Raw genomic sequence first — 57,671 nt, 5'->3', positions numbered from 1 at the left:
TGCTTCTACACTATTAACGCTTTGTTTTCCAGTTCGCTGGTTTATAGAAAATGATATTTTGAGTTATATTAATGTTTGTGGAGTTATAATTCAATTGTGCGCTTTTATTTATTTCTATAAAATGTTGCAACCGCAAATAAATCATTTCAAAAGTACTTTAGATAAAACGACTAAAATGGTTTATAGTTTGGCTTTGTGTTCTTTATTTTTGAAAGTTGGAATTCAAATGCTGACTATTTTCCCAAACTTAGCTGAAGTTTCACATCAAATTAGAAATTTTGTTATTGGATTTATTCATTTAACAACTTTGGGAATCATAACTGGATTTTTGTTTGGAATTCTGCTTCAGAATAAAATACTTTCTTCCAATTCTGTCCTATTAAAAATAGGAGTGAAGGTTTTTATTTTGGGATATATTTTGACAGAAGTGTTACTATTTCTTCAAGGCTGGTTTTTCTTTTTTGGAGAAGGAAGTATTCCAGGATATTTTCAAAATATTTTGATTTTTAGTATTCTTTTGGTTTTGGGATTGGTTTTAATGATGAGTTCAATAATTAAGCGATATTCATATTGTCACAGTAATTAACCCCCTGAAAGGACAATATATTTATAACATATTTTTAAAGATTCGGAGAAGCGAAATATTTATAGAAAACGTTTGGCTAAGACAAAAAGCTCCAGCGGAGCGACATATTTATCAGGTTAATAAATTATAATCCTAATATGATTGTATAAATATGTCGCTCCGCTGGAGCTTTCTATGTAGGTAATTTAGATTTTTTTATAAACATTTCGCTTCTCCGAAGCTTAACTTAGCTTTTAAATAAAAAACAAGAGGCAATTTCTGCATAGAAATCGTACTCTTGTTTCTTACTAATTAACCTATTTATCTATTGAAATTTTAATTTAAACACATAGAAACATAGATTTTGAAACCTAAAAAAAAAGGCGTTTCACTTGCATAAATACACATAGCTATGTGTTAAAAATCTAGATTTTTTTAAATCATTTTTTTGTATTTTTTTAATCTATGTTTCTATGTGTTTAAAAATTGAGTGTCTATATTTTTCCTGCTTCCAAATTTATTGCTTCAATTGTTTTTTCATTATTTACGCCTAAACCTTCTTGTTGAAATACCAATTCTCCTTCTGGATTAAAGACACTTATAATATTTGAATGCGAAAAATCTATTGGAGAAATTTTTTTGTAATTTACTGCTAAGACAGCTGCAAATTCACGAGTGTTTTCTTCAGTTGAACGAAGGAAAATCCAAGGATCTTGATTCATTTTATTTTCAATTGCAAACGATTTTAATCTTTCGGGTGTATCTGTATTCGGATCAATACTAACCAAAATCAATTTGACATGTTGTTTCGTCTTTTTCTCCAGTTTTGATTCTATATCCCGCATATCGGCAACTAATCTTGGGCAAGCCGATTTGCAACTGGTATAAATCATCACCATTACCAAAACATTTCCTCTAAGTGATTTTAATTCAATATCTTTTCCATCTTGTGTTGTCCATTTAGAAGGCAGATTGTAAATTGATAAATCGCTGATTTCCTTTTTTGTTTCTGCTATTACTTCTTTTTTATCAGACTCTTTGCAACTGTAAAGCGAGAATAAGAGAAGAAAAGCAACTGCTATTTTTTTCATTATAAAATAATTTTAAATTAGATTTTCGGTTTTGTCGTGCTGGCACATCTAAATCCAAGATTTCGTGTAGAATACTGTGCTTTCAAGCTTCCTCTGAATGCATAGCGCATAAATGCGGCATAATCCATTAAATCGGATGCATTTACAGAAGCGCTTCCGCAGAAGAGATTTTTATCGGTGCTTTTATCTTTTCTTGATTCTCCCGATAAAAAGATACTATTGAAATCAGAGGTCCATTCCCAAACTAAACCGTGCATATCGTAAACTCCCCAATAATTTTTAAAAGTTTTTCCAATTTCATTTTCATACGTTCTCGATTTCTCATACCAAGACAAAATATATTCGTTGAATTCTTTTTTGGTCCGTGCATCGATTTTTCTGGTGTCGGCCATTGCTACATATTCCCATTCATCCATTGTCGCTAATCGTTTTCCTTGACATTCACAGTACTTTTTTGCTGCAAACCAAGATACACTTGTTACTGGCGATTTAGGATTGGCATTTCCAAAATGAAAATCATTTGTCCAATAAGACAAATAGCTTTTATCAGCGAAAATTCCTTTAATCTTAGATTTTTGATAAGAAGGATTTTTTTTGACGAATTCTAAAAACTCACTATTGGTTACAGGATAAATGTCTATGTAAAAAGGTTTTACTATAACAGGTTTTTGAGAAACAGCTCCATAAAGAGGGACATAAGATCCCTCTTTTATGAATGCCATCCCTTTTTCCTGAGCCTTCATGACACTAACCGCAGAGAAAAAGAAAATTGTAAGTATGAAAATGTATTTTTTCATTCTAGGAGTTTTGCTGTTATCTTAAAGCTTTAACCATTTCTGGTGTGACTTCTGTTTTATTGTTGCCCCAGCTATTATAAATGTAAGTCAATACATTTGCGATTTCATCATCAGATAAATTCTGAGCAGGCATTACGTTGTTGTATTTTTTACCGTTAACGGTTACTTCTCCAGTTAAACCATGAAGAATTGTTTTAATTGCACGTTTAGAATCAGCATTTAAATAATCTGATTTTGCTAGAGGAGGAAAAGTACTTGGAATTCCTTGTCCTTCAGATTGATGGCAAGCGAAACATGTTGTTCCAAAGATTTCTTTACCAATTTTAACTTTCTCTTCAACGGTACGTTTCGGAACTGCAACTTTTGCAGTTGAGGTTCCTGGCATTTTTTGTATTGTTCCGCCCTCAGGCAAGTAAATACCCTCTTGAATGGTTCCTGAGTAAATGTTTTTATTTTCTTTTCCTTCAACTTTAAGCATTCCCAAAGCCCCTTTATTAAATGCTCTAAAAATAGAGTGATCAACTAAAATGAAAGTTCCCGGAGTTTCTACTTTAAAATCTACAATTGCCGCACCACCAGCAGGAATTAAAGTAGTCTGAACATTTTTATTTACTGTACTTCCACCTTCAACATGCACATTGTCAAATATTTCTCCAATAACGTGAAAAGAAGAAACTAAATTAGGTCCGCCATTTCCAACAAACAAACGAACAGTTTCGCCTACTTTTGCGGTTAATTCACCACCATTTGTTAAAGCACCAACTTTTCCATTAAAGACAACATAATCAGGAGTTTCTTTTACCGCTTTGTTCATGTCAAACGGCTGAAGACCTTTTGCGCCATATTCGCCTTGAGTGTAAAAATCACCTTGCATAACGTAGTATTCTTTATCAACAGGAGGAAGTCCTCCTTCTGGTTCAACCAAAATTAATCCGTACATACCATTTGCAATGTGCATTCCCACAGGAGCAGTAGCACAGTGATAAACGTATAATCCAGGATTTATAACTTTAAAGCTGAATACTTTTTCGTGTCCTGGAGCAACAAGAGATGAGGTTGCCCCACCGCCTGGACCAGTTACAGCGTGTAAATCGATATTGTGAGGCAATTTGTTATCAGGATGGTTTTTTAAGTGAAATTCAACTTCATCACCAACACGGGTTCTAATAAAGCTTCCTGGAACAGAGCCTCCAAATGTCCAATACGTATATTTTACTCCATCAGTCATTGTTCCTTCTTGTTCTTTAATTTCCATGTTTAGTTTCAGTTTCATCGCTGTTCTGCTTCCGACTGGTTTAGGAACATGAGGAGGAGCTGTAAGTTCGGCATCCATTTCTCCTTCAGTCATAATATTTGCATACGACTTGTCTTCATTTTTTTTGCAACTTCCTAAAATGAGCAACATAAATAACGTGCAGATAAGAAAGCTCGTTTTAATCCAGATTTTGATAGTTCTTTTCATGATATATTTAGATTTAGTTTTGCGTTAAATTTCTAAACAAAAATAAAAGACTTCTTTGTCCTTTATTATGATATTAATCATGTTTTTACACAATTAGAGAGTTAAGGGGCTTTTTGGGGATTAAATAAATAGATGTAAAATCTTATATTTCTTTTGTGGCCGAATATTTTTTAATAAAAATAATTGAGGCTCTTCATTTTAAATTAATAATGATTATTTTTGCTCGCTGATTAAGTAAAAAAAATTACTACATATATTATGGTAAAAGATTTATTCGAAAGAATTCAGGACAATAAAGGACCTTTAGGAAAATGGGCTTCTCAAGCAGAAGGTTATTATGTTTTCCCAAAGTTAGAAGGAGAGTTGGGTCCTAGAATGCAATTTCACGGAAAAAATATTTTAAACTGGAGTTTAAATGATTATTTAGGTTTAGCCAATCATCCAGAAGTTCGTCAGGCAGATACTGATGCAGCAATTCAATTTGGTGCAGCGTATCCGATGGGAGCTCGTATGATGTCTGGACACACTACGTACCACGAACAATTAGAGAATGAATTAGCAGAATTCGTAATGAAAGAATCTGCTTATTTATTAAATTTTGGTTACCAAGGAATGGTGTCTATCATTGATGCTTTGGTTACTAAAAATGACATTATTGTTTATGATGTAGATTCACATGCTTGTATCATTGATGGTGTTCGTTTGCATATGGGTAAACGTTTCACATACAAACACAATGATTTGGAAAGTATGGAGAAAAACCTGCAACGTGCTACTAAAATGGCAGAAGAAACAGGCGGAGGTATTTTATTTATTACTGAAGGTGTTTTTGGAATGCGCGGACAGCAAGGAAAATTAAAAGAAATTGCTGAATTAAAGAAAAAATACAATTTCAGATTATTAGTAGATGATGCTCACGGTTTTGGTACTTTAGGTAAAACTGGTGCTGGAGCAGGTGAGGAGCAAGGAGTTCAAGATCAAATTGATGTTTACTTCTCTACTTTTGCAAAATCTATGGCTAACATCGGTGCTTTCGTAGCGGCTGATAAAACAGTTATTGATTACTTGAAATATAATTTACGTTCTCAAATGTTTGCTAAAGCTTTACCAATGATTCAAACAATTGGTTCTTTAAAACGTTTAGAGTTATTGCGTAAATCTTCTGCAATTAAAGACAAACTTTGGGAAAACGTAAATGCATTGCAAAGCGGTCTTAAAGAAAAAGGATTTAACATTGGAGATACTAATACTTGTATTACGCCAGTTTACTTAGAAGGAAGTATTCCGGAAGCAATGGTAATGGTAAACGATTTAAGAGAAAATTACGGAATTTTCCTTTCTATTGTGGTTTATCCAGTTATTCCAAAAGGAATTATTTTGTTAAGAATGATTCCAACTGCCTCTCACACTTTAGCTGATATCGAAGAGACTTTAACAGCATTTGAAGCGATCCGTGAGAAATTAGTTAACGGAACTTATAAAGAAATTGCTGAACGTACAACTGTTGACGTCTCGTAATTTCTCATAAAAATAGATTTCCTTAAGTGGGAATTATGTAAAAAAATCCATTCGTTCTACGAATGGATTTTTTTTTATTTGAGGTAACTTTATATCATAATCACAAAATAAAAATAAAGAATTATGAAAAAAGTACTAACACTAATAGCTGTACTTTCGCTGTCGGTTTTTGCTTCTTGTAAAAAAGAAACAACGACGATAGAGCCGGTACAAATTACACCAAGTCCGCCAAAAGAAGCTGAACTTGTAGAGCCTGCGGGAGATCAATGTTATGCTTGGCGACTTAACGGAAGTATTATAGAGATGAGTTTTAACGTTAATTCCCATCAGGAAGTAAATGGAAAGCTAAGCTATAATCTGGTTGGAAAAGATAAAAATGAAGGAACCTTAATCGGGAACATGAAAGGCGATACTTTAATTGCTGATTATACATTTAATTCGGAAGGAGTTTCATCTGTAAGAGAGGTTGCTTTTCTGCAAAAAGACGGAACTTTTATTGAAGGGTACGGCGATGTGGTAACCGCAAATGATAAGGTTTCATTTAAAGATAAATCAAAACTGAAATTTGATGCAAAAAATAGTTTGGTAAAAGTAGATTGCAAAGTAGAATAATGATGTGTTTTATAAAAGTGAAAAATCCATTCGTTTGGGGGCGAATGGATTTTTTTTATAGTTAATTTTCTAAAACTGAAAACTGTGACCGTGACTAAAAACTAAAATTAAAGATCCTTCAAATAAGTTTTTCTCTGACAGTGAATAGTAGGGTCAAAGTTTTTCCAAAGCAAATGGATTGCATTATTTTCTAATAATTCTGGAGTTCTAATGCAATTTCTAATTCCTTTTTCTGAAAAAGTTTTGTAATATTCATCAAAAATTAATGCCGTTACACCTTTGTTCTGATAATCTGGATGGACACCGATTAAATAAAAAACAACATCTTTACTGTGTTTTTTAGCCTTTAATAATTGTAGAAAACCAAACGGAAATAATTTTCCTTTTATTTTTTGCAATGCTTCTGTAAAACTTGGCATTACAATGCTAAAAGCAACTAAATTATCATCTTTATCAACAACAAACTTAATATATTCTGGATTGATGAAACTGATGTATTTCTTTTTGAAATATTCTTTCTGAATATCAGAAATCGCTACAAACGAAGCAAGTTTTTCGTAAGATTCATTAAACAAATCAAACATTTTGTCTACGTGAGGCATAATGTCTTTTGTTTTGGTAAAAGTTAGAGATCTTACTTCGTAACGTTTTTTGATTAAAGCCACAGCTTTCTGAAAGAACTCTGGTTTTACGTTTGAAAAAGGGAAGATACTTTCGATATATTGTTTTTCAACCTGAAATCCTAATTGTTCAAAATGAGTTACATAATAAGGATGATTATACCAAGTAATCATGGTTCCAACCTGATCATAACCTTCGGTAAGAACACCAACTTTGTCTAGATTTGAGAATCCCATTGGGCCTTCAGCATGCTCTAAGTTGTGTTTTCTTCCTAATTCATAAACTTTTTCTAGAAGTGCTTTTGTAACTTCAATATCATCAATTACATCAAACCATCCAAAACGAACTTTTCTTTTATGCTGATTATTAACTTCAGACCAATTGATAATGGCAGTAATACGTCCAACAATTTTATTGTCTCTGTATGCTAGATAAAAATAAGCTTCAGCATTATCAAACGCAGGATTTTTAGTTTTATCAAAAGATTCCAACTCGTCTGAAATGATAGGTGGCACCCAATACGGATTATCCTTGTATAATGAGAAAGGAAATTTAATGTATTCGGTTAATTCTTTCTTGCTTTTGGCTTCTTTAATTGTAATCATTAGGTGGTATTGAGAGTCCTTAAAAAGGATCTAGTTATTATGTTTTTATTCGTATTTTGCTTTACGTTTTCTTTCTTTTTCCTGATAATCAACTTTTTTCTCGTTGTCAGGATTCTTTTTAGCTCTATCTGCGGCTTTATTTTCAATTTGTTTTTCTTTGTACCATCCGTCATAACGCCATGATACTCCAACGCCTCCATATACAATAGATGGGGTGTTTTTGAAATTAGTACTTATAGAAGCATCAACCTGCATATTTGAAGACAGCAAAAAAGCAGCTCCTGCACGAAGGATTGAATCACTATAAAAATCACTTTTATGTCCTTGGTTTTCAATAAAACCAGACCATCTATCATTAAATCCGTGCGTCAAAGTTAAGATATATCCGTAACTTGGATAGTCTGTACTGATATAATCTGCAAAAATATTAGTTACAAACACCCAAGATCCGCCTCCTAACAAGTTTTGCGTGATCAATGAAACTTTAGGTGAAATTTCGCCATCTGGAGAAAAATAGTAAGGATTATTTGCGCCAACAAAATTAGCTCCAGCAAAAACCGAAACCGCTGGAATTAATTCGCGCCATTGAAAATTACGATTGGCTTTATAGCTGTAAATGTTTACTTCTCTCTTATAGTTTTTGTATGGATCATAAATAAGATATTTAGCTCCTAAAACCGTTTGTCTGAAATTGTTCTTTTTATAGCTAGTATACGGAGTGTCAAAGTTTTCTGTTTGGTATTGTAAATCAACAATAAATTCTAGTTGTTCTAAAAAAGCTCCATATCTTAGGGTTAAATCTGTACCAAATCCGCTGGCATCATAATCTAATAAATCGTGCTTTTCTTTAATTCCATAAACACCAAGTTCAGCTTGAATTACAGATTTTCCGACAGCATATGCTGACATGGTTTCTCCTGGGCGGTTGGAATTAATAACATCAGTATATTGTGCAAAAAACAGTTGTGGAATAAAAAAAAGTACCGGGGCAAGTAAGTTTTTAATTTTGGACATATAATTTTTTTTGGATTAAAAAATAATAACGCATTTCAAATGTACATATTTTATTATTTATTTAAGATTCATATTTTATTTTTAAGGAATGGATTTATTAATTTTGGAAAAAAATATATAGTTATGCAAGAAGCATCATTTTCAGGTTTGTTTAAGACCATCATGTGGGTTATAGCTTTTTATTACATTTTTAAATTTTTAGCTAGAATCTTTTTGCCAGTATTGGTTAAAAAGGCGGTAGAAAATGCTAGTGAAAATTTTCAAAGACAGCAACAGCAGTATAATCAAGGCAATACGTATCAGAACAATCAACATACAAGTAATAATGATGAAATAATCATTAATACCGCTAATGCTAAAAACCCGCGCGAAACCAAAAAAGTGGGAGAGTATGTCGATTACGAAGAAATAGATTAGATTTGTGTCCTGAAAATTTAGGATTCATTTTAACCCAAACTAGCCAAAATTGAAAATAGTAAATAAGTTCTATCCGCATGCCCTTGTTATCTTGGGCTTTATTTTTGTTTCGTTAATTTATTTTTATCCAGTTCTGCAAGGAAAACAAATCTTCCAGTCTGATATTGCTCAATACACCGGAATGGCAAAAGAGCAAAACGATTTTAGAGCAACGGAAAATGCTGAACCTTATTGGACAAACTCTGCTTTTGGAGGTATGCCAACCTATCAGCTCGGAGCAAATTATCCAAACGATTTTATAGGCAAAGTCGATGACGTACTACGTTTTCTTCCGCGTCCAGCAGATTACTTATTTTTATATTTCCTTGGTTTTTATGGCTTATTATTGGTTTTAAAAACAGATCCTTTGAAAGCCTTTATAGGTTCAATTGCCTTTGGTTTCTCCACTTATATGATCATTATTTTAGGGGTTGGGCATAATGCTAAAGCGCATGCTATTGCCTATATGCCTTTGGTGATTGCTGGGTTTATACTCGTCTTTCAGAAGAAGTATATTAAGGGAGGTCTGCTCACCATGTTTGCCGTAGCACTAGAAATTAGTGCCAATCACTTCCAAATGACCTATTATTTATTGATTTTCTTATTTATACTTTCAGGTTATTATGCTTACAATTTTATTAGAGAAAAAGATTTTAAAGGACTTTTAATTTCTTGTGGAGTTTTACTAGTTGCAGGGATTTTTGCCTTAGGTGCCAATGCAGGTAATTTAATGGCAACCAACGAATATGCTAAATACAGTATCAGAGATAAAAGCGAGTTGACTTTTAATCCAGACGGATCTAAAAATGAAACGACTGCTTCTATGACGACAGATTATATTACAGAATATAGTTATGGTATTGCGGAAAGTTTAAATTTAATTGCACCAAGAATTTTTGGAGGTTCAAGTCACGAAAACGTGGGTACAGACAGCCGTATGTATGCATTTATGCTTGAGCAGGGAGTTCCTGCATCTCAAGCTCAGGATTTTGTTTCTGGAATGCCAACGTATTGGGGAGATCAGCCAATCGTTTCTGCACCAGCTTATATTGGAGCTGTAGTTTTCTTTTTAGCAGTTTTAGCTTTATTTATAGACGAAAGAAAAATTAAATATGTTTTTCTTACCGGAGCACTTTTTACTTTGGTGCTTTCTTGGGGGAAAAACTTTTCGTTATTGACAGACTTTTTTATAGAATATGTTCCTCTTTACGATAAATTTAGAGCTGTATCTTCAATTCAGGTTATTTTAGAATTGTGTTTCCCTGTTTTAGCAGTTATGGGATTACAATCATTCTTTAAAGCTAAAGATGAACCAAAATTACAGCAGAAAGCATTAGTGCAAACAGGAGTTTTTGGTTTAGGCGTACTTGTTATTTTGCTAATAGCAAAAAGCTTCTTCCATTTTACTGGAATGAACGATAGTGCTTATTTGGAAAGCTACGGGCCAGGTTTCGTTGATGCCTTAAGAGAAGACCGAATGACGATGTATTATGCGGATTTATTAAGATCTGGATTCTTAATTATAGTGACATTTGTAGTGCTTTGGATGTTTGTAAAGAATAAATTCTCTCAAACAACTACTTTAGTTGTAGTTGGATTGGTAATGATTTTTGATTTATTCTTTGTAGATAAAAAATACGTTTCTGCCAAAGATTTTGTTAGCCCAGTTCAGATTGCAGCTCCTTTTCAAGAAACGCAGGCAGATTCTCAGATATTAAAAGACACTTCAGTTTATCGTGTGTTTGACCTTCAGGGACAATTGCAAGGTAGATCTTCTTATTTCCATAAAACAATTGGAGGTTATAGTGCTGTAAGACCTAGAAGAATGCAGCAATTGTATGATTATCAAATTGCTAAAAATAACCTTGAAGTGCTTAATATGTTGAATGTTAAGTATGTAATTCAAGTAGATAAAGAAGGAAATCAAATTCCTGCTGTTAATCCAGATGCTAACGGAAATGCTTGGTTTGTGGGTGCAGTAAAACTGGTAAATAAACCAGATGATGTAATGAAAGCGTTGAATACTTTAGACACTAAAAAAGTAGCAGTTTTCAATGTTCACGAGCATGAAAGTAAATTCCAAAACGCGAGATTAAAGAAAGCTTTTGACACAACAGGAACAATTAAAGTTGTTACTTATAAGCCAAATTATATCAAATACAAATCTGAAAATAACGGAGATGGTTTAGCTGTTTTCTCTGAAATGTATTATAAAAATGGCTGGAACGCTTATATAGACGGTAAATTAACAGATCATTTTCCAGTTGATTATGTTCTAAGAGCAATGGAAGTTCCTGCTGGAAAACACACTATTGAATTTAAATTTGAGCCTCAGATTATTCAAACTGGAGGAACCATTACGTTAATAAGTTCAATCGGAATGTTGTTGCTTTTAGCTGGAGGGATTTATTTTGAAAAATTCTACCGCAAAGATTCGCAAAAAAGTCACAGAGATACTCAAAATAATTAAAAAAATCTTTGCTATACTTAGTGTTGACTTTGTGAATCTCTGTGTAATTTAAATATGGAACAAAAAAAACTTTTAATAATTACCTATTATTTTCCACCTGCGGGAGGGCCTGGAGTACAGCGTTGGCTGAAATTTGTAAAATATCTGCCCGAATTTGATGTACAACCAATAGTTTATGTTCCAGAAAACCCGACTTACCCAATTGTTGATGAAGGTTTGGTAAGTGAGATATCAGATAAAGTAATTGTTCTAAAGAATAAAATCTGGGAGCCTTATCAATTGGCTTCTATTTTTTCCAAAAACAAAACCAAGAAAATCAGTTCAGGAATTTTTCCGCAAAAGAAAAAACAGACCTTTTTGGATAAAACATTTCTTTGGGTTCGTGGAAATCTTTTTATTCCAGATGCTCGTGTGTTTTGGGTAAAACCATCAGTTTCTTATTTAGAAAAATACATTCAGGAAAATAATATCGATACTATTGTAACTTCTGGACCGCCACACAGTTTGCACTTAATTGGTTTAGAATTACAGCAGAAATTAAAAGTAAAATGGTTTGCGGATTTTCGTGATCCTTGGACAACAATTGGCTATCACAAAGCACTTCGTTTATCTTCTTATGCCGAAAAAAAGCATAAGAACTTAGAACACAAAGTGCTTAATTCTGCAGACGAAATCATTGTAACAAGTAAAACTACAAAAGCTGAATTTGAGGCTATTACCAATAAGCCAATTACGGTAATCACAAACGGTTACGATGTTGAAACTGTCGGAAAACAGACGCTAGACACTAAATTTACTTTAGCCCATATTGGTTCATTCTTATCTGATAGAAATCCACCATTTTTATGGGAAGTATTAGTTGAATTATTGCAAGAAGTTCCAGAATTTAAGACGCATTTAGAAATAAAATTAATTGGAGCAGTAAGTCAAGAAGTTCTAGATGCTATTCAAGAACATCAATTAAATGATTATTTGAATTTGGTGGGGTACGTTTCTCACAAAGAAGCCGTTTCGCATCAACGAAAATCTCAAGTTTTACTTTTAATAGAAATTAATTCTGAAGATACTAAAAGCATTATTCCAGGAAAATTGTTCGAATATATGGTCTCAAACCGTCCAATAATCGCTATCGGGCCTCAAGGTTCAGACTTTGCCGATATCGTTACACAGACCAATACTGGAGTATTTTTTGATTATTCTGAGAAAGCGAAATTAAAAAGTGTAATTTTGGACTTTTTTAATCAGTTTTTGGAGGGGAAATTACAATCTCATGGAATTGGTTTACAGCAATATTCGAGAAAAAACCTAACCAAACAATTAGCACAGCTGATTAGAGGATAATCATTTAAAAATAAAATACAATCTAAACTCAAGAAATGGGTATTGTCTTAAATCAGTCTTTTAAAAACACTATAATTACATATATTGGTTTTGGTATCGGAGCCATTAATACATTATACCTTTATCCCGTTTTTCTTGGGGCAACTTATTACGCATTAACCAATTACGTTACTTCTGCAGCAAACGTAATTATGCCTTTGTTTGCAATCGGAATGCAGAATACGCTTGTAAAGTTTTATTCGCAATATGAAACAGAAGAAGAAAGAGAGCAGTTTTTGTCTTTTACCGCACTGTTTCCCATTTTAATGTGTATTCCATTAGGACTTATCGGAATCTTCTTCTATGACGATATAACCGATTTTGTTTCTAAAGAGAACCCAGTTGTTCGTGAGTTCATGCTTCTTATTCCGTTTATTGGAATTTGCATGGCCTATTTTGAGATATTTTACGCCTGGGCGAGAGTGCATATGCATTCTGTTTTTGGAAACTTTATAAAAGAAGTTGGTTTAAGACTACTTTCTACATTTGCCTTAATCGGATTGTATTTCAATTGGATCAGTTTAGTTGAGTTTGTTTATGTAACTGCGGGTATTTATTTTCTGGCTTTTATTATCACAATGTTTTATGCATTTTATATTAAAAAGCCGAATTTCCAGATTACAATACCAGAAAATGTAAAAAGTGTAATGGAGTATACTTTTTATATTATCTTGTCAGGAAGCGTTGCCAATTTGCTTCTAGATGGAGATAAGCTGATGCTGAATCAATACATGAAGATTGAAAATATTGCTTATTATTCAGTCGCTACTTATATTGCTTTGGTTATTTCAGTGCCGAGCCGTGCCATGCATCAGATTGTGTATCCAATTACGGCAAAGTTAATGCATGAAAACAAACACGACGAATTGAATCAGCTATACAAAAAAACGTCAATTAACTTACAGATTGTCGGTGGATTTGTAATGCTGTGTATTTTTGTGAACATTCATCAATTGTATGAATTGGTTCCAAAAGAATACAGTGGAGGTATTTCAGTTGTATTTATGATTGGTCTTTCTAAGTATTTTGACTTGATTTTAGGAAATAATAATGCTATTATTTTTAATACCAAATATTACCGTATGGTATTGTATTTAGGATTAATGCTTGTTGTTCTGACCGTAATTTTAAACATGATATTTATTCCGATTTTCGGGATTTTTGGTTCTGCCTTTGCAACACTTTTATCTATTACTTTATATAGTTTGGCAAAACTGCTTTTTGTGGTAAAAAAACTTCATTTATACCCTTTTACAAAACAGACTATTCATTCGATGCTCTTAACCTTTGCATTGTTTTTATTGTTTTATTTTTGGGAATTCCCGTTTTTTCAATTAATCAGTATTGCTTTAAAATCGATATTAGTAACTATTTTATATCTGTATTTGAATTATAAATTTAAGATTTCACCAGATATCAATAATGTTATAGATTCAATTTTTAAAAAATTAGGTTTTAAAATTTGATCTGATTTTTCTGTAAAAAAGAAAGTAATTTAAAAATCGTAGCTTTTTTGTTTTTATATTTGTTAGAAAGGATAACTAATTTATTTCTAATAGAATATGAAAATAAAAGTACTTAGGTTATTAGCTTTGTTTTTTGTCTTGTTTTCTTTTTCGGTAATCGCCCAGAATAATAATCTGAAAAACCAAGAAAAAGAATCTGCAACAGTAAAACCAAAAGGTTATCCTGTTAAGCCTTTTAATGATACAATTTTTTTTATTTACCATAATGTTGGCTCCTTTTCTGCAAAAGAACGAGCACAATATATTACTAGTAAAATTAAGAGATTGTACAATGAGTCTTTTTTTGAAAAAGATTCTATAAAAGTTATTTCTTCTGATGTTTCTATGGATATTGTATATCAAAGCGATTTGGTGATTATGTCTGTTTTGGAAGCCGATGCAAAAGCCGAAAATAGCACAGTAAGCGCGATTGCCAATCGCAATTTAGCTAAAATTAAAAGTGCAATAATCTATCAGAATGAAAATTATTCGCAGCTTCCTAAACGAATTGGATATACAGTATTATTAACTCTTATAATTGGATTAGTCTTATTTTTGATATCGAAAGTTTTCAATTTCATAAAAAGATATATCGTAAAAAATAGAGCTAGGTATTTTAAAGGAGTCAGTTACAATTCAATTAATATATTATCTCCAGACAAACAGTTGTTTTTGTTCCTTCGATTTTTTGGGATTATAAAAATAATTACGCTTATTTTAATCGTATATCTTTCGCTTCCTGTTTTGTTCAGCATATTTCCTGCTACAAAAGACTATACAACAACATTGCTCAAATGGATTTTAACGCCAGCTAAATTGGCTTTTATGGGATTTATCAGCTTTTTGCCAAGCTTGTTTACCATAATTGTAATCATCATTATTTTTAAATACTCTCTTAAGGTAATTAAGTTTTTCTTTTATGAAATAAAATCAGAAAACATTAAAATTGATGGCTTTTATAGTGATTGGGCATTACCGACATTCAACGTGATCAGACTTTTAATGTACGCTTTTATGCTGGTGATTATTTTTCCGTATTTGCCAGGTTCAGATTCTCCTATTTTTAAGGGAGTTTCTGTATTTGTCGGAGTTTTATTCTCGCTTGGTTCTTCTAATGCCATTGCCAATATGGTTGCAGGTTTGGTTATTACCTATATGCGTCCGTTTAAAATAGGGGATTTTATAAAAATTGGTGATGTAAGCGGTGAAGTAATTGAAAAAACTGCCTTGGTCACCAGAATTAGAACACCAAAATTTGAAGATATAACAATTCCAAATGCTACCGTTTTGTCAAGTACTTCAACCAATTATTCGGCAAACACAAATCAGTCCACAAACGGATTATTAATACATACCACAGTGACAATTGGATATGATGTTCCTTGGAAAGACATTTATGCTGCCTTGATTGATGCCGCTTTAAAAACGGAAATGACAGAAAAAGAACCTAAACCATTTGTATTGCAAACCAGTTTAGATGATTTTTATGTTTCGTATCAAATAAATGTTTATACCAAAGAACCAACCAAACAACCGAGGATTTATTCTTCGCTTCATCAAAATATTCAAGATTCTTTTAATGCAGCAGGTATAGAGATTATGTCGCCTCATTACAGTGCTTTACGAGATGGAAACACAACAACAATTCCGCCTAATTATTTGAAAGAGGATTATGAATCTCCTGTTTTTAATATTAAAAGCAAAGGTTAAATAATTGATAACGAGTAATTAAATTTAAAACTTTAACACATGGATACTTTGTAATTAATTGAATAAAAATTAACTTTATCATGAATGTTTGTCAGTACTTTGCTCGAAATTCAGTTTTTTTTCTAATAAAATGACTAGATGTAGGTGTTTATTTATTGTTAGGAATTAAATAGTTTTGAAGGAAATTACGAATAAAGTGTAACCAGAATTAATTGTAGATTAGAAATTATGAAGTACAATCATCTCAGCCATGAACAAAGCATGCAAGTATTTTCTAATATGATATCAACCAAAGTTCATAATGGATTTACTTTAGAAGAAAGAAATGATGAATTGCTTTTCGCAGTTTTATCTAAAGGTGGTAAAGTGGTTAATCACAGTTTGAATTTTTTGATTTTTTGTTTAACTCTAGGTTTATGGTCATTTGCATGGCTGTACTTAACCTTTGAAGCTTCAAAACAAAAAAAGATTTTAGTAGCTATTGACGAAGATGGTCTTCCTTTTGAGGAAAGATGTTTGGTAGCATAAGAAAGCTAAAAAACGAGAAATAAATAAAGCCATAAATGCAAATTAATCAATTGCATTTATGGCTTTGTTATTTAAAAACGAGTAAGATTTATAGTTTGTCTTTTAAGTAAACTCCCGTTACCGATTCTTTTACTTTTACAATATCTTCTGGGGTTCCAGATGCCAATAAATGACCTCCATTTTCTCCGCCTTCTGGACCTAAATCGAGTATCCAATCGGCGCATTTTATTAAATCTAGGTTATGTTCGATTACAATGATCGAGTGTCCTTTATCTATTAATGCATCAAACGAAGCCAAAAGCTTTTTAATATCATGAAAATGAAGACCAGTTGTAGGCTCATCAAAAACAAATAATGCTTTGTCTTTTGTTGCTCCTTTCACTAAAAAGGAAGCCAATTTAATACGCTGTGCTTCTCCACCAGAAAGTGTAGAAGAAGATTGCCCTAATTGAACATATCCTAAACCTACATCTTGAAGAGGCTGCAATTTTTGAATGATTTTAGCCTGTTTGTTTTTTTCGAAAAAGGCAATCGCATCGTCAATTGTCATGGTAAGAATGTCATTGATATTCTGATTGTCAAAAGTAACCTCTAGAATTTCTTTTTTAAATCGCTTTCCACCACAAGTTTCACAAGGTAGCGAAACATCGGCCATAAAGACCATTTCGACATTGATAGAACCTTCTCCTTTACAAGTTTCGCATCGTCCTCCGTCAACATTAAAAGAGAAGTGTTTCGCCTGATACCCTCTTATTTTGGATAATTTTTCTTTGGCATACAAATCACGAATATCATCATATGCTTTGATATAGGTAACTGGATTTGATCTTGAACTTCTTCCAATCGGATTTTGATCTACATACTCAATATGCTTAATTTGCGAAAAAGATCCAGAAATTTCAGTAAATTGTCCTGCTTTTTCAGAGGCGCTTTCCAGTTTTTTCTGTACCGCAGGAAACAAAATCTTCTTAATTAAAGTACTTTTTCCGCTTCCAGAAACTCCTGTAACAACAGTTAGAACATCTAATGGAAAAGTAACATTAATATTCTTTAAGTTATTTTCGCGTGCGCCAATAATATCAATATGATTTTTGAATTTTCTTCTTTTCTTTGGAACAGAAATTTCTAAATCGCCATTTAAATATTTTGCGGTCAAAGAATCAGATTTCAAAATTTCATCATAAGTTCCTTGTGCAACCAATTTCCCTCCAAAAGTTCCAGCTTCGGGACCAATATCAATAATCATATCGGCAGCTTTCATAATATCTTCGTCATGCTCAACCACAATTACGGTGTTGCCAAGATCACGAAGAGAAAGCAATACTTTAATTAGTCTTTCAGAATCTTTGGGATGCAGACCTATACTTGGCTCATCCAAAATATACATCGATCCAACCAAACTGCTTCCAAGCGAAGTTGCTAGATTAATACGCTGAGATTCTCCTCCAGAAAGTGTAGCAGAATTTCTATTTAAAGTAAGATAATCCAATCCAACTTCGGTTAAAAAAGATAAACGATTATTAATTTCAACCATCAAACGTTTAGCAATCTGCTGTTCGTACTGATTTAATTCAATGTTTTTGAAGAAAGTAACCAAATGCTTAATTGGTAAATCTACCAAGTCAGAAACCGTTTTTCCGTTTATTTTTACGTAAGATGCTTCTTCGCGCAGACGTTTGCCTTTACAAATATGACATTTTGTTTTTCCGCGGTAACGCGAAAGCATTACACGATTTTGAATCTTATAATTTTTTTCTTCCAATTCTCTGAAGAAATCATTAAGTCCTTGAAAATACTGATTTCCAGTCCAAATTAAATCTTTCTGTTCGTCCGTTAATTGAAAATAGGGTTTGTGAATTGGGAAATCAAATTTATAAGCATGTTTGACCAATTCATCTTTGTACCAGCTCATGCTCTCGCCACGCCATGGATAAATAGCGCTTTCATAAATGGATAATGAAGTGTTCGGAACAACCAGATCAGCATCAATGCCAATTATATTTCCATAACCTTCACAAACAGGGCAAGCTCCATACGGATTATTGAAACTGAATAAATGCACATTTGGCTCTAGAAAAGTTATTCCATCAAGCTCAAAATTATTCGAATAAGAAAATCTCTTTTCGGCATTTAATTCTTGAAGATAACAAATTCCTTTTCCTTCAAAAAAAGCAGTTTGTACAGCATCAGCCAGACGGTTATAAAATTCTTCTTCCTCTTTTACAACAATACGGTCAATGATCAATAAAATATCTTTATTGTCTAATTGATGTAAATCTGAAGCAGAAAACTCGTCTAAACGAACCATTTCATTATCAACCAAGATACGGGCAAAACCTTGCTGTAAAAGCACTTTTAGTTTATCTTCTAATTGTCTGCCTTCTTCAAGATGAATAGGAGCAAGAAGTAACCATCTGCTATCGAGTGGAAGATTTTTAACGTCGGAAATAACATCTGTAACGGTATTTTTTTTGACTTCCTGCCCAGAAATAGGAGAGTACGTGCGTCCAATTCTCGCAAACAAAAGTTTGATGTAGTCGTAAATTTCTGTAGAAGTTCCTACAGTCGAACGGGCGTTGGTTGTGTTAACCTTTTGCTCAATAGCAATTGCAGGTGCAATGCCTTTAATGTATTCTACCTTTGGTTTGTCTAAACGGCCTAAAAACTGACGCGCATAAGAGGATAAACTTTCTACGTAACGTCTTTGTCCTTCGGCATATAAAGTATCAAAAGCTAAACTCGATTTTCCTGATCCTGAAAGACCTGTAATGACAACCAGTTTATTTCTCGGAATTACAACATCTACATTTTTTAAATTATGTACCTGTGCTCCTTTAATTATAATATTTGATTTTGGATCTATTTTAGAAAGGTCAATTTGCATAAAAAAGTCAATTTTTACAAAAGTAATCAATTTTGAATTGGATTTAGTTAAGGATTTAGTTCCAAATCTTAACTATTTTAATCTTTTAGGATTCTTTTTTGAACTGCATTTTAACTTAAAAAAGATGCTTTTTGCATGGAAATAAATTGTTCTGCGAAAAAAATATTAAACAATTGTCTGCTTATTCCGAGAAAAATTGTAATTTGAATTTTGATTTGAATGAATAAGTAAATATTATCTCGTTAATATTGAGGTGTTTAGATGTATTTTTTAACGCTTTTAAGCCTCTTTTGTTTTGTGAATTTTTAGCTGTTTGTACGTAAATTTTATGTTTATTGTACATTAATAAAAGTTTTACTAATAATTATTAATGATTTTATTTGCTTTTTAAAACTAAAATTTGTTAAATTTGGTCACAATATTAACATAACCTATAAAAAAGAAACGCCTATATAAAAAAACTACTTTTTAGAAAATACTCCAAATTTTAAAATTAAAACTAAAAAAAGTAGTTATTATGGCTGATCTGCATACTCCAGACGCTCTATTAGTAAAAAATTATGTTGACGGTAGTGAAGCTGCACTTGCAACATTAATAAAAAGGCACGAGTCTAAGATATATGGATTTATATATTCTAAGATAGCTGATAGAGATATTTCAAATGATATTTTTCAAGATACATTTATTAAAGTAATTAAAACTTTAAAAAGTAATTCGTACAACGAAGAGGGTAAATTTTTGCCTTGGGTTATGCGTATTTCTCATAATTTAATTGTAGATCATTTTCGCAAAACAAAGAAAATGCCAATGTACAGAGAGACAGAAGAGTTTTCTATTTTCTCTATTATGTCAGACGATACCTTGACAATTGAAGGCAAAATGATTGTAGATCAAGTAGAACTTGATTTGAAAAAGCTAATAGAAGAGCTGCCAGAAGACCAAAAGGAAGTACTGGTGATGCGTATGTATCAAGACATGAGCTTCAAAGAAATTTCTGAAGTAACAGGCGTTAGCATCAATACAGCATTAGGAAGAATGCGTTATGCGCTAATGAATTTGAGAAAAATAATAGATAAACATCAAATTATTTTAACCAACTAATACTATTTTGATAATAAGCCCGTTATATTAGTATAAAATATTCTGATAGTATGGGGAAAATTTACTCAAAAAAAGCATTAGCTTCTAAAAATCTTAAACCTAAAAAAGAAGTTGTTTCTTTTTTATTGAATTATTCAAGAGCCTTGACTGTAGTTAAGATTGAGGATAAAAATTTTGAGATTATAGCTAACTAAACAGCCCACTGCTCCTGTCGGATGTTTATCAAAATAAACCAAATGGTCGTTTTGGTTTAAGAGCTCACTGTTTGTATATTTAATATACAAGTAGTGAGTTTTTTTTATTTCTACTTTTTCTGATTTAAAAAACATAAGGTTTTTACATCATTTTTCTCTTGTTTTGTTAAAATTTAAAAATTTGATGAGAATTTATATGTTTATTTGGTTTTTAATTCTATTTTAGTTAAAAAACTAACTTTTTACTCGAATAAAATACTTTTATAAAGTGTTATTCGTATTGAAAAGTTGATTAAGATAAGAATTAGAAAAACAATACATTAAAAATTAAATATTTAACCCCAAAAAATAGATCGTTTATGAAGAAAAACTACCCTGCTTTATTTTGTTAAGTTTGATGCTCATTTGATTTTTGAGAAAATATTTGGACCAGAAAATGTTTACTCACAAATGGTAATAAAGATAATTTTTAAACCAGTTTAATTATCTCTTTACTGTGCCTCAAAAGAACTAAGAAAAATCATTTAATCACCAAAACTTAACCGTAAAAATGAAAGAGAACATTAAAGTGTTGTCGTGCTTATTATTGATGAGCATTGGCGCATTTGCCCAAAAAGACAAAATTAAGGAAGCGCAGTCTTTATTTGATAAAGGAAATAGTCAAGACGCTTTGACTATTTTAACTAAAACAGAATACCTTATTCTTAATGCTTCTGATGAAGACAAATCTGATTACTATTTCTTAAAAGGTAATGTCTTAAAAGATTTGGCTGTAAAAAACATAGATGCAGCAAACAATTTTACATTGGCATCGCAATCGTATCAAGACGTTTTCTTATACGAGAACGAATCAGGAAAATTTAAGTGGACCATTAAAGCTAATATGGCTTTAAAAGACATGAAAGCTAGTCTTGTAAATGGTGCAATGGCAGATTTTAAAGCCGAAAAATACAAAGAAAGTGCCGAAAAAAGCTATAAGGTATATTTGTTTGATAAAAAAGATACCATAAACTTATACAATGCAGCATCTTCATCTCTAAATGCCAAAGATTTCAATGCAGCTGTGACTTACTACGAACTTCTGAAAAAGATTAATTATTCAGGAAAAGGAGTTTTGTACTATGCGACAAATAAGAAAACAAAAGAAGAAGACGTTTTTATTTCGCCAAAAGCTAGAGAGTCGGCAATACAGCAAGGTCTTTACGAAAAACCCAGAACAGAGTCTGTGCCTTCTAAAAGAACAGAAGTCAACAATAACCTAGCTTATGCGTATCTTGAAAAAAAGGATTATCCAAGAGCAGAATCTATTTATAATTATGTTCTGGAATTAGACCCGAATTATGTTGATGCCTATATTAATTTGGCTTATTTGAAATTGCAAATGAAAAAAGATTTGGCTGATGAAATAGCATCATTAGGAACTACTCCAGCCGAAATGAAGAAATATGACAAACTGAACGCTCAGAAAGATGATATTATTCGAAGCGCAATTCCGTATTTGAAAAAAGTATTGGTTCTTGAACCGAAAAATCCAGATGCTACCAAAACATTATTGGGCGTTTACAGGTCGCTTGATATGAATGCAGAATATAATGCTTTAAAAGCGGGAATGTAATTTTCTTAAAAAGATACAAAGTTGAAAAATAACAAAGGTGCAGATGTTTTTTATCTGCGCCTTTTATTTTTTGACCTTATTTGTACTTTTTTCCAACTCTTCAATTAGAGATTTTTTACCAACTGTTTTCGTTATAATATCTTTTTCAAGATTCCAGCCTCTAGCGGGCGAATATTCTCGGCCGTACCAAATAATTTGTAAGTGCAAATCATTCCATAAATCTCTAGGAAATAATCTTTTAGCATCTTTTTCGGTCTGCGCTACATTTTTGCCGTTAGATAGATTCCATCTGTACATCAAACGGTGAATATGCGTATCTACAGGAAAAGCGGGCACGCCAAAAGCTTGGGACATTACCACACTTGCCGTTTTGTGTCCAACAGCAGGTAAAGCTTCAAGTGCCTCAAAACTTTGCGGAACTTCTCCATTATACTTTTCAATTAAAATCTCAGATAGACCATAAATGCCTTTAGATTTCATAGGAGATAGACCGCACGGACGAATAATTTCTTTGATTTCTTCTACCGACATTTTAACCATATCATACGGGTTATCGGCTTTTGCAAATAATAAAGGTGTAATTTGATTTACACGAACATCGGTACATTGTGCAGACAATAAAACAGCGATCAAAAGCGTATAAGGATCTTTATGATCAAGCGGAACAGGTATGGTAGGGTAGAGTTCTTTTAATTTATCAATAACAAATTGTACGCGAGCTTCTTTATTCATTTCCGTATTTTTAATGTTGTAAAAATAGTATAATTTTAATGATGTGCCTAATCCAGCTTTCCGTTTCAACTCCTCATTATGCTAGTCACATTTTTAAGTATTTAAAAGAGCTTCCTTCGGTCGCTTTTTAAATACAAAAAATGTAGACTATCATAATTCCGGGGTTTTCACTTCAATCTGGGGCAAAAAGAAGTTGCAAATTATGAGCCGTGAGTTGTAAGTTATAATTTATCTTTGTGAATAATCTAAAATCAAAACTACAGAATCAGTAATCTAAATTCTAAAATCAACAATCTAAAATAAAAAAAAGGTATGACAACATTAAAAGCAGGAGATAAAGCGCCAAATTTTTCAGGAATAGATCAAGACGGAAAAACACATAAGCTAGCAGATTATGCTGGAAAAAAATTAGTTGTTTTCTTTTATCCAAAAGCAAGTACGCCAGGCTGTACGGCTGAAGCTTGTGATTTAAGAGATAATTTTCATCGTTTTCAAGCAAATAATTATGAACTTCTTGGTGTTAGTGCCGACAGTGAGAAAGCGCAGATAAAATTCAAAGAAAAATACGAATTGCCATTTCCTTTACTTGCAGATGAAGACAAATCGGTTATTAATGCATTTGGAGTTTGGGGACCGAAGAAATTCATGGGAAAAGAATACGACGGAATTCATAGAACAACTTTCGTAATCAACGAAAAAGGAATTATAGAAGAAGTAATAGAAAAAGTAAAAACAAAAGAACACGCTTCGCAGATTTTGAAGTAGAGATTTTTGTTTCAAGTTTTAGGTTTCAAGTTTCAAGTTGCCTGTTGGGACTTAATTTTAACGCAAAGTTCACAAAGTTTTTCGCAAAGCTCGCAAAGGTTTACAGTTTGAATTAAAGTTTTTTTTAAGTCCTCAAAGCTTAGAAGTATAGATTATATTACTTTGAGGACTTAAAAAACTTTTACAAAGCTTTATATAATTTCTCTGCGAGCTTTGCGAAAAACTTTGCGAGCTTTGCGGTAAAAAAAAATACCCACTCCAACAATAACCTGAAACCTGAAAGATAAAAAAAAGTCCCAATAAAGGGACTTTTTTTATTACGTATTTTGTTCTAATTCTTTCTGAGGATGATATCCAAAAAGGTGATGTTCTTTTATAATTTCAGGAATTCCAGGAGGAAGCATTGGTTCCCAGCCAGGTATGCCTTGATTGATCATTTTTAGGATTTCTCTAGAGAAAACATCCAAGATATTCGGATCGTAATCTTCAATATCAACCACTTTTCCGTTGAATTTAAAGAATTTATACAATTCTTTCATTCTAGGATGAACCTTTAAGTTGTTCGAATTCATTAATGAGCCATCTTCATCTAACATAGGATATAAGAATACTTTCATATCACGATAGAATAATTTACCGAAAGCTTCTAGGATTCCACCACTTAAATGACGATAATACTTCTCGTCAAAAATATCAACCAGGTTGTTTACGCCCATCGCTAATCCCATACGAGCTTTGGTGTAATTGGCGAAGTATTCTACAACTTTATAATACTCTTGAAAATTCGAAATCATAACTGTTTGGCCAAGAGAACAAAGTAATTCGGCTCTGTCCATAAAGTCACGCTCGTCAATCTCACCGTCAGAACGTAAATTGGAAAGAGTGATTTCAAAAACAACCAGAGTGTTATTTTTTTCAACTTTATTTTCTTTAAGAAACATTTCTAATGATTTCTCATACATGTCCATATTTACTTTAGTAACAGGACGGAAACTTCCTCTTAAAGCTAAAAGGTTCTTTTTGTATAAGATAGCTGCTGGCAGAATGTTTTTTCCTTCAGGATTAAACATTACGGCATCTGTCATTCCGTTTTTAACCAATTGCAAGCTTATTAAACGATTGTCTACATCGGCAAAACGAGGTCCAGAAAAGTTAATGGTGTCGATCTCTAATTGATCTTTATCTAAGTGATCGTAAAGGTAACGAAGTAATCGTTTTGGATCGTTGTATTTGTAAAAAGCACCGTAAATTAAGTTAACTCCTAAAATTCCAAGTGTTTCTTGTTGTAATCTAGCGTCGGTTTCTTTAAAACGAATATGTAAGATAATTTCGTTATACGCTTCGTCTGGTTCAATTTGGTATCTAATTCCGACCCAGCCGTGACCTTTAAATTGTTTGGCAAAATCTATTGTGGCAACAGTATTAGCGTAGCTAAAAAAAAGTTTTGTAGGGTGTTTTTCACGACTTAAACGCTCTTCGATGATTTGTCCTTCATGTGTAAGCATTTTTTTCAGTCGCTCTTCAGTAACATATCTTCCGTCGCTTTCAGTCCCATAAATGGCATCACTAAAATCTTTATCATAGGCAGACATCGCTTTTGCAATAGTTCCCGACGAACCTCCTGATCTGAAAAAGTGTCTAACTGTCTCTTGTCCAGCACCAATCTCAGCAAATGTTCCGTAAATATTTTCGTTTAAATTAATGCGTAACGCTTTGTCTTTTATAGAAGGAATCTGTTCGATGACCTTGTCACCCTTGAGTTTTATTTCTGTACCCATTTTGTTTTAAATAGATTTGTTACAAAGTTAGTAAATTAGGCTTCTAATGAAAGAGAAATAATCCTATTTTTGTAAAAAAATTAAGTTCAATTGAAGGTTTATTTTTTAGGTACAGGTACTTCTCAAGGTATTCCAATTATCGGAATCGATCATCCCGTTTGCAAAAGCACTGATGCTAAGGATAAAAGGCTTCGTGTGTCCATTTGGATAACATGGGGCGAGCATTCTTATGTAATAGATTGCGGCCCCGATTTCAGACAGCAAATGCTTTCTTGCGGATGCCAAAAATTGGATGCAATTCTCTTTACTCACGAACATGCAGATCATACTGCAGGTTTAGATGATATCCGCCCGTTTAATTTTAGACAAGGAGAAATTCCAATTTACGGACATGAACGCGTTTTAGATAATCTAAGACGTCGTTTTGATTATGTTTTTGAAACAGTAAACAAATATCCAGGGGCACCAAGTGTAAAAACAATCGAAGTGCAAAACAATGCACCTTTTGCAGTTGGCGATAAAGTGGCAATTCCGATAAATGCTATGCACGGTGATTTGCAGGTTTTTGGATATAGAATAGATGATTTTGCTTATCTGACAGATGTAAAAACCATCGAACAAGCTGAAATTGAAAAACTAAAAGGGCTGAAAGTTTTGGTTGTAAATGCTTTGCGTGTCGAACCTCACAATACTCATTTCAATCTGCAAGAAGCACTTGATTTTATTAATCTTGTTAAGCCCGAAAAAGCGTATTTAACGCATATTAGCCATGTTTTAGGATTTCATGAAGAAGTGCAGCAAAGCCTTCCTGAAAATGTTTTCTTGGCTTACGATAATTTAGAAATTACAATTTAATTATACCACACAATGAAAAAATCCTTAATGCTTTATCTTTTTATTCTTGCTATTTTAATGAATGTCTTTACTTATGCGTTCTACAGCGGTGAAGTAAAATTTGCGCAGAATAGATATGATAAAACAACTAAGAAACTAAGAGATAGTATTAGTCTAGTAAAAACTCAATTGGCAGAAGCTGATTATTTTTCTTTAGAGCATAACGAAAATGCACAAAACTACTTTGATAACAGTGCTTCTGGCGGAAAAGTGATTTTGTATGAGAAGCTAATTCCGGTTGTAACTGAAAAACTGTTAGATTTCAATGCAAATCCAAAAGGAAATCCTTATACAGGGCAAGATCAAATAGGTCCAAACAAATTTATCATCAATAAAGTGAAAATTTTAAACCACCGTTGGATCATTGCAGATTACAGTAATGGAGAATTATGGGGAGAAGTCTTGTTAAAATACTTTGTTGATAACGATGATAATATTACCTTTGAAGTAAATCAAACTTGGTTATATCAAAAATAGGATTTTATAATCCTATTTTTTTTGACCTTTAAATAAATTTAGGATTATGAAAAAGATATTTTTGTTTTTGATTATGGCAAGTGCAATTTCTTGCGGAAAGAAAGTTTCTCAAGAAAATACCAGCACCACTGGTACAACTCCAAAAGAGCAACAAAAAGAAGCTGTGGTTGGAGGAGATTCCGATTCGCATGGCTGTAAAGCTTCAGCAGGCTATACTTGGTCAGCGCTTAAAAAAGAGTGTATCAGGATTTTTGAAAATAGCACAAAACTGAACCATGCTGAAGATGGAAAAACGTATTCTACGGTTTCCTATGTAATTTTTGACGGAAATAAAGCAGAGCTTTTTTTAGATACTCAGAAAGAATCGATCATTCTAGAAAGAAAATCGGAAGGTGATTCTTGGGTTAACGGCGATTGGCAGTTAATTCCTTGGAAAGGATATGTTCTGAAGAAAGGAGAGAAGATTCTTTATACAGGAGAATAAATGTAAAATGTAAAATGTAAAATGTAAAAAGTGAAATGTAAATTTGTCAATCATTTTACATTTCACTTTTTACATATTTAAATAATTTCTTTAATAAAATCAGAAGCAACAACCCGAGCAAATTCTTCGTTTAAACTTGCTAAAGCAGTCTGATGTATTAATTCGGCAGAGAATTCTTCTCCGTTTAGACCTTTTTTATTGAAAGTTGCGGTTGCATCCGAAACTAAATATACTGTATAACCAAAATTACCAGCCATTCTAGTTGTTGTAGAAACACAATGATCTGTAGTTAAACCAACAATAACAAGATTCGTGATATTAGCATTGTCAATTAGTTCTTTTAGGTTCGTTCCTATAAAAGCACTATTGACATTCTTTTTGATTATTGTTTCTCCCTCAAGAGGTTTCACAATATCCTGAAATTCATTTCCAGGATTTGTTTCGTTTAAAATCGAATTTGGATTTGAAGAACAATGCTGAACGTGAAAAATAGGCAGTTTTTTAGCTCTCCAAATTTTTAAAAGTTCACCCGCTTTTTCTTCTGCGTCAACATTATTTCGGTCTCCGCCCCAATAGGCAACATCGTTAAATCCTTTTTGAATGTCAATTAAAATCAATGCGGGATTGTCAAGTTTTGAAATACTCATTTTTTTAGATTTAGAAAGTTAGATTGGCTGAAAACTAAAATACTGAACACTGGGTCACTAACCAATCAGCCAATTCTTAAAATCAAAGAAATTCTGAGGTGCTACTCCATGTCCAACTGGATATTCTTTGTAAACAACTGGGATCTCTATTTTCTCTAAAATCGCTGGAGTTTTTCTCGCCCATTCAATCGGAATAACTTGATCTACAGTTCCGTGTGAAGCGAAGAATTTTAAGTTTTTGAAATCATTGTTTTCAAAACCTTCTTTGATGATTTCTTCATTAAAATAACCACTCATTGCTACCACTCTTTGAATTTTTTCTGGATAAGAAAGTGCCGTTGCATAACTTAAAATAGACCCTTGGCTAAATCCGATTAAAGTTACATTATTAGCATCAATTGGGTAATTGGCAACCAATTCGTCAATGAAATTAGCAATTATATCACGAGAAGTTTTTGCTTGTTCATTATCAGAAAATTTATTTTGATCGGCATCGAAATTAATCGCGTACCAAGCGTAAGCACCATATTGTAAATCGTAAGGTGCTCTAGCAGAAATAATGTAATAGTTATCTGGAAGTTCAGAAGCAAAAGAAAATAAATCGGCTTCATTGCTGCCGTATCCGTGTAATAGAAGCAATAACGGATTTTTATCTAAAATTACTTTTGGTTCTCTTATTTTATATTCTAAAGATAGATTCATTTTTTTAGTGTTCAGGTTTTAGTATTCAGTGTTCAGCTTGATCTTTGTCAAAGTTTCAAACTTTGACAAAGTTTTTTAAGGTTCCAAATTTCAGATTCCAGTTTTGGAATTTGGATTTTTAAAACTTGAGATTTTAAAAATTAACCAATTTTTTTAAACCATTTCTGAAATAATTGCCCAACTAACGGAATAGGTCTTGTTTGTCCTTGAATGGCGTTAAAAATTCCGAAAGTCCATAGAATTGAAATACAGATCCACATTGGGAAAGTGATAAAAAAACTATCGAAATTACTGATTATTGCTCCTAAAGAAATAAAAGATAAAGACAAACCTAAAGCTTGACGGATATGAAAAGAAGCAAAACTGTTTTTGTTTTCAGAATTCATGCTCATAGCGATCAAAACACCAATGATTAGAATGTAACTTGTAATAGCAATTGGTTTTCCTTCTTCGACTGAATTATTCATTTGTATTATTTTGTAACTAGTTTATTTTGATTTAAAATTCCGTACACAGAACCTTTAAGTTCAGTCCCTAAAAAAGCAGAATTTTTAGATTTTGAAAGAATGTTTTCTTTCGTAAAAGTTGATTTTCCTTCTGTTGCAAACAAAGTAATATTAGCTTTTACACCTTCTTGAATTGTATTGTTTTCAAGACCAAAAACAGTTCTTGCAGCAGTAAGTTTTGCAACTATAGTTTCTACCGGTAAAACCGTTAATAAAGCTCCAAAAGCGCTTTCTAAACCAATCGTTCCGTTTTTAGCTGTATCAAATTCCATTTTTTTGAATTCAATATCAATCGGATTATGGTCTGAAGTAATCAAGTCGATAGTTCCGTCAGCAACTCCGTTAAGCAAAGCTTGTCTGTCAACTTCTGTTCTTAGTGGTGGCGTTACTTTAAATCGAGTATCGAATCCGTCCAGTTTTTCATCCGTTAAAACCAAATGATGTACAGATGCGCTACAAGTTACTTGTATACCTTTAGCTTTAGCTTCTCTAATTAATTCAACCGATTTTGCTGTAGAAATAGTTGGAATGTGAAGTTTTCCGCCCGTATATTCCAACAAAAATAAATTTCTTGAAATTTGCAGTTCTTCTGCCAGATTTGGAATTCCTTTTAAACCTAATCTTGTCGAAACAATCCCTTCGTTTGCTACACCATTTCCTTTAATGTTTGGATCTTGCGAATAAGCGATTACCAATCCGTCGAAATCTTGAACATATTGTAAAGCAATTTTCAGGATATTAGCATTGTCGATACTTTTGTTATAATCTCCAAAAGCAATCGCTCCCGAATTTTTCATATCAAAAAGTTCTGCCATATCTTTTCCTTCGCTGGCTTTAGTTAAAGAGCCGATTGGGAAAATTTCTGTAGCAAAACCATTTGCTTTATTTTTTACAAAATTTACCTGAGATTGATTGTCAATAATTGGTAAAGAGTTGGGCTGTAATGCAATTGCTGTGAATCCACTTTTGGCAGCAACATTCAATCCGTTTGCAATAGTTTCTCTGTCTTCGTAACCTGGCTCGCCCAGCGAGACACTGCTATCAAACCAACCTTGAGAAACATGAAGATCATCAAATCGTACTACTTCTGCATCGTCATTTGGAAGAGAAACGCCTATTTTTTCTATTACACCATCTGCAATTAAAAGATCAACGGTCTGATTGTGAAACGGACTTTTTGAGTCGATAATTTTGGCGCTTTTGATGATTAGTTTCATATGTAGATAATTTTTTGTCGTAAAATGATTTTTGTAAAAAATAAAATGCCTTTAAAACAAACGCGAATTCTATTTCACAAATTTTATAATTGCCATTTCTAATGCTAAAAATAACAGTGCAAAGATAACAAACCATTTCCAAATTTGGCTGTCTGTTCGTTCTGTTTGTAGTGTATTAAAAATGGTTGAAATGGTATCGGCAGTTTTGAAATCAGAAACTACATTCGTGTTTACTTGACTCAAATCGCTTTCCGTTCTTTTGTAATTAAAACTGATATTTTCAACCCATTCTTTTTTGTCAAAAACACTATAATTTCCAGCGGTTTCAGGAAAATCATTGAATGTTAATTTGACTTTATTATTTAAAATCTGCTGAATCGGAATAAAAGAATCGTCTGTTCCTTTAACTTCCAAGATAGCATCTTTAGTCAATAAAACATCTACAAAGTAAGGCTGATTGTTACCGATTGTCAAAGCATTTACACCCGTTTTCTGATTGTTCTGAGCGATTTTATAAAATAACGGAACAATTAAAGGCGATTGCTGAAAATTGGAATTTGTACTATTTATTGGCGCGGTAAAAACCGTTATTCCAGAAACTTGATTTTGAACAGCAGTTACAAAAGCAGTTTGGTCTTCAAATGAAAGTACAGCTGGATAAGAACTCGAAACAGCAAACGAACTACTTACTTTTGGATATTGAAAATTGGTTATTTTGTTTTCGAAAACGCCTGAAAATAAAGGATGGTCGAAATTAATTTTAGTGATTAATTTGCTGTTAGTTTCTAAATTTCCGAATTGAATTTTTCCAAAATTCCCCAATAATGCATTTAAGCTCGAAAGAGAAGTTTTCTCAGATGGAATGACAACCAAATTTCCGCCTTTAGAAACAAAAGCTTTTAAAGTCGTCTGCAATGCCTGCGGAATATCAATTAATTCGTTTAGAATAATCGTATTTTGTTTTTCTAAACTATTATAATCTAAAGAGCCAATTGGGTAATTGTTGTAATTGAATTCTGCCGAGGTATAAATTCTCGATAAGAAGTTGCTTTTTTCAGGTTCGCCAATACTGATAACGTTTGTTTTTTTGTTTTTAGAAATGCTGAAAAACAATTTGTTGTCATAACTTAAACCGTTATCTTCAATTGCAACATATCCATGAAAAGCTTCTTTTGGAATGGTGAAATTTATTTTCTTTTTCTTCGTGTCAAAATTGATAATCGTTTTGGCGATCAGTTTATTTTGATTGTATAAGGCTGTAGAAACCGGTTTAAAATCTTCGCCATAAGCAGACAAATTAATGCCAATTTCGTAGAAGTTTTCTAAAGTCTGGTTAATATAAACGCTGTCAATAGAGACATTGTTTTTCTGTTCTGCTTCTGGAACTATGAAATAAGGTTTTTCTTCAAAATCAATATTTGCAATATCTTTTTCTTTTAAACCAACGGCATCTGTAATAATGACAATATCTTTTTTATGAGCCGATTTATGTGCTTTAATTTTAGCTGTAATGGCTGAAAGATCAAAAGAAGTTGCGCTGTATTTTAGATTTTGTAAAGCGCTTTTAGATGATTTTATATCCGTATTCCAAAAGTTTTCGGTGTTTGTTAAAAGCGAAAATTGAGTGTTTTCTGGAGTGTTTTCGAGTAATTCCTGAACAGCTCTTTTTAATAATTCGCCCTTTTTGCCTTTAGCCTGCATACTAAACGAATTATCTAAAACGATATACATTTTGTTTGAAGCATTTTTGCTGTCGGTAGCTTCAAAAAAAGGTTGCGCAAACGCAATAATTGCGCAAGCAAGCAATAATAAACGTGTTGCTAATAAAAGACGTTTTTTGATTTTAGAACTCTTTCGAGTCTGAATGGCAAGTTCTTTTAAAAATCGAACATTGGTGAAAAAAGAAGTTTTAAATCGTCTTAATTGAAATAAATGAACCAAAATTGGAACAATCAATAAAAACAGAAAGTATAGAATTTCGGGATGTTTAAAATGCATTCTGGCTTCGATTTACTTCACTACGTTTTGTTTTTCGCGAAGATGCTGGTCAAAAATACGAATTAAAAATTATTAAACCATATAAGTTCATTTAAGAGATTATAGGTAAAGTCTAAAGCTTATATTTCTTATGTACGTGAAAAAAATGTAACTTTTGTAATTTCTTGTAATAAAGAGACTGTTTCAAATAGATATATTGTTTATTTTAGCTAATTCAAAAAAACAAATTATGAAAAAAATATATTTAATCTTGTTTTCCGCTTTATCCATAACAGCTGTTAAAGCTCAAAATAAGTTCAATTTATTAGTTGGAACTTACACCAATACCTGCCAAAGCAATGGTATTTATGTTTATGAATTTGATGCTTCTACTGGCGAATATAAATTAAAAAGTTCTTCTGAGAATGTGGTAAGCCCAAGTTATTTATCTGTCTCTGCAGATAATAAGTTTATCTACGCAGTGAACGAAAATGGAACACAAAGTACAGTAAGTTCATTTTCATATGATTCAGCATCTGGAAAGACCAATTTGTTGAATAAAAATGATGCTTTAGGAGCAGATCCGTGTCATTTAATAAATGATGATAAGCATGTAATTGCAGCCAATTATTCTGGCGGTAGTATCGCGGTTTTTAAGAAAAACACAGACGGAAGTATTACTGAAGTACAGCAGTTAATCCAGCATGAAGGAAAAGGACCAAACGCAGCGCGTCAAGAAAAAGCGCATGTCCATATGGTTGTTTTTTCTCCAGATAAAAAGTTTGTGCTTTCGAACGATTTGGGTTTAGATAAAGTATTTATTTATAAATATAATCCAGCAGCTAAAAACGAAATCTTGATATTAAAAGGAAGTGTTGATGTAAAGCCAGGAAGCGGTCCTAGACATTTGACTTTCAGTAAAGATGGAAAATTTGTGTATTTAGTTCAGGAATTGGATGGAACTTTGACAACATTAAGCTGGGATAAAACAGGAAGTCTGAAGGTAGTTGCAGAAACAAGCATTCTTCCAAAAGACTTTAAAGGAGGAACGGGAGCAGCGGCAATTAAGCTTTCGCCAGACGGAAACTTTTTATATCTTACCGATCGTGTAGACGCCAATGCAATTTCAGTTTACAAAATTCTTAAAACAGGAGCTTTAGAATTGGTTGAACAGCAAAGCACTTTAGGAAAAGGACCAAGAGATTTTGCGATTGATCCAACAGGAAATTACCTTTTAGTAGGACATCAATATACTAATGATATTGTTATTTTTAAAAGAGATATCGCAACAGGAAAACTGACAGATACTGGAAGAAGAATCCAATTATGTTCTCCAGTAGGACTTCTATTCACGAAAATTTAGAAAAAAGGTTCTAAGGTTCTAAGTTGCTAAGATACTAAGAGAAAAGGCTCAAAAGATTAAATTTTAATCTTTTGAGCCTTTTCTCTTACTTGTGAATAAAAAAAACTTAGAACCTTAGCAACTTAGTACCTTAGCATCTAAAAAAATTATTTTTTCTTCTTCTTCTCGTTTCTTGTCTTCAACATATTTCTGTTAACAGAACCGTGAGTTTTCTTTTTGGTTTTTGAAGGACCACCAAGATTTACTTTTTGGTTCTTTTTAGATTTTTCATGGAAAGCGCCATCACCTTCTAGTTTTGGTTTTTTCATTAAAAACTTTCTTGGCAATTTGTCTTTTTCAGCTTCGATCAGTTTTGCTGAAATTTCGACTTCTTCAGGGAAATCAGCGATTTTAAGCTCCTGATCCATTAAAAGTTCCGTTTCAATTTTGAATTCTTCTTCTCTTGGAGTAACAAAACTAATTGCAGTTCCCGTTGCGTCTGCACGACCTGTACGACCAATTCTGTGCATGTACAATTCTGGCTCTTCTGGAAGTTCAAAGTTAATTACGTGCGTGATGTTAGAAATATCCAAACCTCTTGCCATAACGTCAGTTGTAATTAAGCCACGAAGATTTCCTTCTTGGAATTCTGCCATTGTGCTCAAACGGTAGTTTTGAGATTTGTTCGAGTGAATTACTCCAAATTGTCCTTCAAAAAGCTCATCAATACGATTGAAAAGCATATCTGAAATCTTTTTGTTGTTTACGAAAACCAAAATACGACTCATACTTTCATCGTTTTCCAGTAAATGTTTTAAAAGGTTTACTTTGGTATTGAAATTCGGAACATTATAAGTAAGCTGCGTAATTTTTTCCAGCGGAGTTCCTGATGGTGCCAATGTAACTTCTTCAGGAAAATCGAAATAATCATTTAATAAATCATCAACTTCATCTGTCATCGTTGCAGAGAACAAAATGTTTTGGCGTTTGGTTTTCATCATCGCAAAAAGCGAAGTCAGTTGTGGTCTGAAACCTAAATTCAGCATTTCGTCAAACTCGTCGATCACTAGTTTTTGTGTTTCGTCAAAACGAACAACAGCATCAAGTGCTAAGTCCATTGTACGTCCAGGCGTTCCGACTAAAATGTCAACACCTTCGTAAACGGCCTTTTTCTGCGTATTGATGTTTACACCTCCGTAAATACCCAACGTTTTAACCGACATATAGGTAGTCAGTTTTTCTACTTCTTCAACTACTTGAACCACTAGCTCACGAGTTGGAACTAGAATTACAATTTTCGGCGTATTGGTATGGGTAAATTTATAAAGCTTTAAAAGAGGTAGTAAATAAGCAAATGTTTTACCGGTTCCGGTTTGTGCAATTCCCATCATATCACGTCCAGACATGATTACAGAAAAAGATTTTTCTTGAATAGGAGTAGGCGTAACAAATCCTAATTCGTCAACTGCTTTTTGTAATGATTTTGGAAGATTAAATTTTTCGAAAGTGCTCATTTGCTTTTAATTTTGTGCAAATGTACGTTAAATTCGTGGTTTGTTTAGCAAATTCTTAAAATCATCTAATAATTTGTTAGTCTAACTGTTTAATTTTCAATATTAAAACCCTTCAAAAACCCCTAATCCGAACAAGGCAAAATCGTATTTTACAGGATCTTGCGCGTCCATTTTTCTTAATTTGGTATCTAATTCCAATAAAGCTTTAGCATCATTTTGCTTTCGCGAAAGAATGCCAAGTTTGCGGGCAACATTACCCGAGTGAACGTCTAGCGGACAAGATAAAACGGCAGGAGAAATGCTTTTCCAGATTCCTAAATCGACACCTTTTGCATCTTGGCGAACCATCCATCGTAGATACATGTTAATTCTTTTTGCGGCCGAATTGTTTAACGGATCTGAAATGTGTTTTTGAGTTCGCGCCAAATGATCGGTTTCAAAGAATATCTTTTTAAATTCGCTGATGCTTTTCTGCAAACTGTCTTTTTCCTGATTTTTAGCAAATACATTTTCCAGTCCGTTATGGTTTTGATAGATATTTTTTAAGCCTTTTATAAAGCCAGCAAAATCATGTCCGTTGAAAGTTCTGTGCACAAAGGTTTCTAGTCTTGCCAAGTCTTCGTCAGAATGTGACATAACGAAATCGTAAGGTGTGTTGCCCATTAATTCCATCATTTTATGCGAATTCTTGATAATCATTTTGCGGTTTCCCCAAGCAATAGAAGCGCTAAGAAAACCCGCAATTTCGATATCTTCTTTTTGAGTAAAGAGATGCGGAATCTGTACAGGATCACTTTCTATAAAATCCTGATTGTTATATTGAATGACTTTTTCGTCTAGAAATTCTTTGAGTTCTTTTTGGTTCATTTTAAATGAAATATTCTTTTATGTTCGAGTGCCCTAGCCCTGATGGGAGGGAAAATCCTTTTATGCCGGGGTTCGGCATAAAAGATTGGAAGGACAGCAGGAAAAAGCTCCTAATTAACTTAATTGCTAATTTGTCCGTCGACCATTACTAATTTTCTATCAGCCATATTGGCCAATTCTTCGTTGTGCGTTACAATGACAAAAGTCTGTCCGAACTCGTCTCGAAGCTGAAAAAATAATTGGTGCAGGTTTTCGGCAGAATGTGTGTCCAGATTTCCAGAAGGCTCGTCGGCAAAAATGACATCTGGTTTATTGATTAAGGCTCTTGCAACTGCTACACGCTGTTGTTCTCCGCCCGAAAGTTCGCTAGGTTTATGGTTAATTCTGTGTGAAAGACCAAGATAGTTCAACAGTTTTTTTGCTTCTTCTTCGGTTTCAGCGGTTTTTTTGCCTGCAATATGAGCTGGAATACATACATTTTCTAGCGCTGTAAACTCAGGTAGGAGCTGATGAAACTGAAAAATGAAACCAAGATTTAAGTTTCTAAAATCGGATAAAATTTTGTCTTGTCTGCTTTTCTTTTTAAAGTAACGATTGTAATACCCTAATAGTAAAATAATGGGCATAAGTAATATTCCCCAATTGATATAACCCAAAATATCATTCTCTATTTTATTTCTAAAAAACAATAAAAAACCTGCAAGCAGAATAATATAGAAAGAACCTAACCAAGTGATGATTTTGAATGCTTTTTCTTGATTTGAGCTATTGTTTTTAATGTTTTGTAACTCGAGTACATTTTTACCATTAATGGTTAAAGATGAATCGGGATTATGATCTGGTTTGTCTAGTGTTCCTAAAATTTGCAGTAATGTAGTTTTACCAGCGCCCGAAGCACCAACGATAGAAACAATTTCGCCTTTTTTAATATGTAAATCAACTCCTTTTAAAACTTCAAGTTTGTCGTAAAATTTATGTATGTTTTTTGCGTGTATCATGTAGTGAAACTGTTTTTACAAAGAAACGAAGATTATGGTCAAAATCAAATTCCAATATGTGAAAATCAAATTCCAAATTTCAAAACCCCAATTCCAAAAGGAGCGAAGCGACTTTTAGAAAATCTAAAATCTAAAATCTAAAATCTAAAATCTAAAATCTAAAATCTAAAATCTAAAATCTAAAATCTAAAATCTAAAATCTAAAATCTAAAATCGGTACGTAAATTGATATGGGAATAATGGAAATTAAATTTAGAAAAGAGATAATAGAATTTCGTGAATTATTTTTAATTTCGATTAACTTAAAAATGAATGTGTTATGCAAGATTTAGAAGTTGCAGAAGATAGCAGAATGTCAAAACTACTTATAGGGCTGGTTTTGGATGGAATTGGTATGATTTCTTTTTCGATTCCGTTTCTGGGTGAGTTTTCAGATGTGGTTTGGGCTCCTATTGCTGCCATAATTATGGCAAGAATGTATAAAGGAAGAGTAGGGAAGGTTGCTGGTGTTTTGACTTTTCTTGAGGAAATACTGCCTTTTACAGATGTGATTCCGTCTTTTACCTTGACTTGGATTTATACTTATTTCTTTCAGAAAAAATAAAAAAAAGACGGTTTTAGGCCGTCTTTTTTAATTGCTTTAGTTTTAACTATTGAATGATTATTTTTTTTACGTATTGTGTTTTCTTAGTCTGCGGATTTACGACTTTAATCAAGAAAACGCCTTTTGAATGCAATTGGATTGTTTCTTGTGTGCCTCCTTTAATTTTTTGCTTTACTAATTCTTTTCCATAAATATCGTAGATCTTAAGATCTAAAATTTCTGCTTCTTCATTATCAATAAAAACAGAGAAAGATCCGTTGCTTGGAATTGGCCAGACATTAAAAGCATTGTTTTTAATTTCTTTAATACTATCGTCTGTTCCTAATGTCAAGCTTTGCCCGCTTATAACATTCACTTTTCTTTTCATTGTACCACCTTCAGAATCTGTTACGGTAAATTCAAAAGAGCATAATCCGTTTGAAGTTGGTGTAAATGCAACCACATCTGTATTTAGAATTGCATTTCCGTTTACTACATTCGAAATGGCATAAGAAACGCCACTTGTAAATCCTCTTGACAATTTTTGAATATTAATGTCAATTTTAGTTCCGTCTGGAGATTCGTAATGTGGCAGTGACATCCATTGTAAATACTCGTCTAAATGAGTATAGCCATCTAAATTAGGATCGGCATTTGCATCTGAAAAATCTCCAATTGCAGAGTTTACATTGGTTCCTATGATATTTTCCCACCAGTTTGGCAATCCATCTTGATCGCTATCCCAATTAGCATCTCTCACTACAGTCGGATAGTTTTCGAAACCACCAACATCTGCTTCATTATCTGGAAATCCAGGTTTGCCTGTTACACTTCCGACAGCAGAATACGTTCCGTTTAATGTCTCTGAAATAATTCTTTGGTCATGTTCGTCAAATTCTGGCTGGGTGCATCCAACATCGGAAAGAACAATTTTATAAGCATTTTTAGCCGATTGAGTTGTTACATAAGAAGGGAAAAAAGGTGTATTTACGAAATTCTCATAAGGAACTGTATTTCCTGATGCTTTTCTTCCAGCAGTTTGGTTGGATTCGTCGAAATAGCCAGGCATTACATTTCCGTTAAAATAACATTGCTGCATTCCGGTTCCAACACCTTCATTTTGCTGATTAAAAGCAACAAATATTTTTGAACCAGCCCCAGGTTTGTAATAGTTGTTTACAAAGTTAACTTCTTTGGTTCCTCCGTCTGTGGTTCTTCCTCCCCAGTTATAAACGACATTATTGGTAATATCCATTTTTCCTGCATAAGCGCCATTTCCGTCCAATCCGCCGCCAAGACTCCAATTTCTGCCATAACAATGTGCTAAAAGATTATGATGGAAACTTCCGATATCTCCACCAATTGTAGCAGCATATCCATGTTCTGTTCCTGTTGGATAATTTTGATGATTTGCTGCATTTAAAGCCTCAGAAATAAGTGTTCTCTGAAGGGTGATATTTTTTCCAGATCTAGAACTGAAAGATTCGTCAATAGTCCAGCTGATAGAGCAGTGGTCGATAATGCTATTGTCTGCACCTGTTAATCCCATTCCGTCAAAAGTAGGTCCTGCACCAACTCTAACACGCAAATTTTGTACAACAGCATCGTTTCCTGTTACGCCAAAAGGAGCAGAACGAATGCAGATTCCTTTTCCTGGAGCGGTTTGTCCGGCAACTGTTACGTAAGGCTGGCTTAAAACCAGACGTGATTGCAATTGAATTACACCAGAAGTATTAAAGACAATTGTTCTCGGTCCAATATCGTTTGTAACGGCTTCACGAAAACTTCCTGGTCCGCTGTCGTTTAGATTAGTAACGGCAACAACTTTTCCGCCACGTCCTCCACGTGCAAAACGGCCGTATCCTTCAGCGTCAGGAAAAGCAAGCTGTGCGGGACGAAAGCGCCAAACATTTCCTTTTTCAATTCCATTTGATAAAACTTCATCAACACGCCAATAATAAGTTGCTCCCGTATACAATCCGTTTACCTGATAAGAATTGTTGGCTAAAGCTTGATTTCCTTTATATTCTGGTGAAGCTGTCGTTGCGTTATCAACCGCTGTTGGATCTGTTCCAAAATAGATATTATGTGAAACAGCTCCCGACCCAGCAGTCCATTGCAACAATTTTCCGCCAGATACTAATTCTACATGTTCGTTGTTTTGTTTTGGATCTGGATTTATAGCTTGATGAGAAATATTGGGTGTGTTTAATTCAAAACCATTAAAAATGAAGTTTTTAACATTTTCTGTTCCCGAAGTTTCTGCAGCGATTAAAATTACGACATCGGTTCCTGCTGTAGCTTGAAATCTTAAATAAGAAGACGCTGCGTCAGCTGTTTTAGTTGCTCTTACAGTTGGAATTAAATTATTGACCACTACATTTCCATCTACAGAAATATCAATTGGACTAAAGGTATTTGTGGTTGGGCTGTCTACATTGTTGAAGAAAGCTAATAAGGTATGTTCTCCTGTGGCTAAACCGCTTATTTTGAGTTCGATTTGAGCGCCAAGATTTGCTGTTGTGCCTTTTACTGTAAGTCCATCACAGACCAATCTTGCGTAATAAGGGGCTTGAATTCCTGCTTTGTACCAATTGGTTCCTAAGTTGTCTCCATTAGTTCCGGTGCGACTAATTGTAAAAGTAACTCCATTTTCGGTATAAGAACTAGTGTTTCCAGAAGCAATTACCCAAGCGGTGTAATCGGGATCATTTACTTCGGCTTTCGGTCTTCCTGATTGGTCAAAGTCGATTTTTACAATCGGATTTTGAGCAAAAACCTTGTTTACGGGTGCAATGAGACAAATCATCACCACCATAAGGGAGGATTTAAAGTAATTTTTCAGCATGTCAAATTGTGGTTTGGTTAGTAAGTAATAATTTTTGTTAGAAACATTAATTGTTTGATTATCAAGTTTAATAAATGCTTCTAACTATTGTAAAGTTTGTTATTACTTAAAATATAACTATCCTGCACCATCCTGTTCTGTATAGTGATTAAATAAAAAATTGGCATAAAAAAAATGTTATGTATTTTTTTTATGCCAATTTTTTAAATATGTAATGTTTGATAAATGCAGGGATTGATTAAACTGCAGTTTCAAAAATAGTAAACGGTCTAAAAAATGAAATTAAATAAAATTTTAGCTTAAGAGACGATCTTAACCAGAACGGTTTTTTTATTAAGTGGGTAAAAGCGGAGTTATTCTTTGAATAAAAATCCTAGTCCCATATTTTTAAGCATTTTCTTTTCGAAGTTCCAAAAGAATTTAAATTGCCCAAAAATAGTTCCAATCGCAACTAGTAAAACTTGATAGATAGGGAAGATAATAATAAGGCGAATGAGTGTAAACCAGCCACCAAAATCTTCTTTAGTAATACCCAGCAAAACACAGAAAGGTTTAGAAAGCCACGCAGATGCCGATCCTGTGATGGCAAAAACGATAAATATAATTATGGCTTGTAAATTTGAGGTAATTCCCCAGCGTTTTTTTAATCTGTTCATTGCTATTTGTAATGATTACAAATATAGTATATTATCTTGACGGAACATAGCCCCAAAGCTTTTGTTTGTAAGTATTTTGAAAATAAATCATGTAATTGTAAATTAAGTAATTTACTTCGTAGCCATAATGAATGTCTGGGCGATAATCAATAGACATTTCGTATAACCTTGGGCTATAACGTTGTGGCTGTAGAACACGATTATTCCATTCTGTTACATACAAATAGTTTTTGTTTTCAAGGTATTGTAAAGAGTAATAGTTTCGTGGATAGGCTCGAGAGGCAAGCCAGGTTGAGAATCCGTTATCGATTATAATGACTTCGTATTCTAATGAATCGTTTGCAATTCTAATGGTATCGTTTACCTTTTTATTTGATGCAGATACAGTATCAGTGCTGGCAATATTCTGCGAAGTTGTAGAACATGCAACAATGGTAAGTAGCACAATTAATATGGAAATGCATTTTTTCATGAATTAAATTTACGAATAAATGACGAGATGAGGATGGAGTTTAACATGATTCTAACTTGTTAAGATAGTAAGATGCTAAGATTCTAAGATATTAAGTTTTTATTTTCTTGTGAAAAAAAAGTGGTTTGCATAGCAAACCACTTTAGAATATCTATAAAAAACTTAGCATCTTAGAATCTTAATGTCTTAGTGTCTTACATCTTTACTTGCTCCCAAATAGCTTTCCAATAAATCCTGCGATTCCTCCTTTGCTTTTGGTAACTACTAATACATCTGCAACATCAACTTTTCCGTCGTTGTTTTGGTCAAGGCCAAATTGCATTCCGTATTTAGAAATAGTATCCATTATTCCAGATGCTTGTCCGCTGTTTCCTGAAATGGAATTTATAATATCAGAAATTTGAAAACTGCTATCGTTTGGATCTTTTGCTTTATTTACTAAAGAGCCTAAAATCTGTGGAATCAAATTGGAAGCAACTCCGCTTGAATCGGCGCTGCTTAATCCGAATTTTTGACCAAGACTTCCGCTTAATTGCTGTTGAATTTGCTGTACAACAGGGTTTGAGCTGTCAATGGGTGTGTTTCCGTTAAATAATCCGGCAATCTGATCTGTATTTCCTTCAGAAACAATCTTTTTTAATCCTTCAAAAATAGAACTGCTTGTTTCGTTTATTACGGCTTCATTATGTTCGTTTGGGACAGCGTTATTGTTTACCACAGCGTCGCCTCCGTATTGCTGTACTAATTGGGTTAATTGTTCAAACATGATATTTAAGGTTTAAAATTATACGCCAAAATTAATAAAAAAAGAAAGTTATTTACTACAAATTAGTAAAAAATACATTTAAAGATACTCTATTTTTTACTTAGTAGGGTCGACAACTTCAATAAATTCTACATAAAACTTATTTATATTGCCTTAAATTAAAGTCAGTGTTAAGATTTAGTGCTTTAGAGTTTTTACTTTGCACCAGGTTGTAACATCTTCAGGATTAAATCCAGGACAATTATTAACGTTCTTTTTAGGAAAAAACAAAACATCATTATCAAATGTGCTCAAATTGAAATAATAGTTGCTGTAATCTTCTCCATATCTCCACACATCGCTAGAGCCTTCATTGCCAACTGTTTCATTAAAAGTAAAAATGGAAGATTGTTTTGGAATAAAATATTCCTTCTCAATAATAAGCGAAAATATATTGCCAAAGATAGAGGTGAAGAACAAAGCAATTGCAATTATAAATAGAATCACACGAACGATCCACTTGCGTTTAGTTTTTTTGTTTGTATTCATAGTATACTTTTAGTATTGGCGAAAGTATAAAAAAGAAAGGGATTTACTACAGATAAGTAGTAAATCCCTTTAATCGAATTTAATCTATTTTTACTAGCTCAACAAAGTAATAATTTGTGAAGCCAATTCAGTACCAATTCTATCTTGCGCTTCTCCAGTAGCTGCTCCGATGTGTGGAGTCAAAGAGATTTTAGAGTGCATTAAGATTGCCATTTCTGGTTTTGGCTCGCTTTCAAAAACGTCTAAACCAGCAAAAGCAACTTTTCCTGAATCTAAAGCTTTTACTAACGCCACTTCATCAATAACACCACCACGAGCACAGTTTACAATTCCAACACCATCTTTCAAGATTTCAAATTCTTTCTCTCCAATGATGTATCCGTCTTGTGCAGGAACGTGTAGTGTAATGAAATCTGCTTCTTTAAATAAAGATTCTAAAGATTGAGAAACAATTTTAGTTGTGATAGACTGTCCGTCAAAAAACTCAACTTTTACATCTACTTCTGGGATAAAACTGTCGGCAGCGATAACTTTCATTCCTAAACCAAGAGCCATTTTTGCTGTAGCTTGTCCGATACGACCAATACCAACAATACCTAAAGTTTTTCCTCTTAATTCAGTTCCGTTAGCGTAAGCTTTTTTCAAACCATCAAAGTTTGAATCTCCTTCAAGAGGCATATTTCGGTTAGAATCATGTAAAAAACGAACACCAGAAAATAAGTGTCCAAAAACCAACTCAGCAACAGATTCTGAAGATGAAGCTGGAGTATTAATTACATGGATTCCTTTGCTTTTAGCATAATCCACATCGATATTGTCCATACCAACACCACCACGACCGATGACTTTGATTCCAGGACAAGCATCGATAATATCTTTACGAACTTTAGTTGCGCTACGAACTAAAATTACGTCAATGTTATTTTCATTTATATAGTTAGCTACTTGTTCTTGAGCTACTTTTGTTGTGATAACTTCAAAACCACCTTTTTCTAAGGCTAGAATTCCGCTTTTAGAAATTCCGTCATTTGCTAATACTTTCATTGTATTTATTGTTTATTTGGTTAATCGTTTAATTGTTTAATCGATAAACCAGCTATTTGATTTTTCTTTTTTGATATTTTAAAGGAAGTATTTTTTGACGATTAAACAGTTAAACAAATTAACGATTAACCGAAAAAAAACTAAACTTTAGACTCCAATGCTTTCATTACATCCACTAAAACCTGAACACTTTCGATAGGCATAGCGTTGTAAATAGAAGCTCTGTAACCACCTACAGAACGGTGTCCTGGCAATCCAGAAATATTTGCCGCTTTCCATAAAGCATCAAAAGTTTCAGTGTGTTCAGGATTGTTCAATAAGAACGTTACGTTCATGTTAGAACGATCTTCTACCGCAGCAGCACCTTTAAACAATGGGTTTCTGTCGATTTCAGCATAAAGTAATTCTGCTTTTGCGTTGTTTAATTTTTCAACAGCAGCGATTCCGCCTTTTTCTTTAATCCATTGTAAAGTTAAAAGAGAAACATAAACAGAGAAAACTGGTGGCGTATTGTACATACTTTCAGCTTTGATATGTTTAGCGTAATCTAACATACTTGGAATTGTTCTTCCGTTTTTGCCTAAGATTTCTTCTTTTACTACAACTAAAGTAGTTCCTGCAGGTCCCATATTTTTTTGAGCACCAGCGTAGATTAAATCAAATTTAGAGAAATCTAATTCACGTGAAAAAATATCAGAACTCATATCGCAAACAACAGGAACATTTGTTGCTGGGAATTCTTTCATTTGAGTTCCAAAGATGGTATTGTTACTTGTGCAGTGGAAATAATCAGCATCAGCTGGAATTTCGTAACCTTTAGGAACATAAGTATAATTGTCTTCTTTTGAAGAAGCTACGACAACAGTCTCACCGAAAAGTTTAGCTTCTTTGATCGCCGCAGTTGCCCACGTTCCTGAATCTAAATAAGCAGCTTTTCCGTTTTCTTTCATTAAATTATAGGGTGCCATTAAGAATGCTGTACTTGCACCGCCTTGTAAAAATAAAGCCTGATAACCTTTTCCTTGAAGTCCTAATAATTCTAAAGCAAGGGAACGAGCTTCCTCCATAACTGCAACGAAATCTTTGCTTCGGTGCGAGATTTCAAGGATCGATAACCCTGAATCATTAAAATTTAAAATTGCTTTTGATGCCTTCTCAAAAACTTCCTGAGGTAAAATACTTGGTCCTGCGCTGTAGTTGTGTTTTTTCATGGTTGTTGTTAATAGTCGAAAATTTTAAAGACGCAAATTTCGGTAATAAGAGCCGAAAAAGCGTTAAAATATTCGAAATAATTAAACAATTTATTACTTTGTTGTTAACAAAAACGTTATAGTATCGACATTATCTGCGTAATCCCACAATTGCGGTTTTTGGGTTTCTCCAAATGCTATACTATCTGCAGTTATATTATTGCTAACAATGCATTGAATTTGGTCTGTGTCGTCCTGAAGGCGTTTTTTAAGTTCTTCTAAGCTTTCATAATATTCATAAAAAACACTCGAAATAGGAGAGGCATAACTTGAGTCTTCCTTTAAAGTCAAGAATCCGTTGTCCAATAATTTGAAATTACTCATTAAAAATACCGCTTTATTATAGTCATAATTATTAGCGTATTTTTCGTAATGAATAACGTCTTGGTATTTGAACATTGCTTGGAAAAAAGTGTCAAAAGAATACTCTTTCGGAATAAAAAGTTTGGAAACATTTCGGCATCCTAAACCAAAATATCTAAAAATATCTTCACCAAGCGCTTCCAATTCTTCAGTGGTTTCTTTTCCGGTTAAAATAGCGGCCGAATTTCTGTTTTTACGAATAATCGATGGCTTATCTTTAAAATAATATTCAAAATAACGAGCAGTATTATTGCTTCCAGTGGCAATTACAGCATCAAAATTTTCTAGTTTTCCTTCCACGAAAGTGATGTTATCTTTTAGATTTTCATCAACAGCAATTAAATATTTAGCTAAAAATGGCAATAAATGCTGATCGTTTGACGAAGTTTTAATTAAAGCTTTGTTTCCTGTAATTAAAACCGATAAAAAATCATGAAAGCCTACTAGCGGAATATTTCCAGCTAAAATCAAAGCAACAGTTTTTGCATCGCCTTTCTGATCTATTTTGTAAGCCGAAAGCCATTTGTCAATGTTTTCATTGGTTAAAGCTTCAGCCCATGACTGTATAGAGAAATAAACCTGCTCAGGGGTATACCATCCGTTATGAGATTGTGAAAGGCTAATGAGATTTTCGAAATCATCAAAAAAGATATCATTATATAAGACGTCGGATTTTTGCGCAGAAGCGCCCTCAGAAAACTGACTTAAAAATTTTCCTAATTCAACAAAAACACTTTTTTTTGTTTCTAATGTCATAATGTTTGCTTATGAATTGTTTTGATTGTAATTTTGCACAAAAATAAGCATAATTAAGTCGAAAGTCAAAAGCTATAAAGTCAAAAGCGATTCTTGTCTTTATTTTGACTTTAGAACTTTAAGACTTTTAACTTTAAGACTAATAAACGATGGCAATTATTATAACTGACGAATGCATCAATTGTGGGGCTTGCGAACCAGAGTGCCCAAATACAGCAATATATGAAGGAGCAGATGATTGGAGATATAAAGACGGAACAAGTCTTTCTGGAAAAATTGTATTACCTGACGGAACTGAAGTTGACGCAGATGACGCTCAAACTCCAATTTCTGACGAAATCTACTATATAGTACCAGGAAAGTGTACAGAATGTAAAGGTTTCCATGATGAGCCGCAGTGTGCTGCTGTTTGTCCTGTTGACTGTTGTGTGCCAGATGATGATCATGTTGAAGACGAAGAAACTTTGTTAGAAAGACAAGCGTTTTTACATAACGAATAATTATTTCTGAACATCTATAAAAAATAGGATCCTGAGTTGTAAAACTCAGGATTTTTTTTGCCCCCTGATATCAGGTATTTTTAAAAGTTAGTTTGTTGATAACTAATGTTTTATTTTTTTGGTGTTGCTTTATTGTTAAAAAAACAATAATTTAGTTGAAAATATAACAACGCCTATGAAGCAACTGCTACTTTTATTTGTCGTATTATTTAATTTGAATGTTTTTGCACAAAATGATGAATATTCTATTTATGTAAAAGACATTGAAACCCTACAGCCTATTGAGAATGCTACTGTAATGGTCTTAAAAACGAAACAGGTTTTAATGACTAATGCAGATGGTAAAATAACTTTTGTTTTGAGCGGAGGATCAAACATACAGGTTTCAGAAATGAATTATGAAAATCTGACTGTTCGTTGGGCCGCCTTAAAAGAAAGCGGATTTGTAGTTTATCTTAAAAATAAAAAAGAAAACTTAGACGAAGTTGTAGTCTCAAAAGAAAATCCTCAAAAAATGCTTCAGAAAGTAGTTTCAAATTCGAAACAAAAAATTAGCGTTGCACATCGACTAAAAGTATATGTTCGTGAATTTTTTATGCTAGACAATCAATATTCTTATTATAATGATGGATTGGTTAACTTTCAATTCAATAAAAACAATACAACTACGTTATTAGTAGAACAAAATCGTTCTTACGGTTTGATAGACACAGATGTTAGTGCAGATTTGAAAGGGTATAATTTGAATGATATCATGGAGAATTACTCTAACTTTAAGTATTTGGATCCATTGTTGGATCCCAAAGCGAAAAAGGAATATGATTTTACAACAAAAGGACATTCAAAAAATAAAGATTATTATATAATGTCAGTTGTTCCGCTGGATAAAGCAAAAGAGGCAATTGATAATTTTGAAATTATTTACGATCCTGAGAAAAAAATTATAGTAGAATTTACAATTTCTGTAACGCCAGGAACACTGGATAAAGTGGAAGAAAAGACAAAAGAGGGCGAAAAGAATATTACAAAATCGTTTGTCAAAGTAGATTATAGATGGGACGGCACGGATTATTATTTATTGAGTTCAAATGAAGAAATTGGCTATAATGTTGTTTTAAAAGATAAAACTAAAAATGTTCAGGTAAGAAATAGTTTTGTGACAACAGGTTTCAATAAACAGAATTTCACTTATAGTGAAAGTGATGTTTTTAAAGAAAAATCGCTTTTTAATAAGAAAAACAAAATCCTGACCAATTATTGGGATATTTCGGGATTTACAGCAACAGAGCAAGAAAAAGCTATTATTGCATCATTAGAGTTTAAATTGTAATTAAATAAATAGAAAAGAAAAATCCTGAACGTTATGCTCAGGATTTTTTGTTTTATTTCAGGCTGAGTGAAGTCGAAGTCCATTATGATTTTTGATCTGCTTTGTAGAGTTTCTTGCGTGTCCTTCGACTTCGCTCAGGAAGACAAAAAAAGAACTCATTCAATTGTCAGGCTGAGCGGAGTCGAAGCCCCACGTTAATTATTAAAAAGTAAAACCAAGTCTTGCATAGTAATAAGCACCACTGAATCCCATTTGTACTGCATCCCAATATCCTCCAGCTTCTGTGTTTCCTTGCTCATCTTGTTTGGACGGATATACATTAAATAAGTTATTGCTTCCGATAGTTAGTTTTAAACTTTTAGTAAATTGATATCCAACAGTTAAATCGGTTACCACTCTCGGATTGTAAACATCATCTTCGTCTGCATAATCTACCAAAACAACTTTGCTGAAACGAGTAAAAGCTAGTCCAGCGTCAAATTTATTTTTAGCATAGTTTAGGTTTAAACTGAATTTGTTGTCTGGAGCAGAAGCCAATAAAAAGGCTTTTTCACGTTTTCCGAAGAAAGTAGCTTCATCAAGAGTGCCGTTTTTTACTTTGTCAATTTTCATATCGTTGATATTTCCAACCAAAGTGGCGCTAAGCTGACCAAAATCGTATCCTTTTTTCCAAGAGAAAACCACATCAAGACCATGTGTACTCGTGTCTACACCATTGGCAAAAAACTGTGCTTCAGAAACACCAAGGTTTAAAGCGCTTGCATCAAAATATCCAGTAAGTACAATACGATCTTTTACCTGAATATAGTAACCGTCAATTGTTGCAGTGAAATCTCCAAAAGATGCAGTAAAACCTAAAGATGCATTTACTGCTTTTTCTTCGTTTAATTTACCAATTCCAAAAGCTCTTGTGATTTCGCTGTCGTTTGGCGCTAATAAAACTTCGGTTGCACCGCTTGCATTAAAGTTGGTGAAACGTAAATTGTAATAAATCTGTGCTAATGATGGTGCACGGAAACCTGTACTTACAGAACCTCTTAAATTAAAGTGATCGCCGAGTTTTAATCTAGAGGCCAATTTTCCATTTACAGTACTACCAAAATCACTATAGTTTTCAAAACGGATGGCTGCATTTACCATCAAATCTTTGGTTATATCCAATTCGCCATCAGCATATAAAGAGAAGTTGGTACGGCTTTCATTTACTTCATTCGCAGGGCTATAACCGGGAAAACCTTGAGAGCTTCCAGGTCTAGGATTTCCCGAAATAGGATCAATTGGCGCGCTTTGGGTGGTAGGATCGGTAATAGGTTGTCCGTTGGTGTCGTAAGTGGTATATGACCCTTCTTCGCCAGCAAAGATTTCAAATTTTTCTACTCTAAATTCGGTTCCAAAAGCAATATTAAAACCTTCAAGAACACTGTCATAACTTTTAGAAATATCAAAATTAGTAGTGTTTTGGAGCAAACTATGTCCTCCAGCATCAAACTCGTGAGGGGATTTTTCTTCTAGGGAAGCATTTATTGTTCCTTTAATGTCGTATTGAAATTTATTTTTTCCGAAAGTATTACTCAAATCAAATTTCCATCCTCCAGTAGATTCTGTTTTGATTCCGGCAGCAACTGAATTATCATTAATTTTTGATGTAATTCTTGGCGTATAACCTCCAGGATAAACTGATTCTACCACTCTTTCGCCATCATTTCTGGTAAAAGCATAAGCATCTGTATCTCTGAAATTACTTCCTCCAAAAGCGTAGAATTCTGTTTTGTCTGCAATCGGAATAGAAAGATTGGCAAATAAATTTACTCCGTGCATACTTGCATCGCCAAAACCTTTTCTAAAATCATAAGCAGGTCTTAAGGTTTTATTTTTATTCAAAAACTCACCTGTAAAGTTTACATAGCCGCCTTTGGTTCCTAATGCAACTCCATAATTGGCTGCAACTCTCACAGAACCACCATCAAAATCCTGATCTTTTCCGTATGAATTTCCATTTCCATCTTGATCTAATCTAAAGCCTTTTGTATTTGGTGTTCCAGGAAGAAAATCGCCTTTCGCCTTTGTGTTGAAAGCACCGTAAGTTACAGATCCCGTTAATTCGTTTACATTATCGTTTGTAATGATATTGATTACTCCTGCAATGGCATCAGAACCGTATTGTGCCGAAGCGCCATCGCGCAAAATCTCGATCCTTTTAATAGAAGCGGCTGGAATTGCATTCAAATCTGTTCCTGTGTTTCCACGACCTCTTGTTCCAAATAAGTTAATTAAGGATGATTGATGCCTTCTTTTTCCGTTTATTAAAACCAAAGTCTGGTCAGGTCCCATACCTCTTAATGAAGCTGGATCTACGTGATCGGCACCATCAGAGCCTGATTGTTTGTTGGCATTAAAAGATGGAGCAACATATTGAAGTAATTGATTAATTTCAATTTTACCACTTTGTGTTGTTACATCTTTTACACTAATTACATCAATGGGAACAGCAGAATTTACAACAGTTCTCTTGGTGCTTCTGGATCCTGTAACAACAACGTCGCTTAAAACTTGACCTTCGCTTTCGCCCAAAACAACGTTTATCTTGTCGGCAGAAGCTTGTTTTTCGACTGTTCCGAATCCTACATAACTGAAAATTAAAGTAGCGCCTTCTTTTACTTTTATTTTATAACTACCTTCAAAATCGGTAGAAACACCATTTGAAGTTCCTTTTTCGACAATATTTACACCAGGAAGCGGTGCACCAGATTTGTCTTTGACAACACCTGAGACTTCTTTTTGTGCAAAAAGAAACGCTGAACTCAGCAGAAATAGTAATAATGCAATCTTTTTCATGGTATTTGGTTTTTTGGTTTGTTTTTTGTTGATTAGTTTTATAAAAGTACTTTTTTTTAACAAAAAATTAGTAAAATGTTTAAAAATTTTTAAGATTAGGGCTAAAATTATATTATTGAACATTTTTACTTCGTGCAAGAGCTATTAAATCTTATATTTGCAAAATTTTAAAGCCAAAAAATATCATTTTGGCAGAAATGAAGAAAAACACGTAAATCATAATGCATTAAATAACAGGGTTTAATGTTGAAGACCTTTTTAAGAGGTCGAATAAATAAATAGAAACAAACAGATGAAAGCAGGAATTGTAGGATTGCCAAATGTTGGAAAATCAACATTATTTAATTGTTTATCTAATGCAAAAGCGCAGAGTGCTAACTTTCCGTTTTGTACAATCGAGCCAAATATTGGTGTTGTAAACGTTCCAGATCCAAGAATCAACAAATTGGAAGAATTGGTAAAACCAGAACGCGTTCAAATGGCAACTGTAGATATCGTAGATATTGCAGGTTTGGTAAAAGGAGCAAGTAAAGGTGAAGGTCTTGGAAACCAGTTTTTAGGAAACATTAGAGAGTGTAATGCTATTATTCACGTTTTACGTTGTTTTGATAATGATAATATCGTACACGTTGATGGAAACGTAAATCCAATTCGTGATAAAGAAACTATCGATATCGAATTGCAGTTAAAAGATTTAGAAACTGTTGAAAAACGTTTAGAAAAAGTAAAACGTGCTGCAAAAACAGGAAATAAAGAAGCTCAAACAGAAGAAGCTTTATTAAATAGAATTAGAGAGGCTTTATTACAGGCAAAATCTGCAAGAACAATTGTTCCTCAAAATAATGATGAAGAAGTTTTATTAGAAAGCTTCCAATTGATTACAGCAAAACCAGTTTTATATGTTTGTAACGTAGACGAAAGTTCTGCAGTAAACGGAAACAAATATGTAGATCAGGTTCGTGAATTAGTAAAAGACGAAGAAGCTGAAGTTATTATTCTTTCAGTAGGAGCAGAGGCTGATATTACAGAATTGGAAAGCTACGAAGAACGCCAAGTTTTCTTAGAAGATATGGGATTAACTGAGCCAGGAGCTTCTGTTTTAATTCGTGCAGCTTACAAATTATTAAAACAACAGACTTACTTTACAGCTGGTGTAAAAGAAGTTCGTGCTTGGACAATCAATATCGGAGCTACAGCACCGCAAGCTGCTGGAGTTATCCACACAGATTTCGAAAAAGGTTTCATTCGTGCAGAGGTAATTTCATATGATGATTACGTTCAATACGGTTCTGAAGCAAAAGCAAAAGAAGCTGGAAAATTCAAAGTTGAAGGAAAAGAATATATTGTAAAAGATGGTGATGTAATGCATTTCCGTTTTAACGTTTAATTTTTTTTTCTTTAGAAAATAGAGTAAAGAATAAAAAGAATAGATTAAAACTGCTGGAGAGATTCAGCAGTTTTTTTTATACTCAAAATCAAAGTTCTGTTTTGTCAGGCAGAGCGAAGTCGAAGCCCACGCAAAGATTGTCTTATACTTTGCGGAGCTTTTTGTGTGTCCTTCGATTGCACTCAGGATGACAAAAACAAGAATAAAAAATCAGTTTAAATCTGCGCTTTCGCGAAAGCGAATCCGTAAAATCTGTGTACCGTTTTCAGGAAACAAAATTTTTGGCTTAAAAATTGGTTAGAGAAAAATTAACCAATTACTAATCTAAAATCAATCAATCAAAATGATAAAAAAATCATTTAAAATTCTAGGCTGGACACTTTTCGGAATTTTCAGTTTTCTTGCTCTGTACATTACTTCTGTTTTTATTATTTCTAAAATTACAGTCAACTCCGATATAGCAAAAGTCGAAGAACAAAATGCTATTCCAATTTACATTCTTTCAAACGGAGTTCATACCGATATTGTAGTTCCAATTAAAAACGAAGTTAAAGATTGGCGAAACGAAATTCAGTTTAATCAAACTCAATCAAAAGATTCGTTAATGAATTATATTGCTTTTGGCTGGGGCGATAAAGGATTTTATCTCGAAACGCCAGAATGGTCAGATTTAAAAGCCAGCACAGCCTTCAAAGCCGCTTTCGGAATCAGTTCATCTGCCGTGCATGCTACATTTTTTAAGCAATTAAGAGAAGGAGACGACTGCAAACGTATTTTGATTTCTAAAGAAAATTATCAAAAATTAGTCTACTATATTTCAAATAGTTTCAGCGATCCAGTTCGTCCACAATGGATTGAAGGCCACAGTTATGGCAAAAAAGACGCTTTTTATGAAGCAAAAGGAAGTTATAGCCTTTTCTATACTTGCAACACTTGGGCAAATAATGCTTTAAAAGCGGCCAATCAAAAAGCAAGTTTGTGGACGGTTTACGATAAGGGGATTTTTTGTCATTATAAATGATCTTTGGATGAAGAAAGCAGTTTTAGTTATAGCAATAGCTGTATTAATTGTTTCCTGCAAAAAGGCTGATGCAGTTGCAGAATCTGATGGTTTGACATTTTATTTTGAGAATCCTCAACCGATTGATGATTCTGAACTAAATAGCTTTCCTTCTAAATTTAGAGGGCTATATATGAATCCAGATTCTACTTTTTTAAGAATTGACGATAATGGAATCTTTAGAGAGTATTATTTTAAATTCAAGGTTCACAGACAAAAATTAGATTCTTTAAAATCTGAATATGACCTCATCGATGGGAAATTAATTACTAAAGATAGAAAGGATAAATTTGATGTGCTTAAAAAAGGTGATTCTATTGAATTGTCTCAAAGAGATACGGATACATTATTCAGATTGTCATACAGTCAGAAATTAAAGCGTATTAATAGGCAGTTGGTTTTAAGTACAAGAGATTCTATTTTTTGGAACATAAAAACGATTACGTTAGAAAAGGATATTCTTAAAATTAAAAATATTTATTTACCGGAAGACTTGAAGAAATTCGACTCGGTTACTGTCATAAAATCAAAAATGCTAGATTCACTTTGTTATTTGATCAAACCAACAAAGAAAGAATTTAAAAATATTTTAAAAATTAGAAATCTAGGATATGATCAGGAATATAAAAAAGTTTCAAAATAAACATGGTAAAAATGTAAAATTCTGCTAAAAAGCAAGAATTTAAAATTTTTCAAGATTGCTTAAATTTGAGAGAATATCAAATAAGCAGCACATGAAAATCAAAAATATATTCTCCAAAACTTGGTTTCTCTTAAAGAATACCTTTTTAGAATTTAACGATGATAATGCAATTAAGTTAAGCGCTGCATTGGCATACTATACCATATTTGCGTTACCACCTTTATTGATTATTATTATCACAATTTGCGGTTTCTTTTTTGGAGAAGAAGCAGTGACTGGAGAATTATACGGACAAATTAATGGTTTGGTAGGTAATGGCGCTGCAACTCAAATTCAGGAAGCTATTAAAAATGTGCAATTATCTGGCGATAATGTTTTTGCAACCGTATTTGGAATCGTAATGCTATTAATTGGAGCCTCAGGAGTTTTTGCCGAAATACAAAGTTCTATTAATTTTATTTGGGGACTTCGTGCAAAACCAGATAAAGGAATTAAGAAATTTATTCAAAACCGCCTAATGTCATTCTCGATGATTGCTTCGGTTGGTTTTTTAATGCTTGTCAGTCTTTTTATAAGTACAACTTTAGATTTACTTAGTGCACGTTTAAAAGTCTATTTTCCAGAAAGTACAGTCTACTTATTTTACATTGTGAACGTGGTCATTGTTTTAGCCAGTATTACACTTCTCTTTGCCATAATTTTTAGAACGTTACCAGATGGAAAAATAAAATGGAAAGATGCTTTTATAGGATCAGGAGTTACGGCAATACTTTTTATGATTGGTAAATTTGCCATTGGATTTTATTTAGGTAGTTCGACAGTAGCTTCTGTATATGGTGCAGCTGGTTCTGTGATTATTATTCTGGTTTGGGTTTATTATTCGGCAATAATTCTGTATTTTGGAGCAGAATTTACTAAGGTCTATGCAAAATCCTACGGAGGAAAAATTTATCCTAACGAATATTCTGTAGAAATTGCAAAAGAGATTTATGAAATCGACGGACCCAAAAAAGAACTAATTGAAGAAAAATTACTAAACGAGAAACCATGAAAATTATAGCCTTTGGAGGAAGTAACAGCAAACAGTCAATCAATAAACATTTAGCGACTTACGCGTCAAGTTTGTTTGAAAATGCAGACGTTGAGGTTTTAGATCTTAACGATTTTGCAATGCCTGTATTTAGTGTAGATCTTGAAAAAGAAATTGGGCAGCATGATGTGGCACAAGCATTTCTAAATAAGCTTAAAGAAGCTGATATTCTGGTTGTTTCAATGGCAGAAAATAACGGGAACTATTCTGTTGCTTTCAAAAATGTTTTCGATTGGAGTTCTAGAATTGAAAAAGATGTTTTTCAGCATAAACCAATGTTACTATTGGCAACTTCTCCAGGAGGAAGAGGAGGTGCATCTGTTTTAGGAATTGCCCAGAATCTTTTCCCGCGTTATGGCGCAGAAATTAAGGGAAGTTTCTCATTACCAGCATTTGGCTCGAATTTTGATTTACAGGAAAATAAAATCTCTAACGTTGAGTTAGATAATGAACTGAAAAACATTATTAAATCAAATTTCTAAATGCCACAAAAAAAGATTGCCCTTATTTTCCTTTTACTAAATATTTTTTCTATCAATTTTACTTTCGCTCAAAAGATTAGCGAAGTCGATAAAATAGTTGCAAAATATCCAAAAAATTTTGACAGCACCGAAAAGTTAGCCGACAGAATCGAGAAAGATTTTGATTCGGATGCTGAGCGTGCACGCGCTATTTATAGCTGGATTGCTTTTAATATAAGATATGATTACAACGCCTATTTGAATCCGCCAAGAGTGCAGGGTTTCAGTTATTCTACCGAAGCCGAAAAACAGCGAAAAATAAAACAATTGAATGACAATCTGATTCAAAAAACTTTTAACTCAAAAAAAGCGGTTTGTGAAGGTTTTACTGCTTTGTATCAGAATTTGGCTGAACAAGTTGGTTTGAAATGCGAAATTGTTAAAGGAGATTCTAAAACAAGACTGGCTGACATTGGAAGAAAAAACACTTCGTCAAACCATGCTTGGAATATGGTTTTGATTAACAAAAAATGGCGCTTGATCGATGTTACTTGGGGTCAAGGTTATTATGATAGTAATAAAGGAAGAATGGTTAATGATTTTAATCCGATTTATTTTGATACCGATCCTGACTACTTTTTTGCCAAACATTTTCCAGATTCTGGATCGTTTTTAGGAGATCGATTAAGCAAAGATGATTTCTTAAACGGTCCATTGATTTATAATAAAACGATCGAAAATGATTATAAAATCAAAACGCCAAGTTCAGGAATAATGGAAGTAAAAAATGGAGATAAAATAACTGTCGAAATTAAAAATGTTTCCAAATCCAATCAGGTTTTTTATTTAAACAAAAAGAATCAGCCGGTTAAAGTTCAAAATCCAAAGGAAAAAAGAGGAGGTTTAGAGTTTCAAATTCTTGTTGACAGCAACGTAGGTAATTATATCACGATTTTTGTTGACACCGATAGTATTGTGTCTTTTAAAATTGTCTAGAAAATAAGAGTTCATCAATATTTTATGTTTTCTGAAATTGCCGTATCTTAGCGGGAAATGAAAAGAATTTGATGCTATGGAAACAACTTTTTTGAAATCAATTTTAGATAATGATTTCTACAAATTTACAATGCAGCATGCTGTAATAAAGCTTTTTCCAAAGGCAAAAGTCCGTTACGGATTCATAAATCGTGGTAAACATATTTTTCCAGAAGGTTTTGCAGATCTACTTCGCGTTTCTGTAGATGCAATGGCAGATCTTCGTTTAACAAAAGAAGAAAAAAATTATCTGGCCCATTATTGCCCTTATTTGGACCCTACTTATTTAGATTTTCTCCAAGGATATAGTTTTGATCCTTCCGAGGTGCAAATCAGTCAAGAAGGGTCAGAAATCAGTGTTACCGTAGAAGGATTTTGGTATAGAACAATTTTGTGGGAAGTGCCACTAATGGCATTGATTTCAGAATTGTTTTATAAAGCGAGCCATCTCATTCGCTTAAATGATGAAGCCATAAAGAATCTTACGAAAGAAAAAATTGAAAGCTATAATAAACTAGGAGTTTCAGTTTTAGAATTTGGAACCAGACGTCGCCATTCTTACGAAGTTCATGATTTAGTAAATAAAACCTTGAGCACTTATGGTGGACAAAGTTTTATTGGAACAAGCAATGTACATTTTGCAATGGTCAATAACAAGCGCCCTTTAGGAACACATGCGCACGAATGGTTTATGTTTCATGCAGCGCAATATGGTTTTCAGGTGGCGAATTTTATAAGTCTCGAAAACTGGACAAAAGTTTATGGCGGTGATCTCGGAATCGCTTTAACGGATACTTATACTACAGAAATATTTTTCAACCAATTCGATAAAAAATATTCTAAGCTTTTTGATGGTGTTCGACATGACAGCGGCGACCCAATTGAGTTTGCCCAAAAAGTAATTGCTCATTATACCAAAATGGGAATTGATCCAAAATCAAAAGTTATTGTTTTTTCAGATTCTTTAAATTACGATAAAGTAAAAAAGATTGTTGATTTCTGTCAGGACAAAATAAAAATGTCATTCGGGATTGG

At 33.1% G+C, this 57,671-nt stretch carries 51 protein-coding genes and 2 pseudogenes (2 of these 53 cut by a window edge); 27 read left to right on the top strand and 26 right to left on the bottom strand.

Annotated features, from left to right (window positions below):
• On the top strand, positions 1-586 hold the 3' portion of the coding sequence (locus SOM12_RS20775; protein ID WP_320495233.1) for a hypothetical protein. The gene continues 638 nt to the left of window position 1, outside the view; only the last 586 of its 1,224 coding nucleotides appear in the window; the start codon falls outside the window, past its left edge; its stop codon occupies positions 584-586.
• A 473-nt stretch (positions 587-1,059) separates the two neighbouring features.
• On the opposite strand, the gene SOM12_RS20770 is transcribed toward SOM12_RS20775, so the two are convergent.
• The 3 genes from SOM12_RS20770 to nirK are packed head-to-tail and all read right to left on the bottom strand — an operon-like array spanning position 1,060 to position 3,915.
• A complete protein-coding gene (locus tag SOM12_RS20770; RefSeq protein WP_320495232.1) occupies positions 1,060-1,656 on the bottom strand; it encodes an SCO family protein in 597 nt (198 codons plus the stop codon).
• A 17-nt stretch (positions 1,657-1,673) separates the two neighbouring features.
• Positions 1,674-2,453 (bottom strand): formylglycine-generating enzyme family protein, encoded by a 780-nt coding sequence (locus SOM12_RS20765; protein ID WP_095929958.1) that lies wholly within the window; start codon positions 2,451-2,453, stop codon positions 1,674-1,676.
• A gap of 16 nt (positions 2,454-2,469) precedes the next feature.
• Positions 2,470-3,915 (bottom strand): copper-containing nitrite reductase, encoded by a 1,446-nt coding sequence (nirK, locus tag SOM12_RS20760; RefSeq protein ID WP_095929959.1) that lies wholly within the window; start codon positions 3,913-3,915, stop codon positions 2,470-2,472.
• A 258-nt stretch (positions 3,916-4,173) separates the two neighbouring features.
• Between nirK and SOM12_RS20755 the strand changes: the two genes are divergently transcribed.
• Complete coding sequence (locus tag SOM12_RS20755) at positions 4,174-5,433, top strand: aminotransferase class I/II-fold pyridoxal phosphate-dependent enzyme (protein WP_095929960.1); 1,260 nt, start codon at positions 4,174-4,176, stop codon at positions 5,431-5,433.
• A 123-nt stretch (positions 5,434-5,556) separates the two neighbouring features.
• On the top strand, positions 5,557-6,045 hold the full coding sequence (locus SOM12_RS20750) for a hypothetical protein (protein WP_320495230.1): 489 nt from the start codon (positions 5,557-5,559) through the stop codon (positions 6,043-6,045).
• Between the two features lie 107 nt (positions 6,046-6,152).
• Here SOM12_RS20750 and SOM12_RS20745 read toward each other — a convergent pair whose 3' ends face one another.
• On the bottom strand, positions 6,153-7,271 hold the full coding sequence (locus tag SOM12_RS20745; RefSeq protein WP_320495229.1) for a GNAT family N-acetyltransferase: 1,119 nt from the start codon (positions 7,269-7,271) through the stop codon (positions 6,153-6,155).
• A gap of 45 nt (positions 7,272-7,316) precedes the next feature.
• Positions 7,317-8,285, bottom strand: a complete 969-nt coding sequence (locus tag SOM12_RS20740; RefSeq protein WP_320495228.1) for a transporter — start codon at positions 8,283-8,285, stop codon at positions 7,317-7,319.
• 123 nt (positions 8,286-8,408) lie between these two features.
• Here SOM12_RS20740 and SOM12_RS20735 point away from each other — a divergent pair, with 123 nt between their 5' ends.
• The 6 genes from SOM12_RS20735 (at position 8,409) to SOM12_RS20710 (ending at position 16,334) form a co-directional block, all read left to right on the top strand.
• Positions 8,409-8,702 carry a DUF4834 family protein gene (locus SOM12_RS20735; RefSeq protein WP_095929994.1) on the top strand — a complete coding sequence of 98 codons (294 nt, stop codon included), beginning with the start codon at positions 8,409-8,411 and terminating at the stop codon, positions 8,700-8,702.
• A 49-nt stretch (positions 8,703-8,751) separates the two neighbouring features.
• Complete coding sequence (locus tag SOM12_RS20730; RefSeq protein WP_320495227.1) at positions 8,752-11,211, top strand: YfhO family protein; 2,460 nt, start codon at positions 8,752-8,754, stop codon at positions 11,209-11,211.
• A 54-nt stretch (positions 11,212-11,265) separates the two neighbouring features.
• Positions 11,266-12,552: a glycosyltransferase family 4 protein gene (locus tag SOM12_RS20725; protein WP_320495226.1), complete on the top strand. Its 1,287-nt coding sequence runs from the start codon at positions 11,266-11,268 to the stop codon at positions 12,550-12,552.
• Between the two features lie 35 nt (positions 12,553-12,587).
• Complete coding sequence (locus tag SOM12_RS20720) at positions 12,588-14,057, top strand: polysaccharide biosynthesis C-terminal domain-containing protein (protein WP_320495225.1); 1,470 nt, start codon at positions 12,588-12,590, stop codon at positions 14,055-14,057.
• A 96-nt stretch (positions 14,058-14,153) separates the two neighbouring features.
• Complete coding sequence (locus tag SOM12_RS20715; RefSeq protein WP_320495223.1) at positions 14,154-15,806, top strand: mechanosensitive ion channel family protein; 1,653 nt, start codon at positions 14,154-14,156, stop codon at positions 15,804-15,806.
• A gap of 228 nt (positions 15,807-16,034) precedes the next feature.
• A complete protein-coding gene (locus SOM12_RS20710; protein WP_172426902.1) occupies positions 16,035-16,334 on the top strand; it encodes a hypothetical protein in 300 nt (99 codons plus the stop codon).
• Between the two features lie 88 nt (positions 16,335-16,422).
• Here the strand turns inward: SOM12_RS20710 and uvrA are convergent, their stop codons facing one another.
• Complete coding sequence (gene uvrA / locus SOM12_RS20705) at positions 16,423-19,218, bottom strand: excinuclease ABC subunit UvrA (RefSeq protein WP_320495222.1); 2,796 nt, start codon at positions 19,216-19,218, stop codon at positions 16,423-16,425.
• Between the two features lie 517 nt (positions 19,219-19,735).
• Between uvrA and SOM12_RS20700 the strand changes: the two genes are divergently transcribed.
• The 3 genes from SOM12_RS20700 (at position 19,736) to SOM12_RS20690 (ending at position 22,129) form a co-directional block, all read left to right on the top strand.
• Positions 19,736-20,320: an RNA polymerase sigma factor gene (locus tag SOM12_RS20700; RefSeq protein WP_250835419.1), complete on the top strand. Its 585-nt coding sequence runs from the start codon at positions 19,736-19,738 to the stop codon at positions 20,318-20,320.
• A gap of 50 nt (positions 20,321-20,370) precedes the next feature.
• On the top strand, positions 20,371-20,514 hold the full coding sequence (locus SOM12_RS20695) for a hypothetical protein (RefSeq protein WP_248726141.1): 144 nt from the start codon (positions 20,371-20,373) through the stop codon (positions 20,512-20,514).
• Positions 20,515-21,064: 550 nt separating this feature from the next.
• The gene (locus SOM12_RS20690) at positions 21,065-22,129 is read left to right on the top strand and encodes a tetratricopeptide repeat protein (protein ID WP_095929971.1); all 1,065 of its coding nucleotides are present in this window, start codon (positions 21,065-21,067) and stop codon (positions 22,127-22,129) included.
• 63 nt (positions 22,130-22,192) lie between these two features.
• Here the strand turns inward: SOM12_RS20690 and SOM12_RS20685 are convergent, their stop codons facing one another.
• The gene (locus tag SOM12_RS20685) at positions 22,193-22,861 is read right to left on the bottom strand and encodes an endonuclease III domain-containing protein (protein ID WP_095929972.1); all 669 of its coding nucleotides are present in this window, start codon (positions 22,859-22,861) and stop codon (positions 22,193-22,195) included.
• Positions 22,862-23,173: 312 nt separating this feature from the next.
• Between SOM12_RS20685 and bcp the strand changes: the two genes are divergently transcribed.
• The gene (gene bcp, locus SOM12_RS20680) at positions 23,174-23,626 is read left to right on the top strand and encodes a thioredoxin-dependent thiol peroxidase (protein ID WP_320495217.1); all 453 of its coding nucleotides are present in this window, start codon (positions 23,174-23,176) and stop codon (positions 23,624-23,626) included.
• Between the two features lie 317 nt (positions 23,627-23,943).
• Here the strand turns inward: bcp and SOM12_RS20675 are convergent, their stop codons facing one another.
• Complete coding sequence (locus SOM12_RS20675; protein ID WP_095929974.1) at positions 23,944-25,404, bottom strand: TonB-dependent receptor; 1,461 nt, start codon at positions 25,402-25,404, stop codon at positions 23,944-23,946.
• A gap of 90 nt (positions 25,405-25,494) precedes the next feature.
• Between SOM12_RS20675 and SOM12_RS20670 the strand changes: the two genes are divergently transcribed.
• From SOM12_RS20670 to SOM12_RS20660, 3 genes are read left to right on the top strand one after another with little or no spacing between them, the layout of a single operon-like run.
• Complete coding sequence (locus SOM12_RS20670) at positions 25,495-26,259, top strand: MBL fold metallo-hydrolase (protein WP_095929975.1); 765 nt, start codon at positions 25,495-25,497, stop codon at positions 26,257-26,259.
• Between the two features lie 12 nt (positions 26,260-26,271).
• Entirely contained in the window at positions 26,272-26,775 is a 504-nt protein-coding gene (locus SOM12_RS20665; protein ID WP_095929976.1) for a hypothetical protein, read from the top strand.
• Positions 26,776-26,821: 46 nt separating this feature from the next.
• Complete coding sequence (locus SOM12_RS20660) at positions 26,822-27,259, top strand: hypothetical protein (RefSeq protein WP_320495213.1); 438 nt, start codon at positions 26,822-26,824, stop codon at positions 27,257-27,259.
• Between the two features lie 77 nt (positions 27,260-27,336).
• Here SOM12_RS20660 and SOM12_RS20655 read toward each other — a convergent pair whose 3' ends face one another.
• The 5 genes from SOM12_RS20655 to SOM12_RS20635 form a co-directional block, all read right to left on the bottom strand.
• Positions 27,337-27,906, bottom strand: coding sequence for a cysteine hydrolase family protein (locus tag SOM12_RS20655; RefSeq protein ID WP_320495212.1), 570 nt, complete (start codon positions 27,904-27,906; stop codon positions 27,337-27,339).
• Positions 27,907-27,963: 57 nt separating this feature from the next.
• Positions 27,964-28,608 (bottom strand): alpha/beta hydrolase, encoded by a 645-nt coding sequence (locus tag SOM12_RS20650; protein ID WP_320495210.1) that lies wholly within the window; start codon positions 28,606-28,608, stop codon positions 27,964-27,966.
• A 140-nt stretch (positions 28,609-28,748) separates the two neighbouring features.
• On the bottom strand, positions 28,749-29,075 hold the full coding sequence (locus SOM12_RS20645; protein ID WP_320495209.1) for a hypothetical protein: 327 nt from the start codon (positions 29,073-29,075) through the stop codon (positions 28,749-28,751).
• A gap of 5 nt (positions 29,076-29,080) precedes the next feature.
• Positions 29,081-30,331 (bottom strand): dihydroorotase, encoded by a 1,251-nt coding sequence (locus SOM12_RS20640; protein WP_320495207.1) that lies wholly within the window; start codon positions 30,329-30,331, stop codon positions 29,081-29,083.
• A 69-nt stretch (positions 30,332-30,400) separates the two neighbouring features.
• Positions 30,401-32,329, bottom strand: a complete 1,929-nt coding sequence (locus SOM12_RS20635) for a BatA and WFA domain-containing protein (RefSeq protein ID WP_320495205.1) — start codon at positions 32,327-32,329, stop codon at positions 30,401-30,403.
• 229 nt (positions 32,330-32,558) lie between these two features.
• Here SOM12_RS20635 and SOM12_RS20630 point away from each other — a divergent pair, with 229 nt between their 5' ends.
• A complete protein-coding gene (locus SOM12_RS20630; protein ID WP_320495203.1) occupies positions 32,559-33,671 on the top strand; it encodes a lactonase family protein in 1,113 nt (370 codons plus the stop codon).
• Positions 33,672-33,817: 146 nt separating this feature from the next.
• Here SOM12_RS20630 and SOM12_RS20625 read toward each other — a convergent pair whose 3' ends face one another.
• From SOM12_RS20625 to SOM12_RS20610, 4 genes and pseudogenes are all read right to left on the bottom strand, one after another.
• A complete protein-coding gene (locus SOM12_RS20625) occupies positions 33,818-35,164 on the bottom strand; it encodes a DEAD/DEAH box helicase (protein ID WP_320495202.1) in 1,347 nt (448 codons plus the stop codon).
• 102 nt (positions 35,165-35,266) lie between these two features.
• Positions 35,267-36,031, bottom strand: coding sequence for a TIGR02757 family protein (locus SOM12_RS20620; protein ID WP_095929984.1), 765 nt, complete (start codon positions 36,029-36,031; stop codon positions 35,267-35,269).
• A gap of 119 nt (positions 36,032-36,150) precedes the next feature.
• Positions 36,151-36,600, bottom strand: a pseudogene (locus SOM12_RS20615) (ABC transporter ATP-binding protein); the annotation flags it as partial.
• Positions 36,601-36,816: 216 nt separating this feature from the next.
• Positions 36,817-37,029 (bottom strand): annotated as a pseudogene (locus SOM12_RS20610) (ATP-binding cassette domain-containing protein); the annotation flags it as partial.
• A gap of 319 nt (positions 37,030-37,348) precedes the next feature.
• Between SOM12_RS20610 and SOM12_RS20605 the strand changes: the two are divergent.
• A complete protein-coding gene (locus SOM12_RS20605; RefSeq protein ID WP_095931743.1) occupies positions 37,349-37,633 on the top strand; it encodes a hypothetical protein in 285 nt (94 codons plus the stop codon).
• A gap of 46 nt (positions 37,634-37,679) precedes the next feature.
• On the opposite strand, the gene SOM12_RS20600 is transcribed toward SOM12_RS20605, so the two are convergent.
• The 8 genes from SOM12_RS20600 to SOM12_RS20565 form a co-directional block, all read right to left on the bottom strand.
• Positions 37,680-40,460: a T9SS type A sorting domain-containing protein gene (locus SOM12_RS20600; RefSeq protein WP_320495200.1), complete on the bottom strand. Its 2,781-nt coding sequence runs from the start codon at positions 40,458-40,460 to the stop codon at positions 37,680-37,682.
• Between the two features lie 353 nt (positions 40,461-40,813).
• Positions 40,814-41,116 carry a DUF6787 family protein gene (locus tag SOM12_RS20595; protein WP_095931741.1) on the bottom strand — a complete coding sequence of 101 codons (303 nt, stop codon included), beginning with the start codon at positions 41,114-41,116 and terminating at the stop codon, positions 40,814-40,816.
• A 31-nt stretch (positions 41,117-41,147) separates the two neighbouring features.
• Positions 41,148-41,588 carry a DUF6146 family protein gene (locus SOM12_RS20590; protein WP_320495199.1) on the bottom strand — a complete coding sequence of 147 codons (441 nt, stop codon included), beginning with the start codon at positions 41,586-41,588 and terminating at the stop codon, positions 41,148-41,150.
• A 202-nt stretch (positions 41,589-41,790) separates the two neighbouring features.
• Entirely contained in the window at positions 41,791-42,354 is a 564-nt protein-coding gene (locus tag SOM12_RS20585; RefSeq protein WP_095931739.1) for a DUF937 domain-containing protein, read from the bottom strand.
• A 177-nt stretch (positions 42,355-42,531) separates the two neighbouring features.
• Positions 42,532-42,882 (bottom strand): hypothetical protein, encoded by a 351-nt coding sequence (locus SOM12_RS20580; RefSeq protein ID WP_320495196.1) that lies wholly within the window; start codon positions 42,880-42,882, stop codon positions 42,532-42,534.
• A gap of 93 nt (positions 42,883-42,975) precedes the next feature.
• Complete coding sequence (locus tag SOM12_RS20575; RefSeq protein WP_320495194.1) at positions 42,976-43,926, bottom strand: D-2-hydroxyacid dehydrogenase; 951 nt, start codon at positions 43,924-43,926, stop codon at positions 42,976-42,978.
• 140 nt (positions 43,927-44,066) lie between these two features.
• Entirely contained in the window at positions 44,067-45,137 is a 1,071-nt protein-coding gene (gene serC / locus SOM12_RS20570; protein ID WP_320495191.1) for a 3-phosphoserine/phosphohydroxythreonine transaminase, read from the bottom strand.
• 93 nt (positions 45,138-45,230) lie between these two features.
• Entirely contained in the window at positions 45,231-46,295 is a 1,065-nt protein-coding gene (locus tag SOM12_RS20565; RefSeq protein ID WP_095931735.1) for an acyl-CoA reductase, read from the bottom strand.
• Positions 46,296-46,444: 149 nt separating this feature from the next.
• Between SOM12_RS20565 and SOM12_RS20560 the strand changes: the two genes are divergently transcribed.
• On the top strand, positions 46,445-46,795 hold the full coding sequence (locus tag SOM12_RS20560; RefSeq protein ID WP_095931734.1) for a 4Fe-4S dicluster domain-containing protein: 351 nt from the start codon (positions 46,445-46,447) through the stop codon (positions 46,793-46,795).
• A 175-nt stretch (positions 46,796-46,970) separates the two neighbouring features.
• Positions 46,971-48,125 carry a carboxypeptidase-like regulatory domain-containing protein gene (locus SOM12_RS20555; protein ID WP_320495189.1) on the top strand — a complete coding sequence of 385 codons (1,155 nt, stop codon included), beginning with the start codon at positions 46,971-46,973 and terminating at the stop codon, positions 48,123-48,125.
• A gap of 201 nt (positions 48,126-48,326) precedes the next feature.
• On the opposite strand, the gene SOM12_RS20550 is transcribed toward SOM12_RS20555, so the two are convergent.
• Entirely contained in the window at positions 48,327-50,960 is a 2,634-nt protein-coding gene (locus tag SOM12_RS20550) for a TonB-dependent receptor (RefSeq protein WP_320495188.1), read from the bottom strand.
• Positions 50,961-51,252: 292 nt separating this feature from the next.
• Between SOM12_RS20550 and ychF the strand changes: the two genes are divergently transcribed.
• The 7 genes from ychF to pncB form a co-directional block, all read left to right on the top strand.
• On the top strand, positions 51,253-52,347 hold the full coding sequence (ychF, locus tag SOM12_RS20545) for a redox-regulated ATPase YchF (RefSeq protein WP_320495187.1): 1,095 nt from the start codon (positions 51,253-51,255) through the stop codon (positions 52,345-52,347).
• Positions 52,348-52,690: 343 nt separating this feature from the next.
• Positions 52,691-53,368 carry a TIGR02117 family protein gene (locus SOM12_RS20540; RefSeq protein WP_320495186.1) on the top strand — a complete coding sequence of 226 codons (678 nt, stop codon included), beginning with the start codon at positions 52,691-52,693 and terminating at the stop codon, positions 53,366-53,368.
• 7 nt (positions 53,369-53,375) lie between these two features.
• Positions 53,376-54,050 (top strand): hypothetical protein, encoded by a 675-nt coding sequence (locus SOM12_RS20535; protein WP_320495185.1) that lies wholly within the window; start codon positions 53,376-53,378, stop codon positions 54,048-54,050.
• A gap of 91 nt (positions 54,051-54,141) precedes the next feature.
• Entirely contained in the window at positions 54,142-55,101 is a 960-nt protein-coding gene (locus SOM12_RS20530; RefSeq protein ID WP_095931729.1) for a YihY/virulence factor BrkB family protein, read from the top strand.
• Positions 55,098-55,622: an NAD(P)H-dependent oxidoreductase gene (locus SOM12_RS20525; RefSeq protein ID WP_320495183.1), complete on the top strand. Its 525-nt coding sequence runs from the start codon at positions 55,098-55,100 to the stop codon at positions 55,620-55,622. Before SOM12_RS20530 ends, SOM12_RS20525 begins: the two co-directional genes overlap by 4 nt.
• The gene (locus SOM12_RS20520; protein ID WP_095931727.1) at positions 55,623-56,597 is read left to right on the top strand and encodes a transglutaminase domain-containing protein; all 975 of its coding nucleotides are present in this window, start codon (positions 55,623-55,625) and stop codon (positions 56,595-56,597) included.
• 76 nt (positions 56,598-56,673) lie between these two features.
• Positions 56,674-57,671: the 5' portion of a nicotinate phosphoribosyltransferase gene (gene pncB, locus SOM12_RS20515; protein ID WP_095931726.1), read on the top strand. Its footprint extends 178 nt past the window's final position; 998 of the gene's 1,176 nt are visible here — the first part of the coding sequence; its start codon is at positions 56,674-56,676; its stop codon lies off the right edge, out of view.

The organism is Flavobacterium sp. CFBP9031 (assembly GCF_034044945.1).
GTDB lineage: Bacteria > Bacteroidota > Bacteroidia > Flavobacteriales > Flavobacteriaceae > Flavobacterium.
The sequence above is the reverse complement of the archived record's forward strand: the minus strand, read 5'-3'. Positions and strand labels throughout refer to the sequence as shown.

Bases quoted from the DNA above. Each gene is read 5' to 3' on its own strand.
- SOM12_RS20770 (WP_320495232.1), bottom strand. From the start codon at position 1,656: ATGAAAAAAATAGCAGTTGCTTTTCTTCTCTTATTCTCGCTTTACAGT.
- SOM12_RS20765 (WP_095929958.1), bottom strand. From the start codon at position 2,453: ATGAAAAAATACATTTTCATACTTACAATTTTCTTTTTCTCTGCGGTT.
- nirK (WP_095929959.1), bottom strand. From the start codon at position 3,915: ATGAAAAGAACTATCAAAATCTGGATTAAAACGAGCTTTCTTATCTGC.
- SOM12_RS20755 (WP_095929960.1), top strand. From the start codon at position 4,174: ATGGTAAAAGATTTATTCGAAAGAATTCAGGACAATAAAGGACCTTTA.
- SOM12_RS20750 (WP_320495230.1), top strand. From the start codon at position 5,557: ATGAAAAAAGTACTAACACTAATAGCTGTACTTTCGCTGTCGGTTTTT.
- SOM12_RS20745 (WP_320495229.1), bottom strand. From the start codon at position 7,271: ATGATTACAATTAAAGAAGCCAAAAGCAAGAAAGAATTAACCGAATAC.
- SOM12_RS20740 (WP_320495228.1), bottom strand. From the start codon at position 8,285: ATGTCCAAAATTAAAAACTTACTTGCCCCGGTACTTTTTTTTATTCCA.
- SOM12_RS20735 (WP_095929994.1), top strand. From the start codon at position 8,409: ATGCAAGAAGCATCATTTTCAGGTTTGTTTAAGACCATCATGTGGGTT.
- SOM12_RS20725 (WP_320495226.1), top strand. From the start codon at position 11,266: ATGGAACAAAAAAAACTTTTAATAATTACCTATTATTTTCCACCTGCG.
- SOM12_RS20720 (WP_320495225.1), top strand. From the start codon at position 12,588: ATGGGTATTGTCTTAAATCAGTCTTTTAAAAACACTATAATTACATAT.
- SOM12_RS20715 (WP_320495223.1), top strand. From the start codon at position 14,154: ATGAAAATAAAAGTACTTAGGTTATTAGCTTTGTTTTTTGTCTTGTTT.
- SOM12_RS20710 (WP_172426902.1), top strand. From the start codon at position 16,035: ATGAAGTACAATCATCTCAGCCATGAACAAAGCATGCAAGTATTTTCT.
- uvrA (WP_320495222.1), bottom strand. From the start codon at position 19,218: ATGCAAATTGACCTTTCTAAAATAGATCCAAAATCAAATATTATAATT.
- SOM12_RS20700 (WP_250835419.1), top strand. From the start codon at position 19,736: ATGGCTGATCTGCATACTCCAGACGCTCTATTAGTAAAAAATTATGTT.
- SOM12_RS20695 (WP_248726141.1), top strand. From the start codon at position 20,371: ATGGGGAAAATTTACTCAAAAAAAGCATTAGCTTCTAAAAATCTTAAA.
- SOM12_RS20690 (WP_095929971.1), top strand. From the start codon at position 21,065: ATGAAAGAGAACATTAAAGTGTTGTCGTGCTTATTATTGATGAGCATT.
- SOM12_RS20685 (WP_095929972.1), bottom strand. From the start codon at position 22,861: ATGAATAAAGAAGCTCGCGTACAATTTGTTATTGATAAATTAAAAGAA.
- bcp (WP_320495217.1), top strand. From the start codon at position 23,174: ATGACAACATTAAAAGCAGGAGATAAAGCGCCAAATTTTTCAGGAATA.
- SOM12_RS20675 (WP_095929974.1), bottom strand. From the start codon at position 25,404: ATGGGTACAGAAATAAAACTCAAGGGTGACAAGGTCATCGAACAGATT.
- SOM12_RS20665 (WP_095929976.1), top strand. From the start codon at position 26,272: ATGAAAAAATCCTTAATGCTTTATCTTTTTATTCTTGCTATTTTAATG.
- SOM12_RS20660 (WP_320495213.1), top strand. From the start codon at position 26,822: ATGAAAAAGATATTTTTGTTTTTGATTATGGCAAGTGCAATTTCTTGC.
- SOM12_RS20655 (WP_320495212.1), bottom strand. From the start codon at position 27,906: ATGAGTATTTCAAAACTTGACAATCCCGCATTGATTTTAATTGACATT.
- SOM12_RS20650 (WP_320495210.1), bottom strand. From the start codon at position 28,608: ATGAATCTATCTTTAGAATATAAAATAAGAGAACCAAAAGTAATTTTA.
- SOM12_RS20645 (WP_320495209.1), bottom strand. From the start codon at position 29,075: ATGAATAATTCAGTCGAAGAAGGAAAACCAATTGCTATTACAAGTTAC.
- SOM12_RS20640 (WP_320495207.1), bottom strand. From the start codon at position 30,331: ATGAAACTAATCATCAAAAGCGCCAAAATTATCGACTCAAAAAGTCCG.
- SOM12_RS20635 (WP_320495205.1), bottom strand. From the start codon at position 32,329: ATGCATTTTAAACATCCCGAAATTCTATACTTTCTGTTTTTATTGATT.
- SOM12_RS20630 (WP_320495203.1), top strand. From the start codon at position 32,559: ATGAAAAAAATATATTTAATCTTGTTTTCCGCTTTATCCATAACAGCT.
- SOM12_RS20625 (WP_320495202.1), bottom strand. From the start codon at position 35,164: ATGAGCACTTTCGAAAAATTTAATCTTCCAAAATCATTACAAAAAGCA.
- SOM12_RS20620 (WP_095929984.1), bottom strand. From the start codon at position 36,031: ATGAACCAAAAAGAACTCAAAGAATTTCTAGACGAAAAAGTCATTCAA.
- SOM12_RS20605 (WP_095931743.1), top strand. From the start codon at position 37,349: ATGCAAGATTTAGAAGTTGCAGAAGATAGCAGAATGTCAAAACTACTT.
- SOM12_RS20600 (WP_320495200.1), bottom strand. From the start codon at position 40,460: ATGCTGAAAAATTACTTTAAATCCTCCCTTATGGTGGTGATGATTTGT.
- SOM12_RS20595 (WP_095931741.1), bottom strand. From the start codon at position 41,116: ATGAACAGATTAAAAAAACGCTGGGGAATTACCTCAAATTTACAAGCC.
- SOM12_RS20590 (WP_320495199.1), bottom strand. From the start codon at position 41,588: ATGAAAAAATGCATTTCCATATTAATTGTGCTACTTACCATTGTTGCA.
- SOM12_RS20585 (WP_095931739.1), bottom strand. From the start codon at position 42,354: ATGTTTGAACAATTAACCCAATTAGTACAGCAATACGGAGGCGACGCT.
- SOM12_RS20580 (WP_320495196.1), bottom strand. From the start codon at position 42,882: ATGAATACAAACAAAAAAACTAAACGCAAGTGGATCGTTCGTGTGATT.
- SOM12_RS20575 (WP_320495194.1), bottom strand. From the start codon at position 43,926: ATGAAAGTATTAGCAAATGACGGAATTTCTAAAAGCGGAATTCTAGCC.
- serC (WP_320495191.1), bottom strand. From the start codon at position 45,137: ATGAAAAAACACAACTACAGCGCAGGACCAAGTATTTTACCTCAGGAA.
- SOM12_RS20565 (WP_095931735.1), bottom strand. From the start codon at position 46,295: ATGACATTAGAAACAAAAAAAAGTGTTTTTGTTGAATTAGGAAAATTT.
- SOM12_RS20560 (WP_095931734.1), top strand. From the start codon at position 46,445: ATGGCAATTATTATAACTGACGAATGCATCAATTGTGGGGCTTGCGAA.
- SOM12_RS20555 (WP_320495189.1), top strand. From the start codon at position 46,971: ATGAAGCAACTGCTACTTTTATTTGTCGTATTATTTAATTTGAATGTT.
- SOM12_RS20550 (WP_320495188.1), bottom strand. From the start codon at position 50,960: ATGAAAAAGATTGCATTATTACTATTTCTGCTGAGTTCAGCGTTTCTT.
- ychF (WP_320495187.1), top strand. From the start codon at position 51,253: ATGAAAGCAGGAATTGTAGGATTGCCAAATGTTGGAAAATCAACATTA.
- SOM12_RS20540 (WP_320495186.1), top strand. From the start codon at position 52,691: ATGATAAAAAAATCATTTAAAATTCTAGGCTGGACACTTTTCGGAATT.
- SOM12_RS20535 (WP_320495185.1), top strand. From the start codon at position 53,376: ATGAAGAAAGCAGTTTTAGTTATAGCAATAGCTGTATTAATTGTTTCC.
- SOM12_RS20530 (WP_095931729.1), top strand. From the start codon at position 54,142: ATGAAAATCAAAAATATATTCTCCAAAACTTGGTTTCTCTTAAAGAAT.
- SOM12_RS20525 (WP_320495183.1), top strand. From the start codon at position 55,098: ATGAAAATTATAGCCTTTGGAGGAAGTAACAGCAAACAGTCAATCAAT.
- SOM12_RS20520 (WP_095931727.1), top strand. From the start codon at position 55,623: ATGCCACAAAAAAAGATTGCCCTTATTTTCCTTTTACTAAATATTTTT.